General features: G+C 42.4%; 60 protein-coding genes (2 of these 60 only partly in view). 21 read left to right on the top strand and 39 right to left on the bottom strand.

Annotated features, from left to right (window positions below; all coding sequences use genetic code 11):
* Window positions 1-531 carry the 5' portion of a type 1 glutamine amidotransferase gene (locus tag ACSYSK_RS01680; protein ID WP_491715238.1) on the bottom strand. The gene continues 168 nt to the left of window position 1, outside the view, so only the first 531 of its 699 coding nucleotides appear in the window; its start codon is at window positions 529-531; its stop codon lies off the left edge, out of view.
* Window positions 532-665: 134 nt separating this feature from the next.
* Between ACSYSK_RS01680 and tagD the strand changes: the two genes are divergently transcribed.
* Both tagD and ACSYSK_RS01670 read left to right on the top strand, forming a co-directional pair.
* A complete protein-coding gene (gene tagD, locus ACSYSK_RS01675; protein ID WP_491715835.1) occupies window positions 666-1070 on the top strand; it encodes a glycerol-3-phosphate cytidylyltransferase in 405 nt (134 codons plus the stop codon).
* Window positions 1071-1077: 7 nt separating this feature from the next.
* Window positions 1078-1512, top strand: coding sequence for a GtrA family protein (locus ACSYSK_RS01670; protein WP_491715237.1), 435 nt, complete (start codon window positions 1078-1080; stop codon window positions 1510-1512).
* Between the two features lie 15 nt (window positions 1513-1527).
* Here ACSYSK_RS01670 and ACSYSK_RS01665 read toward each other — a convergent pair whose 3' ends face one another.
* The 5 genes from ACSYSK_RS01665 to ACSYSK_RS01645 all read right to left on the bottom strand — a co-directional run bounded on the left by ACSYSK_RS01665 (window position 1528) and on the right by ACSYSK_RS01645 (window position 6849).
* Entirely contained in the window at window positions 1528-2700 is a 1173-nt protein-coding gene (locus tag ACSYSK_RS01665; RefSeq protein WP_491715236.1) for a glycosyltransferase, read from the bottom strand.
* A gap of 154 nt (window positions 2701-2854) precedes the next feature.
* The gene (locus tag ACSYSK_RS01660) at window positions 2855-3013 is read right to left on the bottom strand and encodes a hypothetical protein (RefSeq protein ID WP_491715235.1); all 159 of its coding nucleotides are present in this window, start codon (window positions 3011-3013) and stop codon (window positions 2855-2857) included.
* 182 nt (window positions 3014-3195) lie between these two features.
* Window positions 3196-5169, bottom strand: a complete 1974-nt coding sequence (locus ACSYSK_RS01655; RefSeq protein WP_491715234.1) for a PTS fructose transporter subunit IIABC — start codon at window positions 5167-5169, stop codon at window positions 3196-3198.
* Between the two features lie 14 nt (window positions 5170-5183).
* Entirely contained in the window at window positions 5184-6095 is a 912-nt protein-coding gene (pfkB, locus tag ACSYSK_RS01650) for a 1-phosphofructokinase (RefSeq protein WP_491715233.1), read from the bottom strand.
* The gene (locus ACSYSK_RS01645) at window positions 6073-6849 is read right to left on the bottom strand and encodes a DeoR/GlpR family DNA-binding transcription regulator (protein WP_491715232.1); all 777 of its coding nucleotides are present in this window, start codon (window positions 6847-6849) and stop codon (window positions 6073-6075) included. Before ACSYSK_RS01645 ends, pfkB begins: the two co-directional genes overlap by 23 nt.
* 498 nt (window positions 6850-7347) lie before the next feature.
* On the opposite strand from ACSYSK_RS01645, the gene leuB reads away from it, so the two are divergent.
* The 4 genes from leuB to ACSYSK_RS01625 are packed head-to-tail and all read left to right on the top strand — an operon-like array spanning window position 7348 to window position 11676.
* Window positions 7348-8397 carry a 3-isopropylmalate dehydrogenase gene (leuB, locus tag ACSYSK_RS01640; protein WP_491715231.1) on the top strand — a complete coding sequence of 350 codons (1050 nt, stop codon included), beginning with the start codon at window positions 7348-7350 and terminating at the stop codon, window positions 8395-8397.
* The gene (leuC, locus tag ACSYSK_RS01635; RefSeq protein ID WP_491715230.1) at window positions 8397-9770 is read left to right on the top strand and encodes a 3-isopropylmalate dehydratase large subunit; all 1374 of its coding nucleotides are present in this window, start codon (window positions 8397-8399) and stop codon (window positions 9768-9770) included. The genes leuB and leuC overlap by 1 nt, the downstream gene beginning before the upstream one ends.
* Window positions 9770-10354 (top strand): 3-isopropylmalate dehydratase small subunit, encoded by a 585-nt coding sequence (leuD, locus tag ACSYSK_RS01630; RefSeq protein ID WP_491715229.1) that lies wholly within the window; start codon window positions 9770-9772, stop codon window positions 10352-10354. Before leuC ends, leuD begins: the two co-directional genes overlap by 1 nt.
* 29 nt (window positions 10355-10383) lie before the next feature.
* Window positions 10384-11676 (top strand): MFS transporter, encoded by a 1293-nt coding sequence (locus ACSYSK_RS01625; protein WP_491715228.1) that lies wholly within the window; start codon window positions 10384-10386, stop codon window positions 11674-11676.
* A gap of 487 nt (window positions 11677-12163) precedes the next feature.
* Here the strand turns inward: ACSYSK_RS01625 and ACSYSK_RS01620 are convergent, their stop codons facing one another.
* The 3 genes from ACSYSK_RS01620 to ACSYSK_RS01610 all read right to left on the bottom strand — a co-directional run bounded on the left by ACSYSK_RS01620 (window position 12164) and on the right by ACSYSK_RS01610 (window position 14597).
* Window positions 12164-12448: a hypothetical protein gene (locus ACSYSK_RS01620; protein WP_491715227.1), complete on the bottom strand. Its 285-nt coding sequence runs from the start codon at window positions 12446-12448 to the stop codon at window positions 12164-12166.
* Window positions 12449-12549: 101 nt separating this feature from the next.
* Window positions 12550-12993, bottom strand: coding sequence for a universal stress protein (locus ACSYSK_RS01615; protein ID WP_491715226.1), 444 nt, complete (start codon window positions 12991-12993; stop codon window positions 12550-12552).
* An 11-nt stretch (window positions 12994-13004) separates the two neighbouring features.
* Window positions 13005-14597 carry an Nramp family divalent metal transporter gene (locus ACSYSK_RS01610; RefSeq protein ID WP_491715225.1) on the bottom strand — a complete coding sequence of 531 codons (1593 nt, stop codon included), beginning with the start codon at window positions 14595-14597 and terminating at the stop codon, window positions 13005-13007.
* A gap of 99 nt (window positions 14598-14696) precedes the next feature.
* Between ACSYSK_RS01610 and ACSYSK_RS01605 the strand changes: the two genes are divergently transcribed.
* Window positions 14697-15368, top strand: coding sequence for a metal-dependent transcriptional regulator (locus ACSYSK_RS01605; RefSeq protein WP_491715224.1), 672 nt, complete (start codon window positions 14697-14699; stop codon window positions 15366-15368).
* 119 nt (window positions 15369-15487) lie between these two features.
* Here the strand turns inward: ACSYSK_RS01605 and ACSYSK_RS01600 are convergent, their stop codons facing one another.
* From ACSYSK_RS01600 to ACSYSK_RS01570, 7 genes are all read right to left on the bottom strand, one after another.
* Window positions 15488-16546 carry a YdcF family protein gene (locus ACSYSK_RS01600; RefSeq protein ID WP_491715223.1) on the bottom strand — a complete coding sequence of 353 codons (1059 nt, stop codon included), beginning with the start codon at window positions 16544-16546 and terminating at the stop codon, window positions 15488-15490.
* 174 nt (window positions 16547-16720) lie between these two features.
* Window positions 16721-17509 (bottom strand): TraX family protein, encoded by a 789-nt coding sequence (locus ACSYSK_RS01595; RefSeq protein ID WP_491715222.1) that lies wholly within the window; start codon window positions 17507-17509, stop codon window positions 16721-16723.
* 293 nt (window positions 17510-17802) lie between these two features.
* Window positions 17803-18357: an NADPH-dependent FMN reductase gene (locus tag ACSYSK_RS01590; protein ID WP_491715221.1), complete on the bottom strand. Its 555-nt coding sequence runs from the start codon at window positions 18355-18357 to the stop codon at window positions 17803-17805.
* Window positions 18358-18444: 87 nt separating this feature from the next.
* The gene (locus tag ACSYSK_RS01585; RefSeq protein WP_491715220.1) at window positions 18445-19149 is read right to left on the bottom strand and encodes a hypothetical protein; all 705 of its coding nucleotides are present in this window, start codon (window positions 19147-19149) and stop codon (window positions 18445-18447) included.
* Window positions 19136-19870, bottom strand: coding sequence for an ATP-binding cassette domain-containing protein (locus tag ACSYSK_RS01580; RefSeq protein WP_491715219.1), 735 nt, complete (start codon window positions 19868-19870; stop codon window positions 19136-19138). The genes ACSYSK_RS01585 and ACSYSK_RS01580 overlap by 14 nt, the downstream gene beginning before the upstream one ends.
* A 1-nt stretch (window position 19871) precedes the next feature.
* A complete protein-coding gene (locus ACSYSK_RS01575; protein ID WP_491715218.1) occupies window positions 19872-20630 on the bottom strand; it encodes an ABC transporter permease in 759 nt (252 codons plus the stop codon).
* Window positions 20620-21546: an ABC transporter ATP-binding protein gene (locus ACSYSK_RS01570; RefSeq protein ID WP_491715217.1), complete on the bottom strand. Its 927-nt coding sequence runs from the start codon at window positions 21544-21546 to the stop codon at window positions 20620-20622. The genes ACSYSK_RS01575 and ACSYSK_RS01570 overlap by 11 nt, the downstream gene beginning before the upstream one ends.
* A gap of 382 nt (window positions 21547-21928) precedes the next feature.
* Between ACSYSK_RS01570 and ACSYSK_RS01565 the strand changes: the two genes are divergently transcribed.
* The 10 genes from ACSYSK_RS01565 (at window position 21929) to ACSYSK_RS01520 (ending at window position 30589) form a co-directional block, all read left to right on the top strand.
* Entirely contained in the window at window positions 21929-22438 is a 510-nt protein-coding gene (locus tag ACSYSK_RS01565) for a hypothetical protein (protein WP_491715216.1), read from the top strand.
* A gap of 269 nt (window positions 22439-22707) precedes the next feature.
* A complete protein-coding gene (locus ACSYSK_RS01560) occupies window positions 22708-23313 on the top strand; it encodes a hypothetical protein (protein WP_491715215.1) in 606 nt (201 codons plus the stop codon).
* A gap of 189 nt (window positions 23314-23502) precedes the next feature.
* On the top strand, window positions 23503-23760 hold the full coding sequence (locus tag ACSYSK_RS01555) for a hypothetical protein (protein WP_491715214.1): 258 nt from the start codon (window positions 23503-23505) through the stop codon (window positions 23758-23760).
* On the top strand, window positions 23735-24070 hold the full coding sequence (locus ACSYSK_RS01550) for a hypothetical protein (RefSeq protein ID WP_491715213.1): 336 nt from the start codon (window positions 23735-23737) through the stop codon (window positions 24068-24070). Before ACSYSK_RS01555 ends, ACSYSK_RS01550 begins: the two co-directional genes overlap by 26 nt.
* Before the next feature lie 229 nt (window positions 24071-24299).
* Complete coding sequence (locus ACSYSK_RS01545; RefSeq protein WP_491715212.1) at window positions 24300-25298, top strand: hypothetical protein; 999 nt, start codon at window positions 24300-24302, stop codon at window positions 25296-25298.
* Window positions 25299-25355: 57 nt separating this feature from the next.
* Window positions 25356-26153: a metallophosphoesterase family protein gene (locus ACSYSK_RS01540; protein ID WP_491715211.1), complete on the top strand. Its 798-nt coding sequence runs from the start codon at window positions 25356-25358 to the stop codon at window positions 26151-26153.
* Between the two features lie 74 nt (window positions 26154-26227).
* The gene (locus ACSYSK_RS01535; protein WP_491715210.1) at window positions 26228-26803 is read left to right on the top strand and encodes a hypothetical protein; all 576 of its coding nucleotides are present in this window, start codon (window positions 26228-26230) and stop codon (window positions 26801-26803) included.
* Window positions 26804-27303: 500 nt separating this feature from the next.
* Window positions 27304-28008, top strand: coding sequence for a LytR/AlgR family response regulator transcription factor (locus ACSYSK_RS01530; RefSeq protein ID WP_491715209.1), 705 nt, complete (start codon window positions 27304-27306; stop codon window positions 28006-28008).
* Entirely contained in the window at window positions 28005-29285 is a 1281-nt protein-coding gene (locus ACSYSK_RS01525; protein ID WP_491715208.1) for a sensor histidine kinase, read from the top strand. Before ACSYSK_RS01530 ends, ACSYSK_RS01525 begins: the two co-directional genes overlap by 4 nt.
* Window positions 29286-29410: 125 nt before the next feature.
* Complete coding sequence (locus tag ACSYSK_RS01520; RefSeq protein WP_491715207.1) at window positions 29411-30589, top strand: MFS transporter; 1179 nt, start codon at window positions 29411-29413, stop codon at window positions 30587-30589.
* Between the two features lie 264 nt (window positions 30590-30853).
* Here the strand turns inward: ACSYSK_RS01520 and ACSYSK_RS01515 are convergent, their stop codons facing one another.
* The 12 genes from ACSYSK_RS01515 to ACSYSK_RS01460 all read right to left on the bottom strand — a co-directional run bounded on the left by ACSYSK_RS01515 (window position 30854) and on the right by ACSYSK_RS01460 (window position 40847).
* Complete coding sequence (locus ACSYSK_RS01515) at window positions 30854-31354, bottom strand: ECF transporter S component (RefSeq protein WP_491715206.1); 501 nt, start codon at window positions 31352-31354, stop codon at window positions 30854-30856.
* A 19-nt stretch (window positions 31355-31373) separates the two neighbouring features.
* Complete coding sequence (locus ACSYSK_RS01510) at window positions 31374-32204, bottom strand: PfkB family carbohydrate kinase (protein WP_491715205.1); 831 nt, start codon at window positions 32202-32204, stop codon at window positions 31374-31376.
* A gap of 331 nt (window positions 32205-32535) precedes the next feature.
* On the bottom strand, window positions 32536-33186 hold the full coding sequence (locus ACSYSK_RS01505) for a TetR/AcrR family transcriptional regulator (RefSeq protein WP_491715204.1): 651 nt from the start codon (window positions 33184-33186) through the stop codon (window positions 32536-32538).
* A 1-nt stretch (window position 33187) separates the two neighbouring features.
* On the bottom strand, window positions 33188-34003 hold the full coding sequence (locus ACSYSK_RS01500; protein ID WP_491715834.1) for an ABC transporter permease: 816 nt from the start codon (window positions 34001-34003) through the stop codon (window positions 33188-33190).
* A gap of 29 nt (window positions 34004-34032) precedes the next feature.
* A complete protein-coding gene (locus ACSYSK_RS01495) occupies window positions 34033-34533 on the bottom strand; it encodes an ABC transporter permease (RefSeq protein WP_491715203.1) in 501 nt (166 codons plus the stop codon).
* Window positions 34530-35255, bottom strand: a complete 726-nt coding sequence (locus ACSYSK_RS01490; protein ID WP_491715202.1) for an ABC transporter ATP-binding protein — start codon at window positions 35253-35255, stop codon at window positions 34530-34532. Before ACSYSK_RS01490 ends, ACSYSK_RS01495 begins: the two co-directional genes overlap by 4 nt.
* Before the next feature lie 351 nt (window positions 35256-35606).
* Window positions 35607-35756 (bottom strand): hypothetical protein, encoded by a 150-nt coding sequence (locus ACSYSK_RS01485; RefSeq protein WP_491715201.1) that lies wholly within the window; start codon window positions 35754-35756, stop codon window positions 35607-35609.
* A 143-nt stretch (window positions 35757-35899) separates the two neighbouring features.
* Entirely contained in the window at window positions 35900-37336 is a 1437-nt protein-coding gene (locus tag ACSYSK_RS01480; RefSeq protein WP_491715833.1) for a nicotinate phosphoribosyltransferase, read from the bottom strand.
* Window positions 37337-37457: 121 nt separating this feature from the next.
* Window positions 37458-38693 (bottom strand): PTS sugar transporter subunit IIC, encoded by a 1236-nt coding sequence (locus ACSYSK_RS01475; RefSeq protein ID WP_491715200.1) that lies wholly within the window; start codon window positions 38691-38693, stop codon window positions 37458-37460.
* Window positions 38683-39006, bottom strand: a complete 324-nt coding sequence (locus tag ACSYSK_RS01470) for a PTS sugar transporter subunit IIB (protein ID WP_491715199.1) — start codon at window positions 39004-39006, stop codon at window positions 38683-38685. The genes ACSYSK_RS01475 and ACSYSK_RS01470 overlap by 11 nt, the downstream gene beginning before the upstream one ends.
* A gap of 107 nt (window positions 39007-39113) precedes the next feature.
* Window positions 39114-39854 carry an NUDIX hydrolase gene (locus ACSYSK_RS01465; protein ID WP_491715198.1) on the bottom strand — a complete coding sequence of 247 codons (741 nt, stop codon included), beginning with the start codon at window positions 39852-39854 and terminating at the stop codon, window positions 39114-39116.
* A 225-nt stretch (window positions 39855-40079) separates the two neighbouring features.
* A complete protein-coding gene (locus tag ACSYSK_RS01460) occupies window positions 40080-40847 on the bottom strand; it encodes a MerR family transcriptional regulator (protein ID WP_491715197.1) in 768 nt (255 codons plus the stop codon).
* Window positions 40848-41087: 240 nt separating this feature from the next.
* Between ACSYSK_RS01460 and ACSYSK_RS01455 the strand changes: the two genes are divergently transcribed.
* Window positions 41088-41738 (top strand): NAD(P)H-binding protein, encoded by a 651-nt coding sequence (locus ACSYSK_RS01455; protein ID WP_491715196.1) that lies wholly within the window; start codon window positions 41088-41090, stop codon window positions 41736-41738.
* Between the two features lie 630 nt (window positions 41739-42368).
* Here ACSYSK_RS01455 and ACSYSK_RS01450 read toward each other — a convergent pair.
* From ACSYSK_RS01450 to trxA, 3 genes are all read right to left on the bottom strand, one after another.
* Entirely contained in the window at window positions 42369-43475 is a 1107-nt protein-coding gene (locus tag ACSYSK_RS01450; RefSeq protein WP_491715195.1) for an SLC13 family permease, read from the bottom strand.
* Window positions 43476-43597: 122 nt separating this feature from the next.
* Window positions 43598-44107 (bottom strand): peptide-methionine (S)-S-oxide reductase MsrA, encoded by a 510-nt coding sequence (gene msrA / locus ACSYSK_RS01445; protein WP_491715194.1) that lies wholly within the window; start codon window positions 44105-44107, stop codon window positions 43598-43600.
* Window positions 44108-44129: 22 nt separating this feature from the next.
* Window positions 44130-44444: a thioredoxin gene (gene trxA, locus ACSYSK_RS01440; protein ID WP_491715193.1), complete on the bottom strand. Its 315-nt coding sequence runs from the start codon at window positions 44442-44444 to the stop codon at window positions 44130-44132.
* Between the two features lie 184 nt (window positions 44445-44628).
* Here trxA and ACSYSK_RS01435 point away from each other — a divergent pair, with 184 nt between their 5' ends.
* The 3 genes from ACSYSK_RS01435 to ACSYSK_RS01425 all read left to right on the top strand — a co-directional run bounded on the left by ACSYSK_RS01435 (window position 44629) and on the right by ACSYSK_RS01425 (window position 47646).
* A complete protein-coding gene (locus ACSYSK_RS01435; protein ID WP_491715192.1) occupies window positions 44629-44934 on the top strand; it encodes a GNAT family N-acetyltransferase in 306 nt (101 codons plus the stop codon).
* 127 nt (window positions 44935-45061) lie between these two features.
* A complete protein-coding gene (locus tag ACSYSK_RS01430; protein WP_491715191.1) occupies window positions 45062-46501 on the top strand; it encodes an amino acid ABC transporter substrate-binding protein/permease in 1440 nt (479 codons plus the stop codon).
* 395 nt (window positions 46502-46896) lie between these two features.
* Window positions 46897-47646: a deoxynucleoside kinase gene (locus tag ACSYSK_RS01425; protein WP_491715832.1), complete on the top strand. Its 750-nt coding sequence runs from the start codon at window positions 46897-46899 to the stop codon at window positions 47644-47646.
* Between the two features lie 186 nt (window positions 47647-47832).
* Here the strand turns inward: ACSYSK_RS01425 and ACSYSK_RS01420 are convergent, their stop codons facing one another.
* From ACSYSK_RS01420 to ACSYSK_RS01385, 8 genes are all read right to left on the bottom strand, one after another.
* Entirely contained in the window at window positions 47833-48951 is a 1119-nt protein-coding gene (locus tag ACSYSK_RS01420; RefSeq protein WP_491715190.1) for a 5-methyltetrahydropteroyltriglutamate--homocysteine S-methyltransferase, read from the bottom strand.
* 399 nt (window positions 48952-49350) lie between these two features.
* Window positions 49351-50328, bottom strand: a complete 978-nt coding sequence (locus ACSYSK_RS01415; RefSeq protein WP_491715189.1) for a LacI family DNA-binding transcriptional regulator — start codon at window positions 50326-50328, stop codon at window positions 49351-49353.
* A 161-nt stretch (window positions 50329-50489) separates the two neighbouring features.
* A complete protein-coding gene (locus ACSYSK_RS01410; protein WP_491715188.1) occupies window positions 50490-51194 on the bottom strand; it encodes a MurR/RpiR family transcriptional regulator in 705 nt (234 codons plus the stop codon).
* 112 nt (window positions 51195-51306) lie between these two features.
* Window positions 51307-52608: a PTS cellobiose transporter subunit IIC gene (gene celB, locus ACSYSK_RS01405; RefSeq protein WP_491715187.1), complete on the bottom strand. Its 1302-nt coding sequence runs from the start codon at window positions 52606-52608 to the stop codon at window positions 51307-51309.
* Between the two features lie 12 nt (window positions 52609-52620).
* Window positions 52621-54066, bottom strand: a complete 1446-nt coding sequence (locus ACSYSK_RS01400; protein WP_491715186.1) for a 6-phospho-beta-glucosidase — start codon at window positions 54064-54066, stop codon at window positions 52621-52623.
* A 222-nt stretch (window positions 54067-54288) separates the two neighbouring features.
* Window positions 54289-55623 (bottom strand): SMODS domain-containing nucleotidyltransferase, encoded by a 1335-nt coding sequence (locus ACSYSK_RS01395; RefSeq protein ID WP_491715185.1) that lies wholly within the window; start codon window positions 55621-55623, stop codon window positions 54289-54291.
* Window positions 55624-55628: 5 nt separating this feature from the next.
* A complete protein-coding gene (locus tag ACSYSK_RS01390; RefSeq protein WP_491715184.1) occupies window positions 55629-56243 on the bottom strand; it encodes an SLATT domain-containing protein in 615 nt (204 codons plus the stop codon).
* Window positions 56230-57671, bottom strand: partial view of a S8 family peptidase gene (locus ACSYSK_RS01385; protein ID WP_491715183.1) — the 3' portion only. 802 nt of this gene lie beyond the right edge of the window; the window shows 1442 of its 2244 coding nt (coding positions 803-2244); the start codon falls outside the window, past its right edge; the stop codon is at window positions 56230-56232. The genes ACSYSK_RS01390 and ACSYSK_RS01385 overlap by 14 nt, the downstream gene beginning before the upstream one ends.

Below are 57671 nucleotides of genomic sequence, written 5' to 3'. Positions count from 1 at the left end.
TACATTTTGTGCCAGTGGTTCTAAGTGAAATTGCAAGCCGATCGCCTGGTCTTTAACAACGAAGCCTTGATTTTCCAGTAGTTCACCCGCAAACAGTAATTCAGCTGCCGCCGGAAGTTCAAACATGTCTTGGTGCCAGTGCAACGGCGTTAACTGGTCGGGCAAACCGGAGATCAGCTGACTGCGTAACTCAACGGGAGCATAGCCAACTTCTTTGACGGGAGCAGCGTGGACTTTAGCTCCCATAGTCAGTGCGATCTGCTGGGCGCCCAAACACGCACCAAAAAGAGGGACCCGCGCCTGCAAAGCGGCTGCAATCAATTTTCTTTCGTCTTTGAGCCATGCATAATCGTCGTGCGGGTTCATCGGCCCACCCAAAAAGACTAGCATGTCACTGTCTTTTAACTCCGGTAATTTACCAGCAAAAAAGTACGGGTGATACACATTCATCTCATAACCCCGAGCCTTGACCCAAGAAGCAATAGCACCTGGGCCTTCGCTTGGCGTGTGCTGAATTACGTTAATGCGCATTTAGTTTCCTCCTATCTTTAAACTACTGTAAACAATTTACCATTTTTAGCGTAAAAAAGCAGTAATTAACGAGCAAAGAATAAATTTCCTAATAGTGGTATGATATACGAATAAGTAATTAAGGAGTGAGTTTCATCAAACGTGTAATTACCTACGGCACCTTTGACCTACTGCATTACGGTCATATCAATTTGTTAAAACGTGCCAAAGCATACGGCGATTATCTGATCGTCGCCTTGTCAACAGACGAATTTAATTTCGAAAAAAAGCACCACCGGCCCTACTTCAATTACGAACAACGTAAACAGTTACTCGAAGCTATTCGCTACGTCGACCTCGTGATCCCCGAAAAAAATTGGGCACAAAAAAAAGCCGACGTTCAAAAATATCAGATCGATACTTTCGTGATCGGCGCGGATTGGCGCGGCAAATTCGATTTTCTGCAAGAACAAGGTGTCAAAGTCGTTTACTTACCCCGAACCCCCGAAGTCAGTACCAGTCAGATCAAGCAAGACTTAGGGCTTCATACGCAAAAGTAGGTGGCCCATGCTTAAAAGATTATGGCGCGACCACCGCACTTTTTTAGTTTACCTTTTTTGGGGCGGGGTCACTACAGTCGTGAACATCGGTACCTTCGAATTGTGTTTACTGGTAGGCTGGCATTACCAGATCAGCAATATCTTAGCCTGGTTTTTAGCCGTCCTAACCACCTATTTTTCCAACAAACTCTTTGTTTTCAAAACGCCTTTTATCGACCTAAGCGAATTTTTACGGGAACTGGTCGCTTTTTTTGGTGCGCGTTTGTTAGCATTATTGCTGGATACTTTGATCATTTGGCTGGGAATCAAAATTTTGCATTACCCGTCGTTTTGGGTCAAACTTTTTGATAATACCGTCGTTGGAATCATCAATTATCTGATCAGCAAATGGCTGATTTTTAAAAACACGCTGGAAGCCAAAAGAGAGTCGCGGACTAAATAATAGTCGTGGCTCTTTTTACCTGTGTAACAGTAACGATAACACATGAGCCAGCACCGGGATCGTTTGCAACCAATGGTAGATCTTAGCTGCCACATTAACATGACTCTTACCATTTCGTTTGACCAGCAAATTTTGCACCGTTTCCTCTGATAACGGCGGCACTTGAGGGTTAAAAGTCTGGAACGGCGCCGTATACTCTTGCATCTTCGCGACGTAATCGCCGACCATCTCCCGTAAAATATGACTAGAACGCTTAAAGTCATCTTCCTCCGGTATTTTTTGCGCTAATGTCAGTAACAACTGCGCGTCTTGCTGGAGGTCTTTTTGTAACCAACTGATTGCTGGCAACAGGTGAAGATTTTCATAAACGACTTGATCGTCTCCTTGGTAAACCGCCACATAATGCCCGTCCGCTATTGCTTCAACGATCGAATAGCCGAGAGTTTCGACCTTAGCCGATGATAATCCCAGATAATCCGCGGGAACTTCTTGGTTGACCAGCACGTTTTCTTGCAGTCCTAATTGTTTGATCTGGCGGCGGTACTGGTATTCGTCGGGACCGGTACCGTTTAAATAGAGGACAAATTGCTGCTGTTCTTGCTGGTTGACTAGTTCATCCAGCAGCTGAATGGCATAGCTAATGTCTTTTTGCTCATCGACAAAGCGCGCGTGTAACAGTAAATTGCTCGTAGCACCAGTCTGTGGTGTACTAAAATGTAAGTGTGCCATGCTAACAGTTTGGACGTAAATGCGATGAAAGTTGTATTTTTTAGCAAACGCCAGCTTGATCGAAGGCGTCGCTACCCGGACACATGATAGGTACTCTAAGCCCGGTAAACGTGACGGCAATAAGCTCAGCGGTGTGTGGATCTCACCGATCAAACAACTATGCGGACATTTTTGCCGCAATAAAGAAGCGACCGGCAATAAACTTTCCCTGGTGATCAAAATGTAGTCGTACTGGGGAAGTTCAGGCGCAAACAAGCGTTCAAACTGCTCGAACTTGACTTCTCGCGCCGCACTGTGTTCTTGGCGTAATTTATGTAAGTCGGTAACACTAAATTCACGGTAATTATAGTATGTAATAACGCTGTGACGCGCACCAAATTCTTCCATTAAATTTAAATTACTGCGCGTCGTGCCCCCCGGTGCAAAAATATTAGAACCAATTAGTGCAATTGTCAGCATTAACCCACCTCCATTAATTCAATTTACCATATCTACCCGCAATAAAAAAGAAGAAAGCCGTTTTGCCCCGACTCCCACTAAATAATACCGAATAATTTTTAACTACCACCTGAGTCGGTTTTACTTCGTCTTTTATTTCGCTATTACCTAGTCGCTACAACATTTGCTTCAGATTCGTCCAGTAGCTTATTACCCTTTTAAAATCGCCATACTTGCTATATTCATAGGCACCTAACAGCCACTTTTCACTACTAATTTTAGCATTCGGCGTTGCCGGTGGCATACTGTTGTAATTTGAAATTCCATTGAGCATTTTAGTCAACTTCCTTTCATACATACTATCGGCTGATGTAAGCGGATTTTTAAGCATAAAAAAGACCTGAAACAAAACGTCGTTTGCCTCAGGTACTCTTAAATTACATAATAATAATAGTTTGAAACTAAACCAGTGTTCAACTACCAAACACTTTTATCACAACTGCCTTTTTACTTTGCTTAAACTTCTTCAGGCGCTTTGGCTTTTTTCCACAAACCTAACACTAAACCAGCAACGATCGCACCGACGATCACTGCCAAGAAATAACCCCAAATGTTAGTAGCCAACGGTGAAACCCAAAAGCCGCCATGAGGAGCAGGAACGCCGATCTTCAACCAACCAACGATTGCGCCGGCTACCGCAGACCCCAGCACGCAAGAAGGGATCACGTGTCCTGGATCAGCCGTAGCAAACGGGATCGCGCCTTCGGTAATAAAGGAGAAGCCTAAAATCCAGTTCGTTACTCCGGCTTGGCGTTCTGCTTGGGTAAACTTATTCTTAAAGAAAGCAGTAGCGATCGCCGTTGCAAATGGTGGTACCATACCACCAACCATCACGGCAGCCATCAACATCGCTGCTTGTGCCGATTTTGGATCGTTAGCAAACGCACCGGCCGCAAAGACATAAGCGGCTTTGTTGAACGGGCCACCCATATCGATCGACATCATGCCAGCTAACACTAAGCAAAGTAACACGGCGTTGCCGGTACCCATCGTGTTTAAGAAACGGGTGATCCAGACGTTGATCACCGAGAAGATCGGGTTGACGATAAAGAACATGATCAGTGCCATGAATAGCAAACCTAAAATTGGGAAGATCAGCATTGACTTCATCCCACTAACAGATTTTGGCAAGTTAGCACATAATTTTTTCAGTCCGAGCATCAAATAACCGGCGATAAAACCAGCGGCTAAACCACCCAAAAAACCAGCCGGTGACTTAGCGTTCATCATCACGTTCGCCGTATACGTGCCACCGTAAGAACCGGTATAGACCGTCGCCATAAAGCCACCGACAAACCCGGGCATCAGCGCCGGTTGATCGGCGATCGCCTCTGCAATATAAGCAGCCAAGATCGGCACCATAAACGCAAACGCCATGTTGCCCGCATTATTTAAAAAGATAAATGCTAGTGACTTAGGACCGCCGGCATAATTTTCTACGATAAACGAAATCGCCATTAAGATCCCGCCGCCAATGACAAACGGTAACATGTGTGAGATCCCGTTCATTAACTGGCGGTAAATATTACTCCAAACCGAACCGCCTGAAGACGAACTCGCACTAGCACCGGCTTCATCACCAGTTGCATGGTAAGTCTGCGCTTCTCCCTTTAAAATAGCCTGCAATAAGTTTTCCGGTTCTTTGATGGCGGCGATCACGGCCTTGTTAACCAACGGCTTACCGTCAAAACGTCCCATTTCAACTTTTTTATCGGCCGCGATCACGACACCTGCAGCCCGGTCAATTTCGTCAGCCGTCAGCCGGTGTTTCGTGCCTTCTGAGCCGTTAGTTTCGACTTTGATATTGATCCCCAACTTAGCCGCCGTCGATTTCAAATTATCTTCGGCCATGTAAGTATGAGCGATCCCGTTAGGACAGGCTGTTACCGCTACGATATACGGTTTATCGCTGGCAGCGGCGGCTTTTTCCTGCTCTTTTTCTTGCTGTTCTTGTTTTTGATTTTCTTCTTGTTTTTTGGTAACCGCCACCGCAAAAATATCTTGCACTTGTTGCGGCGTTTCGGCCTTTTTCAAATCAGTAACTACTTTAGGGTCTAATAATACCTGCGATAATGCTGCCAGTGCCTGTAAGTGAGTGTTGTCCCCACCTTCGGGAGCTGCGATCATAAAAAAGAGATGCGCAGGTTGGCCGTCTAGCGAATCGTAATCGACGCCCTTCACGCTGCGGGCAAACATCACCGCTGCTTTTTTAACTGCCTTATCGTGGGCGTGGGGAATCGCGATCCCATCACCCATTCCGGTCGAAGTTTCGGCTTCACGTGCTAAAATATCTTTTTTGTATAACTGTTCGTCATCAATAATACCTTTTTCGTAATAATGATGAACCATCTCATCGATCACTTCGGCTTTAGTAGTTGCCTGCAGATCCATGATCATAATATCTTTGAGTAATAACTCGCGAATATCCATTTTTTATTCCTCCTTTACAACTCAGTAATTTCAATTTGGGGCAATAAAGAATCGATCTGTTCTTTAGTAGCTAGGTCTTCGCTAAAGGCCGTCGCCGACCCGCACGCTAACCCGTAGCGAAATGCCTCTAACGCATTTTTGGTGTGTGCGTATGTGCCAGTAAAACCGGCCAACATGGAATCACCAGCACCAACGGAATTGATCACCGTGCCCTTAGGCGCTTGGGAACGGTAAACTTTGTCGGCGGTAACTAACAATCCGCCGTCACCCGCCATGGAAACTAAAACGTGCTGTGCACCTAAAGCCAATACCTTTTTGGCGTAAGTCACAATCTCAGCCAAACTGTTCAACTGAACGCCAAACAACTCTGCTAGTTCATGGTTATTGGGTTTGACCACCAAAGGATGTTGGGGAAGCGTTTGGCGTAAACTATCGCCGGTCGTGTCAATCACAAATTGTGCTCCCTTGGCACGAATAATTTGAATCAAATTAGCATAAAAATCCGTCCCCATTCCCGGAACTAAACTTCCCGCAAAAATCACGGTATCTGCCGCCGTCAATTTTTCAAACTGCGCGGTAAAAGCCGCCAATTCTGCCGCTGTGATCCGGGGGCCTTGTCCGTTGATTTCTGTTTCTTCCTGTGCTTTGATCTTGACGTTGATCCGGGTATTGGCAGCAATTTTAGTAAAATTAGTGCGCAAGCCCTTTTCTTGCAGGGCTTGTTCCACAAAATCACCGGTAAATCCTCCTAAAAATCCCCAGGCAGTACTTTGATAACCGAGTTCTTGTAAAATGCGGGCAACGTTGATCCCTTTTCCTCCCGGTAAAAAATTGTCGTATTGCATGCGGTTAACTTGTCCCAGTGTTAGCTCGGACAAACGCACGATATAATCGATCGCAGGATTAACTGTGACTGTGTAGATCATTACAGCTTTCCTCCCTGATATTAGTTTGCGCGCTGTACTTCTCGTAGATAGTGCGCGGTAAATGATCCGTTAGGATGGTAGCCTGTGCTAGCTGAGCAACTTTAACAAATGAGACGGTTTCAAATTTAGTCGCATCGGCTAAGATAAAGGACTGCTCGCCTTGTTCTAGCGCCGTTTTTTTGAGCACCGCTTCCTGCGGATCAGGGGTCGTTAACCCATAACTGACATGAATGCCGTTGATCCCCAAAAAAACCTTATTAAAACGATACTGCCGCAAAGTTTGCACTGCCTTAGCGCCCACGATCGCCTTAGTAGTATTTTTTAAAATGCCACCCAATAAAATCGTTTTGATATTGCGGTCGGCTAGACGTGAAGCGTGCAAAACGCCATTGGTAACAACTGTGAGATTTTGTTGCGGGGTCAAATTAGAAATAAGTGCCAAAGTCGTAGTTCCCGCATCTAAAAATAACACGTCGTGTGCACTGATCTGGCGGGCCGCTAACTTAGCGATTGCTTCTTTAGCCGCCACATTTTGCGCACTTTTACCCTGCATATCTAACTCGCGTTGCAGCGCGTATTTGATCTTTGCACCTCCATGAACGCGCAGCAAGACTCCCTGCCGTTCTAATTCCACTAAATCACGTCGTGCAGATGAGGTCGAACAATGGGTCTGCTTGCAAATATCGGCCAGCTTGACCACGTCGTTTTCCTTCAACATCGCTAAAATCACTTGTCGCCTTTTTTCTGCTAGCATTTCACCTACCTCCCAGCTCCTATCCTAGCAAATCAGCGCTTACAAATCAATCAAAAACGTGCAAAATAGTTCAATTAATTCCAAAAAATCGTGCATAAAACTTCATTTAATCTTAAATGATAAAATAATTAAAATTAACCATTGACTGCTTAATTTTATTTTTGTATACTAATTTTAATTTAACAAAACGTGTTAATTACATGCTAAGTAAACGTTAGCGAATTTTTGAGCGAGCAGCGGTTGATGAAAGTCTGCATTTTCCTAACATCCAAAACACATGTAAACGAAGTCTTTTGCGAGAGACTTGAGAGTGGCTTCTCTTATCCTAGCCTAAGTCTTACTGATTCATCAGTAGTACTTACAAAGGCAGTTCGTGTGAACGAGCTGCGAATTAAAGGTGGTACCGCGCATCAGCGTCCTTCTGATAAACTAATCGTTTTATCAGCAGGACGCTTTTTTTATTGTATTAATTTTAATAGTTTAAGGAGGAATTTTTTGATGAAAAAACAGATCACAGTTCTAGCCGGTGATTACATCGGCCCGGAGATCATGCAAGCAGGGTTAGCCGTTTTGCAAGCCGTCAGTCAGGGGCAATTTGAATACGAATTGAATCCCCAACCTTTCGGGGGCGCAGCGATCGATCAGGCGGACGACCCACTCCCCCAAGCAACCTTAACGGCCGCCCAAAACAGCGATGCTATTTTACTAGCTGCGATCGGTGGACCGAAGTGGGATGACGCACCTAAACGTCCCGAAAAAGGCCTGCTGGAACTGCGGCAGAAATTGAACTTATTTGCTAACATTCGTCCCACCAGTATCAGCCCAGCGATGCAAAAGTACTCCCCGTTAAAAAAGATGAACGCCGTCGATTTCGTGATCGTGCGCGAACTAACTAGTGGAATTTATTTTGGCACTCCCCGAAAGCTAAACGCCGATGACGCCGTCGACACGATGTCTTACACGACAACAGAAATCAAACGCATCGCTAAAATTGCCTTTGAGCTGGCACAAAAAAGGAAAAAACACGTGACCTTAGTCGACAAGGCCAACGTCCTTGCCACCAGCAACCTCTGGCGTAAAGTTTGCGGGCAACTCGCACAACAATACCCACAAGTTACTTACGACACCAGTTACGTCGATGCCACCGCAATGAAGATCATCAGTGATCCGAGCCAGTTTGACGTTATTTTGACCGAAAACATGTTCGGCGACATCCTCAGTGACGAAGCCGCTCAGATCACCGGTTCGCTGGGAACGATCCCGTCGATGAGTTGCGGCACCACCGGCCCGGCTTTATACGAACCGATCCACGGCTCAGCACCGGACATCGCGGGCCAAGGGATCGCCGACCCGCTGTCAATGATCAGTTCGGTCGCCATGATGTTACGCAATTCATTTGACCAAGAGCAACTGGCACAACAGATCGAACAGGCGATCGATGCGGTCACCCAAAAGCAAATCATGACTCCCGATCTAGGCGGACACGCAACTACTAAAGAAGTGACTGCTGCGATCATCGCTTCAATTAATGAAAGAAGGACAAAATAATGGCACAGACAATGTTTGATAAAATTTGGCAAAAACACGTGATCACGGGAGAACCCGGCGAACCTCAGTTACTATACGTCGACTTACACTTACTGCACGAAGTAACTTCGCCACAGGCTTTCGCGGGACTGCGGGAAAATCACCGTCAGGTTCGGCGCACGGATAAAACCTTCGCTACTTTGGATCACAATATTCCAACGACCGACATTTTCAACATCAAAGACGAAATTTCGCGCAAGCAAATCGAAACCCTGCAAAAAAATGCTAAAGAATTTGGTGTGCGACTAGCCGATATGGGCAGTGAAGACCAGGGGATCGTCCACGTTATCGGACCTCAATTAGGCCTAACTCAACCTGCAATGGTGATCGTGTGCGGCGACTCGCACACCGCCACTCACGGCGCTTTCGGTGCTATTTCATTTGGGATCGGCACTAGCGAAGTCGAGCACGTTTTAGCTACACAGACTATCTGGCAATCTAAACCTAAGACCATGGGGATCCACGTCAGCGGCAAACTTCCTCACGGCGTTTATGCTAAAGACATCATCATGGCCCTGATCGCGCAAAACGGCGTTGCTTTTGGCAATGGCTACGCCACGGAATTTTACGGCGACACGATCTCGGCGCTGAGCATGGAAGAACGCATGACTTTATGTAACATGGTGATCGAAGGCGGCGCTAAGATGGGGAGTGTGGCCCCCGACGAAAAGACCTTCGACTACATTGCTGGGCGGAAATACGCTCCCCGCCAGATGGATAAAGCAATTGCTTACTGGCAGCAATTTTACACCGACAGTCCGGAAGCCTTCGATCAGGTCATCGAACTGGATGCCAGCACCCTCGTTCCTTACGTGACTTGGGGGACCAACCCGGGAATGGCCGTACCGGTCGACCAGCAACTACCTGAAATTCATAACAGCGACGAACAAAAAGCTTACGATTACGTCAACTTAAAACCCGGGACCGCCGCTACCGAGATCCCGATCCGCTGGGCCTTTTTCGGCTCGTGTACCAACGGCAGATTATCAGACCTAAAAATCGCCGCCCGCGTGTTGCAAGGACACCACATCGCAAGTCAAGTCACCGCTTGGGTCGTTCCGGGATCGCGCACGATCAAAAAGCAAGCTGAAAAACTCGGCCTCGACCGGGTCTTTAAAGACGCAGGTTGCGAATGGCGGGAACCCGGCTGCTCGGCTTGTTTGGGAATGAATCCCGACCACGTGCCGGCGGGTGTTCACTGTGCTTCGACTTCTAACCGAAACTTTGAAGGACGCCAAGGTCCCGGCTCGATCACACATTTAGCCAGTCCTGCCATGGTAGCCGCGGCAGCCATTCACGGTCACTTCGTCGACGTACGAAAGGAGAATTACTAATGGAAAAAATCAAGCAGATCACAAGTACCACCATTCCGTTGATGCGCGACAATATCGATACGGACCAGATCATTCCCAAACAATTTTTGAAAAATATTTTAAAAACGGGTTACGGTAAAAATCTTTTTTATAACTGGCGTTACGATGAGAACCACCAACCCCGCCAGGATTTTATCCTAAATCAGCCGGAAAGAAGTCAATCGCAGATCCTAATTGCCGGTGATAATTTTGGGTGCGGTTCTTCGCGTGAACACGCCGTGTGGGCCCTCAAAGATTGGGGCTTTCGCGCGGTGATCGCTGGCGGCTACAGCAGTATTTTTTACATGAACAGTACTAAAAATGGCTTCTTGCCAATCGTTTTACCGCAAGAACAACGCGAGATCCTCGCCGCCCTACCCGCCGACCAAGAAATTACGATCGACTTGCCTGCCCAGCAAGTACGAGTAGCGCAAGACATTTTTTCGTTTGACATCGACCCGTTATGGAAAAATAAACTGGTCAACGGACTAGATGACATTATGATCACGCTGCAACACGAACAAGAAATCGCAGCTTTTGAGCGCCAGATCCCCGATTTTAATTAAACTAATTTACTTATAGGAGGTAAATATCTATGGAACAATCTACCAGCTTGCAAGAAAGAATCGATCGTACCAAAGAATCACCGTTATTTTACAAAATTTTCGCCTTAGTCTCGGGCGGCATGTTCTTAGATGCCGTAGATGTTTACCTCGCCAGCGCCGTAACCACCACCGTCTTAAAAAGCGGGTGGTCAACTTTGCAACAGAGTTCATACTTTCTTTCCAGCGGCTTTTTGGGTTTGTTTTTAGGCTCGATCATCTCCGGTTTTATCGGTGATCTTAAAGGGCGCCGGGTCGCTTACCAAATCAACTTGCTACTTTTTGGAGGGTTCACCTTTTTAGGAGCATTTGCCCCCAACATGCCATTTTTGATTTTTTGTCGGCTGATGTCTAGCATTGGCCTAGGCTCCGAAATCGTGACCGGCTATTCGATGGTCAACGAGTTCGCGCCGATCCGTAACCGGGGAAAATGGTGCGCCAACACCTCGCTAGTCGCTAACTGCGGCGCTCCTGTCACCATGGTGATCGCCAGTGCGGTGATCCCACGTTTTGGCTGGCGGGTAATGTTCATGGGCGTCGGGATCTTCGCTGCGATCCTTTGGTTTTTGCGCCGCGACATCCCAGAATCTCCGCGCTGGTTGCTCCAACACGACCAACCCCAAAGGGCGGAAAAAATTATTGAACAACTCGAAGTTAATGGTAGTCACGCTCACAGTGCTGCTCCTAAAGCTAAAAAGATCAACGCCACTCACCGACCATTGTGGCTAAGCTTGATCGTCGCTACCGTAGCGGCATCGGCCACGATTATTTGTCAGTATACCTTCACTTCATGGGTTCCGACGCTGTTAAGTAAACGCGGGATCAACATTTCAGGTTCGTTGTGGATGTCAGCTTTCATGATGTTTGGCGCTCCTGTGGGCTGTGCCATCGGTGCAATTTTGATCGACAAAATCGGTCGCAAAAAGACGATCGTGCCCGCCTTTTTCCTGACCTTTATTTTCGGGATGATGTACGCTAAACAAGCGAACGTTACCGGCGTAATGATTATCGGCTTTTTGTTGGAAGTTTGTTTCTATATCTTGATGGCTTCGGTGATCGCAGTTTACATCGCAGAACTCTTCCCTACCAAATTCCGTTTTCGGGGATCGGGCTTTGCTAACGGGATCGCTAAACTCTTCACCGTTGCTATGCCGATAGTAGTAGCATGGATGCTCAAGGTCACCAGTGCTAACATGATCTTCTGGGCGATTGGTGGCATTGCACTATTTGCGGGTATCATCGTCTGGCTGTTCGGCACGGAAACGAACCAAAAGGAACTAGGCTAAACAAGCTGCGGAAGCTGGCGGTTAGTCGCTGAGAATTAACCTAGCTAGAAAGTAAAGCCTGAACTTGGATTTGCTTTTTAGCGTAGTTAAACGTAAGCGGCTGCCAGCTGGAGCGCAATTAAAACAAGCTGCGGAAGCTGGCGGTTAGTCGCTGAGGATTAACCTAGCTAGAAAGCAAAGCTTAAACTTGGATTTGCTTTTTAGCGTAGTTAAACGTAAGCGGCTGCCAGCTGGAGCGCAATTAAAACAAGCTGCGAGTAAGGCGCTTAACAGGTGAGGACTAGCCTAGACCGGCAATAAGTCGGTCTGGGACTTGTTCTAGCCACAGCCTGTTGCCTTGCGCAACGCAATTAAACAAGCTGCATAGTCAGCCCGCTAGTTGTAGCTTAACAAATGAAAAAACGGAGCCCCAGGCAAAATTTACTTTTGTCTGGGACACCGTTTTATTTTGCAAACTATAGACTTGAACGTGTCTTAGTTTTTATTTTTAATATACCCTAGCGTTCAGATACTGATTGAATTTATCCTTGGTTGCTTGCACCATGCGTACATAACCAATGCCTTCGCACTTACACAATGCTGCATTTCCCCAAGTCTGTGGCTGTTGCAAGTCAACTTGATTAAACGTTGGCAGGTCACCAAAACGTTTGGCAAACATATCCTGCGAAATACCTAACCTATTAACTACCTCCGAGATCGGCCGAAACGATTTTTCCAATACCGTTTGTCCGATATCGCAACAACCATCCATTAATTTCGCATACTCCCCCATCAAAATTTTCCTCCTTCATTGAGTCAATGAATTTGTAATCTACACTTTTCTCAAGGTTTGAAGCTACTAACTATTCAATTTTCTACAAAGTAACCCCGCGACTAGCGCATTACCAACACAGCGATCGGTGCATTCTTTGCCATGTAAGCCGCCTGACTACCAAAACGCTTCTTTAAGCCCGGCTTATCATACGAGCCGATCACTAACAAGTCTGGCTTCACTTCCGGGATCACGTCATTGACGATCGCATGTCCGGCATCTCCTTGTGCGAGCACTACTTGCGTTCTTTTCGCTCCAGCATCCAAGGCTGTGCGCTTATAGTCGGCTAATTTGCTTTCTAATTCTTCTTTTTTCTTTGCCAAATAATCATCGTCTAAAGACTGATAAACGTTAATTTCATGGTCTTCCAACACCGAAACAATAAAGAGTTCAGAATCGTTTTCTGCAGCATAACGCACGGCATAATCGAATGCTAGTTGCGCGTCATGCGAGTCATCCGTTCCTACTAATAAACGGCGAAACTTAATTGATTTTTCTTCCCCCATTAAATTACCTCCTATTGTGCAGAACCGGTGTCGGCAGCATTATTGGCCTCGCTTATCCGTTTATCACCGCGGTACAAATCAACGATCGTCCATAATAACAGTGCTAAGATCAACACGATGATCACGTAAGCCAGATGGTCGGCAGTTGCAGCCTGCGCAGCAGTGATATTTTCGCCGTAAAATGATTTGATCGAATCCGGCAAACCTTTCATGTTCAAGAAGGTCAAAGCAATTACCGAGATCCAGCCTAAAATTTTGACCCACAGAGTATTTTTAAAACGTGCACCCATTTCTACTTTACTGTTAGTCAGCATCAGCAACGGTAACATTGAAAATGGTAAGGCAAACGCCAAGAAGACCTGCGAATTATTCATCAAATTATTGATGGCTTCGTGTTGCCGTACTGGTGATTCCCCACTGGTCGTTAACACAGCAATCAAAACCGGAATCACGGAAATCACACGCGTTACCAAACGACGAGCCCATAGCGGCATCTTCATGTGCACGAAACCTTCCATAATAACTTGTCCGGTCAAGGTACCAGTAATAGTCGAATTTTGCCCAGAAGCTAACAAAGCAACGGCAAAGAGGACCGACAAAATTCCTGATTTAGCAACTTTGATCAAAATTCCGTTACTCAAAGCCGAAGTGTTGGACAAAGCATCATACAGACCGAAGAATGACGGATCTTGAACAGCACCGGTCTTGAAAACAGCAACACCCATGATCAGCAATAGTGAGTTGATCACGAAAGCTAACGATAACTGGATGTTAGAATCCCAGGTAGAAAACTTGACCGTCCGGGCCACGTCTTCTTCATCATTATGATCGATCTTACGCGTCTGCGAAATTGCAGAATGCAAGTACAAGTTATGCGGCATTACGGTAGCACCAATGATTCCCAGTGCCCCTTGGATCGGGGTATTGCCACCGATATTAGGTGTGCTGGCAAAAGTTTTATTGGTTGGAATAAAGCCTTTCATCATCGCACCCCAATCTGGGTCGGATAACGCAACTTGGTAAACAAAAACTGCTAAGATTACAAAAATCAAACAAACAACGATGGCTTCGATCTTTCGAAAACCAATTTTAGTCAATAAAAGCAATAACAAAACGTCAAATACGGTCAAAAATACCGCAATAACTAACGGAATATTGAATAATAGATACAACGCGATCGCCGCACCGATAACTTCCGCGATATCGGTCGCCATAATCGCTAATTCGGTTAAGATCCACAAAATAATACCAAGTGACTTACCAGTTCTTGCACGAATTGCCTGGGCCAAATCCATTTGCCCCACGATTCCCAGTTTAGCCGCCATATATTGTAACAACATGGCAATTAAACTCGAAAGTAAGATCACAGAAATTAACAGATATGAGAAATCTTGCCCGCCAGTGATCGACGTTGACCAGTTACCTGGATCCATATAACCCACGGCCACCAAAGCACCCGGTCCTGAATACATGAACAAGGTCTTCCAAAAGCCCTTGCCCTTAGGAACTTCAATCGTGCCGTTGATCTCTTCTAGTGAAGGGCCATTGGCATATTGAATCAAACGATGTTTCTTGTGAGTCGTCGTCTCGTTATTACTCACCATTAAAACCACCTTTCTTTTTGCAAAACCTATTGTACACCATATTTTTTTATAGTAAAATATTTTTTTAGGATACCCCAATTAAAAAAGAAGGTACATAGAATGAAAATGTCCACTAGTAATTACCTCAAAGCAATTTTTGAATGTGGTTACATCACAGGTAACACAACTAATAAGCAACTCGCTGCTTATTTAAAAGTTTCTCCTGCCTCAGCTTCAGAATTCGTCAAAAAATTACAAAAAGAAAATTTAGTAATTGCCAAAAAATACGGTCGGATCTCTTTAAGCGAAAATGGATTAACCCAGGCCACTCAAATCATTCAAAAATACCGCTTATGCGAAACTTGGCTGGTCCGGGACTTGGATCTTAATTTAGTAGACATCCCCGAACAAGCTTGGCACGTCTCGTCGTTTAATAGCGGTGACATGTTGACTGCACTGCAAGAATACCTCGGTCACCCGGCTAAAAGTCCGTTTGGCGGCGAGATCCAACATCCTCGGTTACATCCGCTAGAAAATATCAAAAAACTAGCAGACCTAAAGGAAACTACCGGCACTATCAGTAGCTACTTAGAATCACCTCAAATCATCGAATACATGACGGCATTGGGTCTAACAGTTAACGATCAGATTAAAATCGGAACTTACGACCCCAGTTTAGACATGTTATCCGTCTACAAGGAACAAAAGAAGATCTTATTCAATCAGCGTGTCGCACAGTACGTCTACATCCTACCACAAGAAGAAAACGAGCAGGTGACAGAAGGTAATTAAAAAAGTTGTAACCCCAAGCTCAGACTACTGATTTTTGCTAGTTTACACAAAAACGAGACTAGGACAAACTCATTTTGTCTCAGTCTCGCTTTTTTATTATTTTATAGCAAACAGCATTTTCAAAACTGAATGCCATTTCCCGCAATAAAACTCATAAAAGAAAATACTAACAATAGTAATACTAACAACAAATGCGCTTTTTTATGATTCGCTAGTAACGCAACGTATTCCCGAATAAACGCGTTTGGAATAAAAAAGCGACTCGTCTTCGCTCCCAGTCCATCGATTTTCAAGCCCACATAACGCGCGTATCCCGCGGCACGAAACGTATGGTAGTCGCTCGTCGCAAACAAACCGTGGTTTAAAGCGACATTTTGTTTTTCCAATAAACGTTTGGAAAACAGCATATTTTCGTAGGTGTTAGTCGACTTATCTTCCACTAGCGTTCGGTCAGCCGGAGCCCCGTGCGCACAAGCATACTCGCGCATCGCCACTGCCTCGGGAACCTTTTCGTCTTGTCCTTGCCCGCCAGAAAAAACTAGCAGCGGGTACTTGCCAGTTTTGTTAGCCTGAATTCGCGCAAAAGTCAACGCCCGTTCGATCCGACTGGCTAGTAGTGGCGAAACCTGCGTGCCATGCAACAGCCCCGCCCCCAACACGATCAGGTAATCTTGATCATAATGTGGGCGATACAGACGCGTCAGGATAAACGATGAGATAAACGCCAGAAACCAAAAGGCCAGGTAAGATAGTAACGGGACAACAAACGTTTGGTACAAAGTCACACCAAATTGCGGAAACAAGTTTCGGTCTAGTAGCCGAACTACCGGCAATAAAAGCAGTAACAGCCCTAAAAACAGTGTCAGTAAATTTCCTAAGTTGTGACTTTCTTTACGCCAGACTGTCGCTGCGTTCCACAGCAATAAAATTCCTAACAGTGAATATAGCACCACAAACGGCAAGCCGACTACCGCTAACACCACGTACAGTAAAACATTTAGCCATTTGACTTTCGTTGCTTGGATCAAGCCAATCAGTGAGATTCCGCCAAACAAGAGCACAAAGTTAACCAACACCCCATTTAGCAAACGAAACTTATTTTGATGCAAACTCACAGCTAAGCCACACAAACACAACACCGTCATTGCCAATAACAAATAGATCCAGTTTGCCTGCATTACTATCACCTCCTGTGGTTTTAACTCCGCCAGCCACGCTGCGCTCTGTTTTATAGTCGAGCTCCTCGTGACAGAGGCTGTGCCCTAGCTCATGACAAGCCCAGTTGCTTAAAATCGCAACTTGGCTTGTCTTTTCGCTACTGCGCGCCTCTAAACGCCACGCTGCGCTCTGTTTTAGTGGATCCACGCCGCTATTACGTACAGTAACGCAATGTGTACCGGGTAAAAAATATAGAAGAAATATTTCATCCCCGGTCCCTTATTTCCATTGTAAAACCAAATCGGGATCACCGAAAAGATCATCAACCACTGATCAGACCCCATGATACCGTAAATCAACGCGGTCACCGCGATCGCCGCACACTGCCAGCCCCGTTTTTTGCGCAAAATATACAAGAAAAAGATCAGCAGCACCATGAAATTATTTTCTGCCATCAAAATTGCCGGTACAAACGCCAGTAATAGCTGCAAAATCAGCCGGCTCGCCGGAGTTGGTGCACTCGTAAACGGAATAAAGACCAACGACAGCACAAACGGTAACAGAAATAAACCGAGTCCCCATGCGATATTAGTCCATTTGCGTTCCTGACGCGCCGCCGCAAACCGGTCAGCCGCACACATGAAGATCGTCCCGATAAACAAATCACGGAAAATATTATTGATCAACTGCACTTGGTCGTAACCGACGTATTTTTGCAATAAGTTCATCAGTAAGCTCATGATGACCATACTGATATACAAACGCAACATGTAAACTTTCTTACTGTGCGTGTGGCTAAAACCAACCACACTGGTAAAAAAGAACAGCGTGGCGACAGGACGACCAAACCAATCCACCCAACCGGGAACTCCCATCGGCGCAAACATCTGGTGAAAATGGTCGACTACCATTAACACCATGCCGAGAATTTTCAGGTCGAAAGTAGTCAAACCTGGTTTGTTTTTACTCATCACTTGTTGCATAATTTCCTCCAACTTAACTCAAGTGTCGTACAGTTTCTCTAAGATAACATATTAATATCAAAAACAAAAGCTGTGAAAGCTAGCGGTTAGCCGCTGAGGATTAACCTAGCAAGACAAGCAAGTTGAACTTGACTTAGTTGTCTTGCGTAGTTAAACGTAAGCGGCTGCTAGCTGAAGCGCAATTAAGCAAGCTGCGGAGTCAAGTGCTTAGCAGGTGAGCACTACACAAAAAGACCCGAGACAAAGTGCATTGCCTCGGGTCCCAGTATTTCTGTAAACAATAATCGTGTTATTTAATATTTCTTAATCAACTCTACAAATGCATCCACGATCGACTGGATGAATTTTTCCGTACCTTCGTTAGTGATCTGACCTTGCTCATCCAAAAAGTTGCCTGCATTTCCTAAATAAGCTTCAGGCTGCTGTAACGTCGGCATGTTTAAAAAGACCAACGACTGGCGCAAATGATGGTTAGCACCAAAAGCACCCATGCCACTCGGCGAAACGCTGACAATTGCTGCGGGCTTGCCGTCCCACACACTAGCGCCGTATGGCCGGGAGCCGACGTCGAGTGCGTTTTTCAAAACAGCTGGCACGCTGCGATTATATTCCGGTGTCACAAATAAAACGGCATCAACGGCTTTGACTGCCTGCCGAAATGGTGCATAAACTTCAGGTTCGCTCAAACCGCCATCTTCAAAGTCCTGATTGAAAAACGGTAAGTTGCCGATCTCGATCATTTCAGTTTCATAATCTGCCGGAAACATCTTAGCCATCGCTTGTGCTACAGACTTGCTGTAAGATTTCTGCCGTAAACTACCTACAATGATCCCAATTTTTTTAGTCATAATCGTTCCCCCTATATTAGTTGATAACTTAATTATAGGAGCAATTGTGAATAATTTCCATTATTTTGCTTACAAAAAATAAGAAAATTACGGACGCTGAACTTCACTGCGTTCCAGCCACTGACCAAATAACTTGCTGACCGGCAACCAGCTTCCAGCTAATACTAACGCAACTATCAGGCTCAACCACCATAATTGGAGCAATCCCGCCAACACGTTAGCCATTAACACGACCAAAATCACGCTGACAACGATTGCTTTAAGCGCCGAGTCCCAGTAGATCCCTGCCAGATTCGCAACTAAAGTTAACACCACGGTAAAAACAACCGCTACTAGGTCAACCACCAAACTGCCGCCCAGTTGCCAGCTTAAATTTGTCGTAAACAAATGAACCATTTGCGCCGCCACTGCTAATAGTAGATCTGCCACTAACAAACCACTAAATTCTGTACCAGCCAGTAACATTATGAATGCTGCTTCCTTAATACGAAACAAATCAGCCCGCGCGATCGGCAACAAAAACGTATTAGCGCGGCGGCCACCACTGTAGTCACGCACCAAGTAGCGACAGGCAAACACGGTAGCCATGATCGTCACCACACAAATCGTCGCGGTCGTCGCTAAGCCTAACACTCCCGCAAAACGAGTCAAAATACCATCGTCTTCACTGTGATCAAAGTAACCGATCACGGTAAAAAATCCTAAAAAGAAAACCTGTACCAAACTGCTAGTTAAAAATAACGGCCACAGCCAGCCTCGTTGACGCTGAAATTCGAAGTTAAAGTGTGTCATTTGCCGCCTCCGTTGTTTGCACGAATTGATGGTAAAAGCCCAACAGGCCATCGCTAAATTCAGTTTGGATCTCCGTTAATGGTCGTAATTGGCTCGTTTGCCCGTGAGCCAGGACCACAGCGGCGGTAATAATATCGGCCAAATCGGTAAACGAATGACTGGTCACGATCGTGATCGTTTTCGCCGCTAACGTGGTGATCAGCTTTTTGATCACGGCGACACCGTCGGGATCTAAACCGTTAAACGGCTCGTCTAACAGTAAAATTTTCGGCCGGTGAGCCGTTGCTAGTGCTAGTAATAAGCGCTGGCGCATCCCCAAGGAAAGCTGGCCAACTTTGATAGTCGGCTCCACTTCCAACTCCACTCGCTGCAAAACTTCCTGCCAGTCGGCTGGTTGCTCCAAATTAAAATAATGGTAGTGTTCGGCCAACAATTCAGCGATCGTCTGCTCAAAAGTACTGTCTGATTGAGCAAAAACCGTGCCGGTATTTAACAAGAACGCCGGGAGGGTCTGCGGGGTCAATTTCTGCCCGTCTAACTCAATACTGCCACCAGTAACCTGTAATAACCCACAAAGACACTTTAGTAACGTCGTCTTGCCTGCGCCGTTGGGACCGATCAAGCCGTAGATTCCCGGCTGAGCAAACGTCAGTTGATCGACCCGTAAAATAGTGCGTGTGTCAAACATTTTGACCACGTGCTTAATTGCTAATTTACTCATATTAACTCCTCTTGTTTAACGCCGCTAAAGATAAAATGAAAGCCAACACTCCCCAAAAAATTACCACTGCCAGGTCCACGTAAGAAAAATTGCCGCTGGCAAAAAAAGTTGCTCGCAACAAATTACTACTAGGAACAAACGGCAGGTAATTGTAGATCCACGCCGTCCAAGCCGGCAGTCGACTGGCTGGGTAAGTGATCGGTGAAAACAATAACCCGCCCAGCATAATGAGCTGCGTGAGTAACGCAGTCATATCAGCCGGTAAACAGTAAGCTAACGCAAATCCCAGTAAGATCATCGTGCACTGAACCAAAATCAAAATCAAAAAATTGCCACCCACAAAAATAATGGTGATTTTAAAACGCAAAATTGCTGCACCAAAAGCAGCGATGATTCCCGGTAAAGAAGCCAACCACCAAACCATTACGTCGGCCAAAACGATTGCACTGCGTCCAACTGGCAACGTTCTTTGATAAGCAACTACTCCTTCTTGCTTAGCAGTACTGACAATTTGAGCGGCTAACACACAACCGACCGCAATGACTTCTAAGGTAACTGCCCCAGACGACAGGTACACCGCTGAGCTCGCACTGACACTGGGCAATAGTAATGCCATCCCACACACGATAGCCACCGCTAAGATGACCTGCACGATAGTAAAAACTGGTAGTAAGACCCGTTGCCGAACTAAACTCCACCATATTAGTCCGTTAAATTTTTTAATTTTGAGTGGTAACGAATTAGCTAAATTATTTTCCATCAGTCCACTCCTCATATGAATTAGTCACAGAATAAGGAGTTAATTGATAATCAACAACTAAACTGGTCGTTATCAATCCCCGTAGCCATTTCATCGCAGGTAACAATTGTGCCGCAGTCAAATAAATTTCATAATGGCGCTCATTTAATTGCTCCAGAACTTTTTGCGCAGAAGGGAAATCAGCTTTTTCTAATTGATTTTTAGTAACGACTCGTAATACCAAATCAGCTGAAAAATCCGCCTGTTGTAAGTTAACCATGTGATCTTGCACAATTTGCCCTTGATCAAACAATAAATAGCGATCTGCGTACTGCTCGACTTCCAATAAATTATGGGTCACAATGATTACGATCCGCTTTTGTGCAGCTAAATTACGCAAAATTTGCCACAATAACTTACGTCGTTTGGGATCAACATCATTGGTCGGTTCGTCGAATAGCAAAATTGGCGTTGGTGCCACAACACTCATCGCAAAAGACGTTAATCGCTGCAACCCACCCGATAATTTTTCTCCAGCAACATCAGCCCACTCGGTGATTTCCAGTTCCGCTAAAATATAATTCATTTTTTGCCGCACCAACACCCCGGAATACCCCCTAACGCGCAGAGCAGCCGCAACCGCTTGGCGCAAAGTCACTCCAGTCAAAGGAGCATTGAACTGAGGCATCATAGTAATCACTTGGCGCGCATACGTCGGGTTTGGTACCAAATAATTTCCTGCATAGGTGATAGTACCCGCATCCGGCTTAGTGATTCCAATCAGCTGTTTTAAAAAAGTCGATTTACCCGCACCGTTATGCCCAATCAACGCAACTATTTGTCCCGCCTGAAACTGAATAGTTAATTGCCGATTGGCGACAATCTTCCCCTTCTTAAAAGTCTTAATTAGTGCATGAACATTTAAGTCTGCCTGCATCAAGCTACCTCGATTTCATTTTTAAAATAAACAACTCATTAATAAAATTTTATTTCTAACTTTTCTCTACCTTGAAGGATAACTCACGCTTTGAAAATCACCGCACACTTGTCACCAACAACGCCTCAAATGTAATTTTTAACCTTCAATCACTAAATCAATTTAACCTAATCTTTGATAAGGCCAATTACGCAATGATTCATCAAGTTCACCGTGCTCAAATCAGTTTTAAATTTTATCTTTTCCGTGGCTTAATTATGGTATGAATAGTATAGTAAATATGTATCAAACTAAGTAAAAAGCTAATCGATCAAATTTAGCTGAGTTTGACACACTTTGGTACCTGCCTCTTGCAAGATCAAACTGAATTGGAGACGAAAAGATGGAATTACAAGTTAGAATTGCTTATGAAACTGCTGAAATGTTAGAAGTACTCAAAGAATATTATCAAAAGCAAGAGGGAATCAATTTTACTAAAGGTGAAATATTATCTAAGGCCATTTTAGATACTTATGATGATTGGAAAAAAATTGATTGGCGGCAAACACAGAATTTAACAATCAATATTGAAAAAAAATACGAGATCACCTCAAGTGCACAAAGACCGAAATTTCAATTATCAAATAGTATCAGCACTAAAGTTGATGAGTTAAGGACGATTATTAAACAAAGTATTGATGCTCGATCCGTCACTATTGGTGCGGCAATTAAGTTTGTTTTACGACAAGCAATTTACAAAATTCAACATACAGATGATCCTTCAATCATAAACGTAGTAAATAATACCTTGGATGAATACTTAGCTAAGCAATTACCGACTGAAGCACAAGAAATTTTACAAAAATATACTGAAGATCTCTTAACCAAACTGGAAGTCAACGACCTCTTATAATTATTATTTAGCCCCTTAACGGGGGTTTTATTTTTTGATATTTTTTGAGAATTATAGTTGACATTAATGTTCCACTGCTATATTATAGCATTAGGATGATTAAAGGAGGAAATAAAGTTCCTAATCAATCTTTACCATTTAAATAGTTGCTCGTCGCTAGTACTTGTTAAAATTGGAGGTTTAAACCATGAATAGTTAAGCATTTTTTAAGTAAAAAATAGAAACATATCTGCTACGTAACCAATTTTATTATATGGAGAGGAAAAAATATGGAAAAAGTTGTTAACCTATTGTTTATAGGCTTGTGCACGTTATCATTGTCAGCTTGTGACAAGAATCATTCTGCTGCGCCGAGTAGTAGCTCTAAAACTTCGTCGACAAAATTAATTAAAAAGAAGACACATGCTAAAAAAGGCAGTGAGACAAAAGTAGCTAAAAAATCCAGTACCAACACTGTTAGTTCTAGCAGTTCAAGTGTGCCGGATACAACATCACAAGATACTGCTAATGAGGCTAAAAGTTTATTGATTGGTCATAAGTTACTTGTTGAACCGATATTATATGACGGAACGGATATAAATACAGTCATGGATCGACCTGGTGCCCCGCAAAATTTGCTTCATGATTATTTTTATGAAGTAACTTTTATTAATGACACTGAGTGTACCTATCGTCAAATGGCGACTGATTTCAATGCTTCGTATTCACTAGCAAATGATGAAATCGTTATCAATGTCGATAGTGATATTCACCCACATCCACTTACGTATTCTTTAAATAACGGCACAATCAATTTCAATCAGTTTACCACAACTGAGCAAAGAGACGGAGATACCCACACTATTACTTGGAGAGCCTCACTTGAAAATGATTAAGATTTTAGTACTACTCTAAAGTAATCAAGCACGGACTTGTTTGATTGCCTAACACTTATAACAACATTTTCATAGATATTTAGAGAAAATTTATCTAGTACCTCAAAAAACAACAAATTTGAAATAATTTTAAGGATGTTAACAGAAAAATCATGTCTTCAAATAGGAATTATACCAAGGAGGATGTTTATGAATAAAATTGAAGCCAGAAATGAAATAATTAAGTATTTAGCAAAAAGCAATATACATTTAACTGAAGATTTTACAAACGACTTCGTTTTAGTTTTCTCTGGTTATAACAAGTGTCCTGACAACTGCTTAAAATGTAGATTTTATTTTCACAATTCTTCTATAAGAGTCGAGATTTATTACAACGAGACCGCATCACATTGGATTGCCGAGCGTCCAGAACAAATGTTGAATGTTGGATATATATTATTTGCTTAATTTCATCAATGGTGGATTATGGCTAATTTACAGTGATGGGCATGAAGGGAATCTTTATTCTGATCATCATCTGATTACTCCAAAATTTTATCTCACAGAAGATGGTCATTATGAACTCACAAGTGCCGTGGTCGTAGATTACGATGTCTTTGAAATGGCGCCACTTAAAGTATGCGATGCAATTATGTTAGCAGTCCCTTCTATTATGAATGACTTAAGTGAACCTTTCTTTTATTTATTGACGCAAAAATGGAATATAGCTGAGGCAACTTCTTACATCAAAAGAAAGTTCTTTGGAGGGAAAAGCTAACGATTAATGATTTATGCAGAAAAAATTCAAAGTCAAATTTCTTGCATGAAGCCAACAGGCAAGGAAACGGATTCTTTATTTTCATCAATTTTCCGAAAAATCGATTCTCAAATTCAAAAGCACAACACTGCTTGATTCCCAAACTTATTTAGAACAATATCTATTCCGCTAGAACAATTAACTGACAACACTCGTAATTAAGCTTTTTTAAACATAGGAGGTAACAAACATGGATAATCAAAATTGGGTAAAAGATTTTTTAAATCAATGCGACGAAAACTTCATCAATCCTTGGGAATTTGATTTTAAACAGAGCTATCGAAAAAAAACGATCACAGATACTAAAGATAATAAAAAACTAATACATTTACAGTTAGAATTGGCTTATAAAGCTGGAAGACTTGACCAAAAGCATCCAATTTTTAACGCTACTGGCTCAACCGGTAAGAACGCAGATTGCGACAAAGAAGCATCTCCCATTTATAACGTGTTAGGTTGGACATCAACTGACCAAATACGTGGAGATTCCATGAACTCTTTTGTTACAACATTTAATAGATTAATAACAGTTGGCTCTAAAACACCTTATAGCAAAGAAAACACGGAAACCTTAAAGAAATTATTTACTGGCGAGGTTCCGACAATCAAAGTTCTTAATTCAGAATTAATTAAAGATCCAACTATCCTCACAAATTTCACTTTTGCACAGGAAAATGTTCGGCGTCAAAAAAACAAAGAAACAAACGTGGATGTAATAGCCCAAATTGAACGTTTTGCTAAGTTAACCCATTCTATCGGCAATTTTATAGTTTTACTTTCTTGGATGAACACTGGAAGAGGAAGTGGTTTCTCCTCAGTCAAAGATTATTGGGACCTAACCTTAAATGATCTGCATAGTTGGTTTTTTAGTATTGATACTGAGGCTGGTAAGGTTCTTTGGCAAAAATTTATCGAAAAATACTATTTACAACCTTTTGTACATCAAGATTATCGTGTTGCTGAACTTTGGCAAGATCATTTCAATACCAGAGGTATAGGCTATCCTCGAAAAACGGCAGATTTTGAACAGTTTTTTCAAAATGTCAACTTACTCATTGAAGAACGTGGCAAATGGATCACCAAACAACTTTGCGATCAATTAGGATTACAGGGGTTGAATTTTTATAGCAAACTAATAGATATGAAAAAAATTAAATTCTTTGATGAAATTGACGGAATAATTAATTAAGCAGCCGTAACCGGGCTGAAAAAGACAATCAAAACACATCAAGGAGGACATTGTTAAATGAAAACACTTCTAGTTGGTGACCAGCATTTAAAAGAAGATATCGTTTTACCACTGGTCAACCAAAAAGTTAAAGAATTAGGCGTTGACCGTGTGATCTTATTAGGTGATTACTTAGATGCAGCCGGACAACAAAAAAACATTGAGCTGTACATGCAAGAAATCAATTATTTGTTAGCTTGGAAAGTGTTACTAACTGGCATGGGCGTCGAAGTGGTCAACCTGTTAGGCAACCATGACGTATCTTACCTCACAGTGACTCCTAGTGAATATTCTATTCGCGATGCAGATGGCTTTCTCACAGTACGCAAAAAACTACTAAAGTTAAATTTGCGCATTGCATTTCAACTAGACGACTATTTAGTCAGTCATGCCGGTTACACCCAAGATTTTGATTTACAAAATTGGCACTTAGAACCGTTAAGAGATGATGAACAGATTTTAAAGCGTTTGGAAGATTTAGAAGACCATGCTGGCAAAGCTCGTGGTGGCTCATTTGCGCTAGGTAGCCCATTGTGGGCTGATTTTAACCATGAATTAATTAAGTCACCCAATCCCAAATACCCTAAGCAGATCGTCGGGCACACGCCGCAAACAAAGATTCTTCCTTTCCATAAAGACAATTTTGAACTCGTTGGAATCGATACCTTTACGGTCGTTTCCTGTACAGAAAAAAACCTTTTCATTGAAAATGGCAGTGGCGAAGTCTTACTTGATGACAACGGAACACTCACACCGATTGCCCTTGATTGGAACAATGACGCTGTCTTTGGCAAGTTAAATAAAAACTTTATTTAACATAATCGATGACAAGCGGGCCTAACAAATAAAAAAATTTATTAATTCAATTTTTCAAATTAAGGAGGATATTTATGGATAAAACTAAAGCCATAAACGAGACAATTAGTTATTTAGAAGAACAAGATATAAATTTCCGTATATTTTTTTCCGAGGGTAAGTCAAGTTTAGTTTTAGTTTTACCTGGTTATGATAAATGTCCTGATTCCACCCTAGAATGTAGCATTTATTTTTACGAATCCTACATGGAAGCCCGGATTTATTATACCGAAAGCGCATCACACTGGATCACTAAAAGGTCAAAACGACTGTCAAACATGTATCGTTTACTTAATTTCATCAATGCGAGCGTATGGTTTTACTACTACTACAATGATAATATTGGAGAAAAACTTTATCCTACTAATTGGCTTATTATGCCAAGAATCTATATCACAGAAGATGGACATTACGACCTCACGAGTACCACAATTATAGATTACTATATCTTTGACATGGATACACATTATGTTTGTGCTGCAATCACGGCATCAATTCCAGCACTGATGAATGATTTAAGCCTCCCTTTATTTTTTGTACTATTGGAAAAATGTACTGTAGATGCAGCAATTTCCTATATCAAAGAGGAAATACTGGAAGAGAAAAGCTAACGGTATTTTGGTGCTAGTATGAATTCATGGACAAATTTGGTAGAATTCCATTAATGAAAGGAATGTACCAGACATGAATTCATACTAGCATCAGGCAGTGTAAAACAGATGAACAGCAATAACGGCAAATCAAGCTATCACCCGACTCACCGTTATTTATAAAATTATCAGATTCTTTGACTACATTGACTAACTTTACTATTAAAAATAGTTTTTATTATTTTCTATTCCTTTTTAAAACGACAAAGATAAAAGTCCAAATTATGATAAAAATTAAATAAAAAAACAGTACCCGATACGTAAAAGAAAAGGTATGTTCTGAAATATGTGAACCTATATTAGTGACTATTTTCAAACCTAATCTAGTTATTATTTCACTTGATTTATTAATTTGAAATAATTCAAAAAAAATCACCTACAAAGATAGCTGCATAAACCTCAATACCCATTTTTATTCCTTTAAAAATTTTCGTAAGTTTTACAATTAAGGGGGGATTCTAATGTTAAAAGTTGCTCTGTGTGATGACGTGCCTCAAGTCACCACGACCGTGGAAAATTTACTCTACGCCTACCGGGAAGATTTCTTTTCCCCGGCAGTCTTTTTTAACCCGCAAAAATTGCTCAGTCATCTATCTAGTAATTATGATTTTTTTATCTTAGACATCGAATTCCCTCAGCTTTCGGGGATCGAGCTTGCCCGTCAAATTCGCCAAACCAACGCCCAAGTGCCGATCGTTTTCTTGACTAGCTACAGCAAATACATGGAAGATGTCTTTTCGCTGCAGACTTTTGATTATCTGTTAAAGCCGCTCACTAAAGAAAAGTTTTTCCCCCTCCTCGACAAGGTCGTTAATTACTTAGGAGTCGCCGATGATTACTTCAGCTTTTCGGCACACCACACACTTTACCGGTTAAAATTCAACCAAATTACCTACTTCGAAAAAAAGCTGCGTCAAGTGATCATTCACACTACCCATGGTGAATACTGTACTAACATGACAACGACTGCCTTACTGGAGCAAGTGGGCAAGTATTTCATTCAGATCCATACTTCTTATCTCGTTAACCCGCGCTACATCAGCGCCATCAACCATCACACGGTGTTATTAAATACTGCGCGCGCCGCAGTTGAATTACCGCTCAGCCGAAAGTTTAGTAAAGTGGCATACACGCAAATTCTCCACCAGTTAAGGAGTAGCTTATGATCATCCCAATCGTTTTAGAAGTCGTTGGTTTTATCATCGAGCTGTTCTTATTAAACTTCTTTTTTAGCAGTTGGTCTAACTCACAGCGACTGTCCCGTAAAGTCATTGCTTTTTTAGCGCTACTAACCATCGTCGTGGCACTCACTGCCACCTTATTTTCGCGTGCAATCGCCGCACTCAGTAACCTGATGGTCGCGCTTATCATTTATGTATTATTCGGTAAAATTCATCACGTTCCTACCAGAGATTTCATTTTCTGGTCGTTATTTCTACTGACGACTGATTTTTTGACCGAAGCCGTGCCCCTTTCCTTACTGGAACTTTTCCCGGTATTTCAGCAACACATTCAGTTACGCGACATCACCGTTACAAGCAGCGAAATCTTTTTGGGGATCTTTGTGATCTACGCGCTTAAAATGTTAGTTTTACGTCAACCCAGCGATAGTCACAAATTACCAACTTCTACTATTTTAACTTTGACTTCGATCCCGCTAGTTTCGCTAATGATCCTGGTCACTTTTTTACTGGCTAAAGTAAATTTTCATCTTAGCAATAATTACTTGATGTTAGCTGTGATCTGCGGCGTCTTATACCTTAACTGTTGCATTCTCTACTTATATCACAGTATCACCTACCACCTCCAACAGACTAACCGGCTTCAACTCCAAAACAAAGCGCTACATTTTCAGTTACAAAACGTCGCCGCACTCAAAAAATCACAGCAACACCTGCGGCGGGTGCGCCATGATTTAAAAAATCAATATCTAGTTGTCTTAGGCTTACTCACCGACGGTCAAACTGATGAGGCGATCACCTACTTGCAGCAAGCGGCCAGTCAGTTGGAGCCACAACAAAAATTTTACACGCACGACTTAGTCTTGAACTACTTACTAAACCAAAAAGAACAGCAAGCTAAAAAGCAGCACACAGCCTGTGATTTCCACGTCTTACTCAGCCAAAATACTAAACTAGACTACGACGTCTTAGCCGTTTTGATCGGCAATCTCTGCGATAACGCACTCGAAGCCACTGCCCGGTTACCTCACACTAGCACCAAAGAAATCAACTTAACGATCAAACAACACGGCAACAAATTACTGATCGAAGTCGTTAACACCTTCGAACCGCTAGAAAAAAGCACCCGCAAGCAGCGCCAAATCGACGGCGTCGGCGTTAAAAATATCGAACGGATAGTTGAAAATTACAGCGGACTATGCGAACACTGGACTAAAGGCGACCGTTATTTTGCTAGCATCATCTTGTTTGACATCTTGTAGGTTGCTTAATCCTTGCCCGCTAGCTGATTGTTAGCTACACTAGAGGATGGCGCGCTAAAACGACCGACAGTTTTGCGGTTCTTGCGCCCTAGATTTTTATTTTATTTCAAAGGAGTAGTTTTGTTTTGAAGAAAAGGACTTATTTATGGTTGGGTTTAGGAATTATTTTGATTGCCACTAACTTACGGTTACCAATCACTATGCTACCACCGATCTTACCGTGGCTGCACAGTCAACTTGGTTTAGCCACCAGTTTAAGTGGTTTGCTCACAACTATTCCCTTGTTGATGTTCACGTTGCTGTCACCGCTGATCGCTAAGTGGGGTATTCGTTTTGGCAACGCCCAGGTTTTATGGTGGACTTTACTATTACTAACGATTGGCGGTTACCTACGTGTCATTCCCAGCAGCGCAGTTTTATTATTAGGGACCGTCCTAGTTGGGTGCGGTATTTCTGGAGGAAACGTCTTATTGCCGGCGATCATTCAGGAGTACTTCCCGCAAAAAGCAACCTTACTCACCAGCCTATATACTTTTACAATGGGGCTGGTCGCTTCTTTAGGAACGGGCTTTGCCGCTCCGCTGACCAAACAGTTCAACTTAGCCACGATGATCGCCATCATGGCAACCGTCAGTTTAGCCGCCTTTTTAGTTTGGTGGGTGGTCACGGTGCAACTTCCCCGTAAAAAAAAGCAAGTCAAACAAACTGCCGTACACGTCGCTGCGATCACCAAATACCCGTTAACTTGGTTTGTTACTTTGTTTTTCGGCACCCAGTCGTTACTGTACTATTCAATGTTGACTTGGCTACCAGTTTATTGGAGCAACAACGGCTTTTCCGCCACCAATTCCGGATTGTTGGCAACAGTTTATCAGCTGTGCGGCATGCCGATGTCACTGTTGATCCCTGGGTTAGCCTCTTCTAAAAAAGGAATGTACGCGAGTGTGGGCATCGTCGGTGGCGGCTTTGCAATTGGTAACTTTTGTTTGCTGTTAGGTACGCATAATTTTGTCTGGAACATCATCCTAGCCGTAATTACCGGTCTAGCGTCAGGGTCGGCCTTTAGTTTATGCGTCGTCTTTTTCCAACGCAAAGCAAGCTCGGTCTTTCAAACGGCCAAACTGTCGGGGACCGCGCAGTCTGTCGGTTACTTATTAGCCGCGATCGGCCCTACCCTTAGCGGAGTGGTTGAAGAACAACTTCATTCTTTCGTTCCAATTTTAGTAGTTTACGGCTTATTAGGACTCTTATTACTAGTTAGCGGCATAATCATCACTCACCAAAAACCATTACCTCAAAAATAATCTACCTTAAACATTGAAACCAAAAAATGGGGCTGGGACAAAACTTCGTTTTGTTCCAGCTCCATTGTGGTTTTCCGTAAATAATAGACTGATCGTGCTCCAAAAAGCAGTAGTTTGCGCCTAGCTACGTTTCAAAATAAAACAAAAGTTCAGGTTTTACTTTGAAACTAGGCTAGTGCTCGACTGCTAAACGCTTTTTGTCCCAACTCCTCCATTTTTATGTACTCGTACAAAGCAAAACCAATAGCGCCGTTCTTAACTGCTTCATTTCACTATCTGTCTTAATTTTGGTAACAGCACTAATGCGATCACTAACCCCACCAGTCCTTGTAACAAATTGGTGAAAATTCCGACTACCCCAGCACTCCACGTGTACAATAAGGTGTCGATCGCCGAGTAGCCTACAACCACCATTACCACCCCGGCTAAACCGGCGATCAAGCCGTTAAGCAACAGGTGAGCAGAATGCAGGCGCGGATAAATCAATCCGACCACTAAGCCTTCGAGACCGTGAACGAGTAGCGAAAAAAACATATACTGCCCGAATCCCGAAATTAGGTCTAACAAAAAACCAGACAACCCGCCGACAAGTAGACCAGGACCCGCACCAAAAAGTAACGCGGTCAGTAAAATAATAGCATCACACAAATTAACATTGCCGTGAGTCAACGGAACTGGAATAATAAATAAACGTCCGATGACCACGTTTAACGCCACCAGCAGTGCTAATAATACTACTTTGCGTAAACCAGTCTGTCTGTGCATTATCCCAGCTTCCCTTCAGCTATTTTACAATTTCAGTTAGTAAAAATCTTAAAGCTGCTTGCAAATCGATCCCATATTTATACTCATTTTCTGGTTTTTTACTACTTTCTTGAATCGCGATATAAGTCACATCATATGCCAATTTAATAGCTACTTGCAAGTCAACTTTTAACGCTAGTAATCCCGCCAAAACCGCCGAGAATAAATCACCCGCACCCGAAAAATGCCCCGCAATTTTTTCTTTACCGTGAATCTGAACTTCACCGTTTTCTAACCAACAGCAGTATAAATTGCCGTCTTTTTCCCAGTCGGTTAAAATTACCTGAGCATTTTTAGCGGTGCTGTTAGTTAGTTTGACTAATGCCTGTTTAATGTCAGCCAGCGGCGAAGTCAATGTGAGTTTCATCTCCGTCAGTAAGCTTAACTCTGACAGGTTAGGAGTAGTCACCGTCGCCGTGTCCAACAGCTTTTGAATTGCTGGAACGTAATCGGGGGATAGGCGCGGATACATTTCTCCTTGGTCGGCCATCACCGGGTCGATTATTACCTGAGACGGATTTTTACGCTGCAGCAACGTATAGCACTGATCCACTAACGTAGCCGTCCCCACGTAACCAATCAGCGCGGTATCAAACTTAAAGTCTGTGCCCCACTGATACAAAGTCGCTTGTAGCCACGGAGTCACTTCTTGTTGTGCGGGAAAGCCAAAGCCCTCCGTTTGAGTAGATAGCAATTGAGTTGGCAACAAGCCAGCGCGTAAGTTGAGTGCCGCCATAATCGTGGTAGCCGTGCGCAAAGAAATCCCGCCTAAAGCAGAGAAATCTTCCATTACAAAAATTTTATTTTTCATTTCGTGCTCCTTTTAACACTCACTAATTTTTAACTATTAATAGAATTATATCATGCTGATTACTAGATTTGTATTAAATTTTATTTACTAGTCACCAAAAAAGAGGAGTTGTGACAAAAAGCGTTTAGCAGTCGAGCACTAGCCTAGTTTCAAAGTAAAACCTGAACTAGGGCTTTATTTTGAAACGTAGCTAGGCACAAACTACTGCTTTTTGGAGCACGAGCAGTCTATTACTTATGTAAACCACAAAGCGGAGCCGAGACAAAAATTTCGTTTTGTCTCAGCTCCTCCCTGATAATTCTAAATTAGCGTTTAACCGCGTTTAGCCTGCTTATTTACGCAGTGCTCGCTGCACAAAAGTAATCATCTTGTCCTCTCTAGTCGCTATCTTTCCTCCAATAAAACCCAGCTCGTGTTCCTGCAAAAAATACATCAGCAATTGTCCGAGCATTAATCTAATAACATCACCGCCCGTAACGTCGCTAGCAACAGTATTATCTTCGATCAACAACTCTGCGATCAGTTGTAAGACCTGCAGTAAGTTATCCTTAAGTTGAGTAATTAAAGTTGCCCGCAATTCTTGGTCGACCATTAATTGATTCAGCATAATTAATACTATTTGACTGTTATTTTCGATAAATTCGTAACGATCACGAATGAAAAAAGCTATTAGATCATCAATAGTCGCCGTGTGTTTACTGACGCCTGCCAGAAGTTGATCACTTAATTTAGGACCGATTTGCCTAACAAGTGGAGCAATGATCGAGTTTAAAAGTTCTTCTTTTGATTTAAAATATTTAAATAACGTCGCTTCACTAACCCCTGCTTCAGCTGCCAGTGCCGCGGTCGTCGTTGCCTGATAACCATTTTGCGCGAACAGTTTGATTGCGGCCGTTAACACCTTGCGCTTCCCCGGCGGCATTTTAGCGTTTTGCAGCCAGTCATTAAAATCCGTAAATTCTTGAGACTCATCTTTTTTCATTTTAAACCTTCCTGTAACGTTTTAAGCCCATTATATTACCAATTGTTAAAATTGTAATGAAAATTATTAAAGCAACTAAATTGCCAGCGATCTGTGTGAAACTGGCGCCCTTCATGATCACATCCGTTAAAGCGTTAGCAGCGTATTTCAGCGGCAAAACATCTGCCAGCCACTGCGCCCATTTAGCCATCGCCGTTAACGGGATGATCCCCGAAAAGAAAATCTGCGGGATCACTATAATAGGGATAAACTGGATCATCTGAAACTCGGAACGCGCAAACGTCGACATAAAAATTCCTAACGCTAAAGCAACTAGTGCTAATAAAAGTGTAGTCAGTAACACTAACCAGACCGAGCCGACTAGCTGTACGTGTAAAGCCGTAATCGTAAAAACAACAATCAGCAATGTTTGCACGACCGCCACGATTCCGTAACTCAACATATAACCCCAAACGATCTCTGCGCGCCTAACAGGAGTTGCTAATAAACGGTCTAACGTACCAGAAGTCCGTTCACTCAGTAACGCCATTCCCGAGATCAAAAAGACAAAGAAAAAGACGAAAAAGCCCATCATGATCGGCATTAACTTATCAAAGAAATTTGAATTCTGGTCGCCGTAATTATAGGTATTATGAATGCGTGGTGATTGTGGTGCCGCCGTTTTGTGCGGTAAGTTAGCCTTGATTTGGGGCGGCAAGGCAGCCTGTGCTTTTTTGGTAGCATTTTTCACACTAGCAATTCTTTGCTTGTTCAAAGCAACCTGCAAGGCCTGCTTTGCTAACCGGGTTTTGCCCGAATCAACGTTAGCGTAAGTCACATTCAAGCGATTTTTATTGGCGTTCTTGACTAGGTATTATGAATGCGTGGTGATTGTGGTGCCGCCGTTTTGTGCGGTAAGTTAGCCTTGATTTGGGGCGGCAAGGCAGCCTGTGCTTTTTGGGTAGCATTTTTCACACTAGTAATTCTTTGCTTGTTCAAAGCAACCTGCAAGGCCTGCTTTGCTAACCGGGTTTTGCCCGAATCAACGTTAGCGTAAGTCACATTCAAGCGATTTTTATTGGCGTTCTTGACGATGATGCTATCTACTTTCTCGTCTTTTAACGCTTGTTTTGCCTGACTTTTAGTACTATAAAACTTAACGCTAACGTGTTTAACTTTGTCCATGCTAGTCGTTAATCCTTGAGAAACTCCCACGGTCCCAATCGTCGTATTGCCCGTCATGTTAACGCCAAAAATATAACTCATCAACGCTAACACTACTAACGGTGCGATAAAAATCAATAACAACGTGCGCGGGTCGCGAATCATTTCTTTCAATACTCTTTTAGTGATTGCCCAAGTTCTCATTTTAACTCATCCTCCGCTTGCAAAAAGACCTGTTCGATCGTCTCCACCCCATACTGTGCTTCCAGTGCTTTAGGCTGGTCATTTGCCATCAAGTTGCCTTCTAGTAACAAAGCCACCCGGTCCGTCAGCTCGGCTTCGTCCATCACGTGGGTCGTGATCAGTACAGTGTGCCCTTGATCACGTAAATTTTGTAATTCGTACCAGATCTGGCGGCGTAACGCTGGGTCAATTCCTACCGTTGGTTCATCTAATACTAACAACGGTGGGTTTCCTAGCAAAGCAATTGCTAACGACAAGCGCCGCTGCATTCCTCCCGAATAGCCGGAAACGCGCTGTTTTAACTGGTCGCTCAAATCAACGACTTCACTCACGTGCTTGATCTGTTCTGCCAGTTCACTGCGGACAACGCCTTTCATTTCACCAAAAAATTGCAGGTTTTCATACGCGGACAACGAAGAATACAAAGCATCGGTCTGTGCCATATACCCCACATCTTTTAGCAACTTACGGTCCGGCATCTTAGTAGCAAAAACAGTCGCCTCACCTTGATCGACTTTTTCCATCCCCAAAGTGAGTTTAATGATCGTCGACTTGCCCGCTCCCGAAGGACCGATCAAGCCAACGATTTCTCCTTGATTGACCTGAAACGAGATATCTTTTAACACCACATGCTCGCCAAATTGTTTATGGACGTGTTGTAGTTGAATAATTGCTTTAGCCATGTGCTCACCTCATTGATGTTCTAGTTAGTGATTACTCACTTATTAAAGTAAGTGTACACTCACTTTAAACAAAAAGCAAGCAGCACAGCCAAATATTTACGCCCATATCAAAAAAGGAGTTGGGACAAAAAGCGTTTAGCAGTCGAGCACGATCAAACAAGCTGTGAGTCAAGCCGCTTAGCGGTCGTGGACTAAGTGGCACTGACAAGCAAATCCTGTACTTGGATTTGTTTGTCAGTGTCCTTAGGACCTAGACTGCTGGCTTGAAAAACGCGATTAAGTCTATTGCTTACGGAAAACAAAAAAAGACCGGAGCAAAATTGCTTTTGCCTCGGTCTTTTCAAATAAACATTATTTACAAGACTTGATCCATTTCAAATGGGCTTGCAACTTTTCATCCTCCGCGATTGCCGGATTCTGTGCCCAATTTTCACCGTACTTTTGGTCCAAATACAAAATAATTTGGTGCACTCGTATTCTCATTTCCTCACGCTGCGACATCTTCTTTACCCCTTTACTCAACATGCTAATGCAATAATTGCAGATTCATCTCTCTTATTATCATACCGCTTTTTGATAATTTTTTTACGATAAAAGCTCATAATTGCAACACGTTATGCCAAAAGGTAACATTTAGTGAGTCCTTACTTTAACTCGGCTACCAACTTCTGCTGCTGGTCATATAAAGTCTTAGTGATATAAACGGGATAGTCATCCGGATTTAACAGCCGCTTAGTCGCTACTGGCAGCTCGGCTAACATCTTTTGACTATATTTTTGCAGTGCAAAAACGTCTTGTTGCTTAACATAACTACCATTTTGATCCATCACTTTTTCCTCAAGTGCCACGGCCTTTACGCGGCGCAGCTGGCACAACCTCTTAGTTGCCTCGGGATCCACGTGTAATACGTCCAAACTCTCAATAAATTCACCGATCTGATCGGAACGCAAAGCGACTAAATCAGCAAGCGGATGATCCTGATCATCATACAAACGATAAACTTGTTTGCGGCCCGGTAACGTCAATTTGCCTAAACTAGCGCTGACTTTGACTTTAGGTTGCCACGTTTCGTTGACCTTCACTGCCCCTAATTTATAAACCCCACTTAATACCGGAGAACTTGCACTGGTGATTAAGTTTTCCCCGACACCAAAATTATCGATTGCAGCTCCTTGATCGATCAGTGACTGAATAATATTTTCATCCAAGGCATTGGAAGCCGTGATCGTCGCCTCTTGGTAACCGGCTTGATCTAACAACTGTCGTGCTGCCCGCGAAAGGGCAGTGATGTCGCCAGAATCGATCCTGATACCAAAGTGGTTGTGTCCTTGAGCGGAAAGCTGGTCAAACACTTTGATCGCGTTAGGTACTCCTGATTTTAAGACATCATAAGTATCAACCAGTAACGAGCAATTATCAGGATAAACCTGGGCCCACTTTTCAAAAGCAGTTTGTTCGTCAGGGTAAGCTTCAACCCAACTATGAGCCATCGTCCCGGCTACCGGAATGTTAAATTTCTGCCCGGCCAGCAGGTTGGACGTACTAGTGCAGCCACCGATCACCGCGGCACGAGCACCATAAACGGCACTCGACGGTCCCTGTGCTCTGCGGGCGCCAAATTCCATCACTGCACGCCCCTGAGCGGCAGCAACTACGCGTCTTGCCTTAGTTGCGATCAAAGTTTGGTGGTTGATAATATTTAGTAACAAAGTTTCAAACAACTGGGCTTGAACTAGCGGACCCTCAACAGTCAAGACCGGTTCGCGTGAAAAAATAGGAGTTCCCTCCGGAATTGCGTAGACAGTGCACTCAAACTTAAAATCAGCCAAATAAGTTAAAAACTCTTCTGAAAAAATATTTAGTCCCCGTAAGTACTCGATATCTTCTTGTTCAAAGTGAAAATCAGCTAATTGTTCCAACGCCGTTTGAACACCCGCCAAAATCACGAAGCGACCATTATCCGGCAGCTTGCGGAAAAAAATGTCAAACGAACCCAGTTGGTGCAGCAGTTCTTTGTGAAAGCCATTAGCCATCGTATATTCATACAAATCAGTTAGCAATGCTAAATTGCCTTTTTCCATCATTATTTCCTCCTCAGAGAAATAAAAGTAAAAATTACTTTTAATTAGGTAAAAAACTATCCGCGGTATCGCGTTTCATCATACCCCATTTGCTTACTAAAAACAACGATTAACTCACTGATTAACGGTTTTCTTGTTCTTTACGGTACAGTTGCTGGTCATAGATCTTAAAAAACGGAAAGTAGATCAACCAAGAAACCACGAACAGTAAAACAAATAAGCAAACTCCCTTGATCCCCGTTACTAAATACGTCGAAATTGGAAACGGGATGTACCATAACTGAAATACTTTTGCCGGAATCGGGACTAATCTTAATTTTAATGCGGCTCCTGCTATTAGCGGAATTGCCAGCCCATTTAGCCACATCGGTAACATCAGTATGGGGTTAAACGCGATCGGTGCCCCGAACACCAGTGGCTCGTTAATATTAAAAAGAACCGTCGGCAGGGTCGTTTTCGCAATCGTTTTTAGTTGGCGTGATTTAGCAAAAAACAGCATCATTAAGGCCAACGTAATGGTGAAACCAAAACCACCAGCAGCAATAAAACCGGAATAAAAAATCTCGTAGGTGGTAATATTGCTAGGCGCTAATCCCTTAGCCACTTGTGTTGCGTTTTGTGCAATCCCGCTAAACATGATGGGATAAACGATCGGTGACAACGTCCAAGTGCTGATCCCAAACGAATAAAACAAACTATATAAAAAGACAATCAGTACAAAACCAAAATAACTTTGGCCAATAGTAGATAAGGGTGAAAAAATCCAGGTAACAAATTTGAAAATATCAACGCTTTTAATCGTCAGCCCCAACCAACCAATAAAAATCAACAAAGTGATCGGCAACAGCGAATTAAACCACCCAACGATAAAATCAGGTAAAGTCGTATCCTCACTAAAAAAAGAAAATTTAGCACTAAATAACATGACCGCGGCTACTAATACGCCGACAACGATTGCTAAAAACATCCCCGCCGAGCCTAAACGCGCCGTTTCAAACCTAACTCCATTTGCGGTAAAATGCGGTTTGATCAGCATCAAGTATAAAGACATCCCCGCAAACCCCGCTAAAGTCTGTTGTTCATTGTGATAATTTTTTAAAATCTGATACGGGATCAAAAACGCCAAGAACAATCCCAGTAAACCAAAAGTAAAGGTACTCATCGTACTGAGGTCCGGCAGCAAATTTTGCTTAATGTTATTAAGCAACATGACTAACGTCACCAGTGAACCCACTAAAATAAACGGTAAAATAACAATAATTGCCTGTTGAATGCCCCTGATCCAGGGATTATTAGTGATGCGGTTAATTTTGGGTAATAATTTGGCCTGCATCACCGTTAACATTTTATTTTGCATCGTTGTCCTCCAAACTAGCCACCAGCTCTAAAGCCGCAACACCGTCTAGTGTGCCGTAGATAGCCGCCGGAATCAGCGCCATCTTGACGTGCTGAGCCGCAGCGGTCGCTTGAATTTCTTCTTTTTTATACGCTAAGTGCGGCCCGACCAACAAATAATCGACACCAGTTAGTTGCTCCGCTAACTGTGCGTCACTGCGGGCGTGAATATTGACTTGCAGCCCCGTTTTCTTAGCTGCTTTCCGCATATTAGCGGCCATAAAACTGCTCGAAGCCCCGGTGCCACAAATCAATAAAATATTTTTAACTGCCATTCCAACACTCTCCTCGTGTTTGCTTAATAAAAGTATTTTTTACTTTTATTAGATTAAAAAACAATTACAACGCGTTTAATCATACCCCAATTGTGCGGTAAAAACAATTAGTTATTTTGTTTTTTCAAGCGGTAAAGTTTCGCGGGGCGTCCCCGTCTGTGTGCCGTTGACTGCCCCACTTCTTCGAATAGCCAGCCGTGAGTCTTTTTAAAATTAGAATTATCGATCTTAGCGGGAACGGTTTGTAAAAAAGCCGCATAAACGGCGCGGGCTTCGCGCAAAGTAAAAGTCTGGCCCAAAATCAGCAAAATATTAGGCTGGTAATTTAACTTGTTTTTGATCCGCAAACAAGCAATTTTTAACAGCCACGAATAGTCAAATGCCAGGCTGGTTTCCGCGCTAAAATTAATCGCTTGTTGGTAATATTGCGTTGCGGTTTGTTGCAAAGCAACGGTAAATCTGTGTTGCTCGGCACAAAAACAATAATTACCATGCACGTTTTTTAAAGCGAACCATTTAGCTGCAGTCGCGCCATACCCCGGTTGTAGCGGCGGTTTAGTCGGCAAAAAAGTCAAGTACCCCAGCGAAATGACCCGCTCACCTGCAAAATTACGTTCCGGCGCGGTAAATGTCGCTAATTGCTCGGTATGAAATGCCGCTAGCTTTAACCCAATCTTGTCTTGAACTAAACGTAAAGCAGCTTGATCGGCACTTTCGCTGGCAGCTAAAAAAGTTTCTGGCAACGACCACAGCTTTGGTGCTTGCGCTCGTTTGACCAGTAATAAATTGACACTTTGTTCCTGCCGGTCAAAACTCCAGATCAAATTAACGATATTAATTCTTTGCACGTTAGCCTCTCCTTTCACCTTTTCACATTATACCGTTAATCAACGACTAGACAAAACTATGCCAGCGATTTGTTATGTCTCATATATATTTCAACAAATTTTTGGGGATGATAAATGACCGTATCTTCTTAAAAACAAAAGGATCGTCACCCGTTAAATACCGAGAACGATCCTTAACTAATTAAAATTTGTTGAAATGGCTAATTATTTGTGGGACTTCCACATTTAAGCATAGTGATCAATGACATCTTTTAGCGTTTTAGCTGCACCTTGCTTACCGGTATTTTCTTCGTAATATTTGATAAACCTTGGATCATTAACGTACATGGCAGCTAAGTTCTTATGAGCATTAGCTGAATATTGCCCCTCAGGCCAAGTCAGTAGTAACATTTCTTTATGCAGTTCAAAAAGATGTCTTGCTTGTTTTTGCTGTAAGTTAGATGTTCCAGTTAATTGTTTTAAAATAACTAAAATCTGCTTATTCAGCTCTTGTAAATGTGTCATATCTGTTTTAGACATAGCTTTAATTTTTTGCTTGCTGGTGGCAATAACGGCTTCACTATATTTTTGTCGGAGTTCTGTACCATATTTTAGTTCGTTGTCCCTAATTGATTTTTCTTTAAAAACTGTAAACTTCTCTGCATCACTCATAATTGCGTCTCCTTTCATAGTTGCAAGTGTTTGGTCTAAGCTAACAAGCAAGTTTGCTAAATGTTCCTGTTCTAGCAAAATTTGTTCACGTTGTTTTTTTAAAACTTGATATTGTACGTCTTTAGGATCATCTAGAATTTCCTTAATTTGGTCAAGGGGCAGGGCAAACAATTTAAAGAACATGATTTTTTGTAAGCGATCAACTTCACCTTCTTCATAATAGCGATAATTGTTTTCAGGATTCCGTTTAGCCCTTAATAAGCCTTTTTTATCGTAAAAACGTAACGTGCGCCTTGAAACCCCTGCTAATTTTGCTAATGCAGTGATTGAATAAGAAGTCATCTGATCCTTCATCTCCTTGCTTGCAAATCAAACTATACTCTTTGACGTAACGTTAAGGTCAACTCCTAATTTTTCTTGAGACAATCCTGATAATACTTCTTTTTAGGCTTGTTTGCCCCACTAAATTATTATAAAGTACTATTATTGTTGCATTTAAGTTAAAATTTCGCCTTTATGTATTGAAGTTAGTTTTAATAGCTTTTAAGATATAAGTAGTTTTTGCCAGGGAGGATCAACTGCATGACCAGAATAGGAGTTATTGGGGCAACCGGGATGGCAGGATCGGCCATTTTCAAGGAAGCACAAAGCCAAGACTTAGATGTGACTGCTATTATTAGAAGCTGTCACCGTGCCCAAGAAATACTTAAAGACAGTTTTCACGTCTTAAAAAAAGACGCTTTTGACCTTACTAAAAAAGACATCACCAAGTTTGATATTGTCGTCGATGCTTTTTCTACCTCACCGGAAAAAGCCTACTTACACGTAGACCTAGCTACGCGACTGGTTTCGTTTGCCCGCGAAAACCCACACTTGTACCTGATATTTATCCTAGGAGCTGGCAGCTTAAAGACCGGTGAGGACCACCACTTAGTTATTGAAGATTTAAAAAAAGACGATAACGCTAAAGACCAAGTCGCCACCGTTAAAAATCAGCTGATCGAACTCCAGTTTTTACAAGAAGCTACCAATACCTCTTGGACTGCTATTTCCCCGGGAGAAACTTTCGTTGCGGGAAAACCCGCGGCTAATATCGTCTATGGCGAAGACACGTTGCTGACAAACGAGCAGGGAGAATCAACAACTACTTCGGGGACACTCGCCCAAGTAATTATAAAAGAGGCCCTTAATCCTCAGCACACCCAAAAACATTTTACCGCTATTGATGGCTAATGAAACTTTACTAAAAATAAAAAAGAGTTGGGACAAAAAGAGGTTAAGTCGAGCACTAGCCTAGTTTCAAAGTAAAACCCGCACTTGGGTTTTATTTTGAAACGTAGCTAGGCATAAACTGCTGCTTTTTGGAGCACGATCACATAAGTTGTGCAGTAAGGCGTTTAGCTATCCTGAGCTAACCTAGGCCAGCAATAAGTCGGTTTAAGACTTTTGCTGGACGTAGTTAGATTAGAGTAGCTGACTTACGGAGCACGATTAATCAAGTTGTAAGCTAGACTGCTGGTTTGAAAAACGCGATTAAGTCTGTTACTTACGGAAACCAAAAAAAGGGGACTGGAACAAAACAAGGTTTTGTCTCAGTCCCCCACTTGTATATTAACCAACTTACACGAAAGAAGTTATTGACATGCAACTACCACGCAAAAAAACATTGCTATTACTTACTACTTTAATCTGGATCATTACCTGCTGTTTATGGTTAGTGACCGTTGTGAGCTGGGATCCCCATAGGTGGACTTTTTACTTACTACTCGTGTGCGACTTCGTGGCCACTAGCGCTACGATCAGTACCCTCACTGTCTTTGTTATTTTAATATGGCACAAACTACACCCACAAGATAAAAAGGACTAACTAGAAGTTAATAATAAACACAAAAAGCCGCCACAGCCTAACAGTAACAACAGTAATAAATTAATCATACTAAATTGCAATAAGTAACACCCAGTGCGTCGCCGGGAAAAATGTAGCAGGTACTGTTTAAACGCCAATAAGTTAGCTAAAGATGCCAATAAAGTTCCTAATCCTCCGATATTACTTCCCAAAAACAAGGCGTAAAAATGGGTGGTAAATGGCGCCCATAAAATAGTGGTAGGCACGTTACTCAAAATTTGACTGAGCAAAATACTACTTAAGTAAACACTCAAACTACTGGTACCAGTCCGGTGTAAAAAAGCTACTAAAAAAGAAGCGTGGCTAATATCGCTAACGGCAATAAAAAAGCATAAAAAAGTCAGTAACAAGGCATAATCAACTCGGGTCAAAATCCGCGGCGCAAGTAGCAAAGCGCCTATGATAGCAATTAAAATCCCTATAGCTAAGGGTAGTAATTTGGCGATACTTAATAGTACTAATAACGTACATAAAACTGCTAATAGGACTTGTTTGCGCTGCAAAACTGGCACTTCAGCTTTAGGGACACGTATCTGAGTAGCTGGAAAAATTAAACTAAAACCTGCTAGTAACACTAAACTACAAACCGCTAACGGTAAGCCCATTATGATAAAGTGAACAAACTTAAGATGATAATGTACAAATAAAAATAAGTTTTGCGGGTTACCCAAAGGAGTTAGCGCGCTACCTAAATTAGCAGCTAAGCACAGTAAGATCACCGGCAACTCGGGCTTAATCTGTAAATTTTTAATGCTCAATGCCAGCAACGGAATCAACGTTAATAACGCTACATCATTGGTCAGTAACATTGAGCTCACAAATGCTAATGCCATTAAAATCTGCAACAATTGCCTGGTATTACGGACTTTTTGCACTAAAAATACCGTTACTGCTTGAAAGAATCCTAGGTACTGCCAAAGCTGAACTACCGTCATCAGGGCAAATAAAGAACCGATGGTGCGCCAATCAATGTCTGCAACGTGTGGCCGCCCAATAGCTAACGTCGCCAGTGCTACCACTAAACTTAACAAAAAAATTTTATCATTAACAATTCGTTTGATCATCAACTTCTCCTACAGCTATTAAGATTATGATTCACGAAAATGCAAAAAGGCCTGAGACAAAACTCTGTTTTGTCCCAGCCCCTGTTATTTTTAAGTGCTAACCAACTTGTTGTATCACTCGGTTATTGCCGCCATTTTTCCCTAATAAACTCGGGACGCCCGCTCATTTCTTCAAAGTCTGGGTGCTTTTGGTAGTAATTTTGGTGGTAATCTTCCGCCGGGTAAAACGGTTGTGCGTCTTCTATCTGCGTGACGATCGGTTCGTCAAACCGCCCGCTATGCGCTAATTTGGCACGCGAAGCCTCCGCGATCCGCCGTTCCTCTTCGTTATTAACGAAAATCACCGGCCGGTAGTTATCGCCTCGATCTTCAAATTGACCCATCGCGTCTGTCGGATCGGTTTGCTGCCAGTAAATTTCCACCAACTGTGCGTATGAAATTATCTCCGGGTCATAATGGATCTCAACCGCTTCGGTATGACCCGTAGTATGACTGCAAACTTGCTCGTAAGTCGGGTTAGGCACATGTCCGCCAGTATAACCAGAAACTACCCGGTTGATCCCCGGTAACGTATCAAACGGCTGGACCATACACCAAAAACAACCGCCGGCAAAAATCGCGGTCTTTTCCATAACTCCCCCTCCTTTACGACTTTTATAGGTACTTTTGTAAGATTGCTTTTAATTTTTCTTTAGGATGATAACCGACCAAAGTATCAACTACCTTGCCGTCTTTTTTGATCATTAAAGTTGGAATGCTCATAATGCCAAATTCCTGAGCAGTCTTGGGATTTTGATCGACGTCCATCTTAGTAAATTGAACTTGATCGCCCATTTCCTCGGCTAACTGCTCAACAGCTGGCGATTGCATCCGGCACGGGCCACACCAAGTTGCCCAAAAATCAGTTAGCGTTAATCCCTTATCAGTTACTGTGGTAAAATCTTGATCCGTGATCTCCTTAACTGCCATTATTCATTCCTCCTATATCAGTAATTAGGCAATGACACTCGCTACCTAATGTTACCATATTATAGTATCAATTTAGCACAAAATTAAATTGCTTACAATCAAAATAGCTTACAAAAAGATAGTAAAATTTTCGTTAGCCCTCATTTTGCGCTAAGATAAAGTTAAGTAATTAAGGAGGTTCATTATGGAATTAACATTACAAGCCAAAAATCAGGAGCATCCTGCACGTTTCGTTTATCTGCAGGCAGGAAAAGTATTAGCGGAAATCGACTTTACCGTAGCCGCTAATGTTTTAACCGTCACTTCCACTAAAGTCACACCCCAGCTGCAAAATCGGGGCATCGCCGGCAAATTAATGTTGCGTGTCATCGAACACGTGCGTGCCAATCACTGGTCGATTTCCAGTCAATGTTCATTTGCCACCGCCTTTTTACAACGCCATGAGCAAGAGTATTCGGATATTTTGGCAAAAAAACCGTTTTCCAACTAAAAAGTTCACTTTTTAGCCTCATAATATTTTCCCTCACTAGCAATCTATGGTATTCTTATTATTAGTAAATTATGAGAACAGTTTTAGGACAATTGGGTTTCAAGAAACACAAGGGAGAAGAGATAGCATGAAAAAACTTAAATTAATATTATTTGCTGTATGTGCGGCGTTTGCGCTGGTCATCATTTCCCCACAAACTGCTAATGCCGCCAAAACTTACACGATCGGCACCGACGTTACATATCCGCCGTTCGAATTTGCTAACAAGCAAAATAAATACATCGGCATCGACATCGATTTGATCAACGCCATCGCTAAAAAAGAAGGCTTCAAGGTCCAAACTAAGCAGTTGGGCTTTAACGCTGCGGTCCAAGCACTGGAAGGTAACCAGATCGACGGCGTGATCGCTGGGATGTCGATCACCCCCGAACGAAAAGCCAAGTTTGATTTTTCGGACCCGTACTATAAAACCGGCGTGGTCATGGCCGTTGCTCAAAAAAGCAACATCAAGAGTTTCAAACAGCTCAAGGGCAAACGAGTTGCTTTAAAGACGGGGACTGCTGCTGCCAGTTATGCCCAGTCCATCCAAAAAAAGTACGGCTTTAAGACCGTTACTTTCGATGACTCTAACAACATGTATAATGACGTCACTAACGGCAATTCCGTGGCCTGTTTCGAAGATATTCCGGTCATGCAATACGCCATCAAGACGGGAACTAAATTGAAGATCGTCACTAAGCCGGCCAACAACGGCTATTACGGTTTTGCAGTTCTAAAAGGACAAAATCCAGAACTGATCCAAAAATTCAACACCGGCCTACGCGCCATTAAAAAAGACGGCGAATACAAAAAAATCGTCAACCACTATCTAAGTACCAGCACGGTCGACGAACAAAAAAATAAAAGTGACGAACACAGTTTTGCTGGCTTACTGAAACAAAACAGCGGCGTCTTGCTCAAAGGTTTAGGTCAAACGTTGTATCTGACCGTGATCGGCATTATCGCCGCCACAATTTTTGGCATCATCTTCGGTTTACTAGGCGTTATACCTAACAAATTTTCCCAAGGACTTTCCACTACTGTCATTTACATTTTCCGCGGGATGCCGTTGTTAGTCCTCGCACTCTTTATCTACAATGGCTTACCCAGTCTGACGGGAGTTAAAATTCCTGCCTTTATCGCTGGGACGGTGACTTTAATGCTCAACGAAGGGGCTTACACCGCCGCTTTCGTCAAGGGCGGGATCCAAGCAGTCGATAGTGGACAAATGGAAGCTGCGCGGAGTTTAGGGCTGCCGTTTGGCAAAGCAATGCGTTACGTGATCTTACCGCAAGGAATTAAGATCATGGTGCCGTCGTTTATCAACCAGTTTATCATCACGCTCAAGGATACTTCGATCTTATCGATCATTGGTATTTTGGAACTGACGCAAACGGGGAAGATCATCATCGCGCGTAACCTGGAAGGATTTAAGGTTTGGACAATCGTCGCCGTCATGTACCTGATCATCATCACGTTACTAACCTGGTTATCTAAATATATAGAAAAAAGACTAAATCAAAACTAGAAGCTGCGAAAGTTGGTGGTTAGCAGGCGAGCACTAACCTAGGCTGACAATAAGTCGGGTTAAGATTTGTTGCCAGATGTAGTTAGGCACAACCTGCTGCCAGCTGGAGCGCAATTAAGATAAGCTGCGAAAAGCGGCACTGATATCAATACATCAATAATAGATGGAGCTGGGACAAAAAATTCGTTTTGTTCCAGCTCCATTTTAATTTTTCGTAAGTAATAGACTGATCGTGCTCCTCTTTTATTTTTTCTCGACTTTTACTACCGCTCCGCCGCTTTCATTCAAATATTCGCCCTTGCTCAGTTGTCAAGTCTTTATTTTTTAAAATATTACGTGTATGCTGGTAAAAGCAAATGTCTTTTTTAACTCAAGGAAAGGATGCTTCAATCATTTTGATTACATTATCTGGTATTATTGGTTCGGGCAAATCTAGCTTGACCGAAATCTTGGCCCAAGAACTCCACACCAAAGCCTATTACGAACCCGTGAAAGACAACCCTGTACTGCCAATTTTTTATAAGGGCAACGAAATTGCCGCCCAAAAACGTGCAAATGGCGACAAAGATGCTACCAATCCCTACGCTTATTTATTACAGACCTTCTTTTTAAACCGGCGTTTTGCCATGATCAAAGAAGCGATGCGCGAAGACAACAATATCTTAGACCGTTCGATCTATGAAGACGAGATCTTCATGAAGATCAACACGCAAATGGGTAACGCCACGCAAGTTGAATACGACATCTACAAAAGTCTGCTCAACAATATGATGGAAGAGCTCCCCTATGCCGCGCATAAAAAATCACCCGACTTGATGATCACCATCAAAGTTTCTTACGAAACGATGTTGCGCCGGATCGAAAAACGGGGACGGGAATATGAGTTGGTCGAAAAGGATCCTTCTTTGGTCGGTTACTATCACCGTTTACTGGACTGTTACGACGTGTGGATGAAAGAATACGATTCTTCCCCGTTGCTGATCATCGACGGCGATAAGTACGATTTCATCGACAGTTTAGCGGACCGAGTTTTTATTTTCGAGGAAATCGAACAGCGTTTATGCGAATTAGGCAACCTAACTAAGCAGCAAGTTGAACAATTACACCAACAGCATCTGAAATTATTAGAAAATAACGCCAAATAAAAAGGAAACGGGGACATAAAACACTTTGTCTTCGTTTCCTTTTTTGCTAACTATAACTGCAGCTTGTCTAATTGCGCTCCAGCTGGCAGCAGGTTGTGCCTAACTACGGCTAACAACAAGTCTTAACCCGACTTATTGCCAGCCTAGGTTAGTACTCGCCTGCTAACCGCCAGCTTCCGCAGCTTGTTATTTCCAAATTTCCTTTGCCGTTTTGACCACCAGTTTGATTTTATCCCACTGCTGTTGTTCCGTTAACTTATTTCCTTCTTCCGTCGACGCAAACCCGCACTGGGTACTCAACTCCAAGTTTTCCAGATCTACGTACTGCGCCGCTTGTGCTACCCGCTTCTTTAACACCTGTGGGTCTTCTAATTCCGGTTTTTTGCTGGTGACCAATCCTAGTACAACTTGCTTACCCGCCGGGACTTCTGCTAGCGGTGCAAAATCTCCTGAACGCTCGTCATCAAACTCTAAATAAAAAGCAGCTACATTTTCACGGGCAAATAAATGCTTTGCGACCGGCGCGTAACCTCCCTTAGCGGCCCAAGTCGAATGGTAATTACCGCGACAAATGTGGGTGCTGACGCGCAAGTCTGCGGGCAGATCAGTTAACGCCGCGTTGTTTAAGCGTAAATATAAATCCTGCAACTGCTCACGGTTAAAGGCCCCGTTAGTCATTTCCCGCCAAAAATCATCATCGATCACCATGCCCCAAGTACAATCGTCAAATTTCACGTCGCGACAGCCTTCGTCATATAAGGCCATGAGCAAGTCGTGGTAAGCTTGACCGATATCTGCGACTAATTCATCCTGATCGGGATAAAACTGCTTCAGTGCGGCTTCATTTTCCTCTCCACGGGCTAATTCAGCGTAAAACTGAGCCGGTGCCGGAATGCTTTGCCGTGCCGTCACGTCCGGTCGATCCTTTACCAAATCAGCTAAAAAGCGATAGGCCAAAACGTCAGGATGTTGCGGGGCAAAAGCAATTTTCCCCGTAATCTGGGCGGAATCCGCCCGTGTTTCTTCGTCGTGAAACAAATAACCATGATCGGGCTTAGTATGTTTGATCCCCGCAAAGCCCCAAAAAGTATCTAAATGCCAGTAACTACGGCGAAATTCACCGTCGGTCACCACTCGTAGCCCGGCCGCGATTTCTTTAGCTACCAGATCCTTGATCTCTTGGTTTTCGATTGCGGTTAATTGTTCGCGGTCGATTTTACCTGCCGCTAAGTCTGTTCTTGCCTGTTTTAATGCTTGTGGCCGTAAAAAACTGCCAACAATATCATAATGTAATTGTGTTGTCATTGTACATTCTCCTCAATTAAAATTGCTGCAACTAAAAAACGTCCCTTAAAGACAAATTAATTGCCTTTAAGGGACGTGTCATTGACTTATTCACGTGGTACCACCCAACTTTAGCGCTGGCCCTAGAAACCAACACCCTCAGGTACACTCTACTAGCTATACCCTTACGCGTTAACGAGCGCACCCGCCAAGGACTCACTTTTGCTCGTCCTCAGTTTGCATCCCAGACCATTCTTCATTACTACTTAACTATCGCTTCTCAGCTTACCGCGACTCTCTGTTACGTCAGCCAGCAACTACTCATCTGTTCTCAGCAAAATATCATTTAAACTTGTAATGATTCTAATGCATTTAGCTGACCCTGTCAAGAAGTATTTTACCCAGCCTTAACAAAAACCCTCAGATCGTTTTTCCCGCCTTAAATTCGATTGGAAAACGATAAACTGAATCGACCGGCTTGTCGTCGATTCGTTGTAAGAGGGTCTCAACAGCCTGCTCGGCCATCTTTTCGATCGGTTGCACGACCGTCGCCAACTGCGGCAATATCTCTTGTAGCGTTGCGGTACCGTCATAACCCACCAGTTTTAATTTTTCGGGGATCGGGTAATTCAGCTCAGCGGCAATGTTCATGATCAAAGCCGCATCCATGTCATTCGCCGCAAAAATACCGTCGACTTCTGGATGCTCCCTAAAGATCCGCAAGAAAACATCGCGTTTAGCCTGCGCCGTAATGTTAAAATCTAGCGTGTAAACCAACGGCTCCAATCCATTTTGTTGCATTACGTCTTCGTAACCGATCCGGCGATACTGGTCAGGTGTTTCCAAATTTTTCGGACCGTTGGTGTGAATGATGTGCGTCGCCCCACTGTCGATCAAAGCCTGCGTCGCTAATACCCCACCGCGGTAATTATCGGATTCGATGATCGGCACGGACTCACTGACCTCCCGTTCGATTGCCACCACCGGTAGTTGCATGTCTTGATATTCAGGGATCCCTTGATTGTGCGTCCCGACGATCAAGCCGTCGACTTGGTGTTCTAACAATTGCTGTAAGTACTGGCGCTCTTTGTCTACGTCATTCATCGCGTTGCCGACTAACACTTTGAATCCACGGTCAAATAACTTGGTTTCCAGATAATAAGTCAGCTCACCAAAAAATGGGTTACCGACCGTGGGCATCAAAATCCCGATCAGCCCCGTCTTATTGGTAAAAAGCTGGCGCGCGATCGCGTTAGGATGATAATTCAGGTCGCGGATCGCCTGTTCCACCTTATCGATCGTCTTTTGACTCAAATAACCGCGCCGGTTGATCACCCGGGATACAGTCGTCTTGGAAACCCCAGCGGCTTTAGCAACATCTTCTAATTTTTTAACCATCTCAACACCATCTTTACTTCAATTTTGTCTTTCATATATAACTATCGGTTGACATAGCCAAACATTAAATCGTTAATAAAAAAAGTTACAGCGGTTAACAAAAAAATCACCATTTGTTAACTTGTAGCCTTTATCATTTACTAATAATAAATCTACAAAACCTAACCATTACTACGCCTGACCGCCTGTGCCAATCGTTCCAGCAAATAAACAACCGGTACTTGGCTAGTTAAGTTGATCGACTCGCCGATGATCCGTTCGTCGATGCGGTAAGAAAAATTTAAATCAGCTAACTGCGCCAGCGAATTATGTTCATTGTTAGTAATGCTGACTAAAGTAGCCTTTTGGTCCTGAAAACTCATCGCCTGCTCCAAAGTTTGCTCGGTTTCGCCACTCACGGACAGTACGATCAAAATATGATTTTTTAACGAATTATGTTCTAATTGGATCGGGTAAAACGGGTCGGCGATCACAAAGGCTTCGCGTCCGTTATTGACAAACTGGCGGGCTCCGTAACCAGCCAAGTAGCTAGAAGTTCCCACACCTAAAAACACAAAAATCGTATCCGGACCGATCAAGTCTAAAAAACGGGCAATTTTTTGGTCGTAATCTTCAATATTAGAAAAATAGTTACGCACCTGGTAGGTAATATCATCAACGCGCCCGTGGTCTGCCACTTCTTGTTGCAGTTGGTGGCAAAATTCATAATAATGCTGGTAACCCAAACGGTTGATCGTTCGTAAGACTGAAGCAGGGGCCACGTTTAGTTTTCCCGCCAGTTGCCGTAAACTAAAATCCTTGACCTGTTCTTTATGAACTTGAATGTACTGGTAAATTTTTTGCTGTGTTGGTGTCAATTGTTCCACTAGCTTACTCAACTCTTCTCGCAAAATTAGTCGTATTAAGCAGACCGCTAAGTTAGCGCGGCTATTTTTCCCGCAACTTGCGTGGCAATGCTCAAGGAATATTTTACCATGATTATTCGGCCGATTGTGCGGCTATTTCTGCTTTCAGTTTTTGTCCATCCATACTCTTGAAAAAGAAGTAATAAATCAAGGTATCTAACGCAATATTAACGATTTGTAAGACCGCACCGGAAATGTGTCCGGTAGCTAAATAGCCTGACATGATCGGCGGCGTAGTCCACGGCACCATCACGCCCATCGTCTTAGCGACCCAACCCCATTTCATCGTTAAGTAAGTGACCGTCACGTTAGTCAACGGAGCGGCGATAAAAGGAATCACCATCTTGTAATTCATCACGATCGGCAGGCCAAAGATGATCGGTTCGTTAACGTTAAAGATGGCAGGCCCTATGACTAATTCACCTAACGTTTTATACTCCTTACTCTTGGACAAAAAGGCGATCATAATAGCCAGGCCTAAAGTAGCGCCCGAACCTCCCATGTGGACAAAATTATCGAAAAATTGCTCGGTAACGATATTAGGTAACGGATGTCCCATTTTCAAAGCGGTCGCATTTTGTGCCATCGCAGCCAACCAAACGGGCTGTAAGACGCCGGCAACCGTGTTCGAGCCGTGAATCCCGAAGATCCACAAGATACAGATCATCGCCTCGGTGACTAATGCCCCCGGCAACGTATTGTTCAAATGACTTAACGGGTCTTGCAAGAAAAATGTGATCACGTTCGGGATGCTCTTCATCGGCGTGGCTTCGACTCCTAGCCGGATCAACCAAACTACAAATAACGAGATCGCCCCTGGGATCAGTGAAGAAAACGAATTGCTAATAGCCGGCGGCACACTGGCAGGCATTTTGATCGTCCAGTTTTTGTGTACGATCCAAACGTATAAGTCAGTGATAAATAACCCGACTAAAATAGCAATAAACAGGCCAGATGAATCTAATTCTTTTAACGGGACCCAGAGATTTCCCGCCTTATCCGTTTTCAGCGGGATCGTTAAGAAATAGGCGCCGATGGCCACGATCATCGCCGAAAAAGAATCGACTTTATAACTGCGCGCTAAGTTGTAAGAGATCCCTGCAACTGCGATCAGCCCCATGATATGAAACGAAGCATTCGTAATGTACTGCACAATATTAGCCCAGTTCGGCCCAAAAGTCTTCGTCATGAAATCTAGGTAGCTTTGAATTGGAAAATTACCAATGATCATAAAAATAGAACCGATAATGATCAGCGGGATCGCCGCAGCCATCCCATCACGCAAAGCAATCATGTGTCTAGAAGCCGCTATTTTTTGGAAAAATGGAATCAATTTGGTCGTTAAAAAGCTATCCTTGGAATTTCCATCAGCCATTTTTCTTACCTCCTAATCTAAATCTTCTCCGTTAGAAGCAATCACCTTTTGGTACCACGCAAAAGAATCTTTTTTGGAACGAGCTAAACTGCCGTGTCCCTGATCATCTTGATCAACGTAAATGAAGCCGTAGCGTTTGGACATCTGCCCCGTTCCCGCAGAAATCAAGTCGATGCACCCCCACGGAGTATAACCCATCAGGTCAACGCCGTCTTCGGTGACCGCTAATTTCATTTGCTCGATGTGTGCCCGTAAATAATCGATCCGGTATTGGTCGTGAACGGTGCCGTCTGCTTCTTTTTGGTCGACCGCACCGAAACCATTTTCAACGATAAACTGCGGCTTATGGTAACGCTCGGCTAACCAGTTCATCGCGTACCGCAAACCCTCGGGATCGATCTGCCAGCCCCATTCGGATTCTTTGAGGTACGGGTTGGGCGTTGCGTCTTGGTCTTCGTCGTAGTGATAATTTAACGGCTCATTTTCTTTGGCCTGCACGGTGCGCGACATGTAGTAGCTAAAGCCAAGATAATCAACGGTTCCTGCCGCTAAAGTTTTTAAATCTTCGGCTGTAATATCCAACTGCCAGCCCTGATTGTCCTGGTAAGTCACCAACCATTGCGGGTAACGGCCGTTGACTTGAACGTCGGCGAACCAATAGCGAGTCTCGTTAGCGCGCTGGGCTTTAAAAATATCGGCCGGCTTCGGACTTGCCGGATATAACGGCACCATCGCGATCATCGCCCCAATTTGAAAATCAGGATTGATCCGGTGACCAATTTCTACGGCCTTGGCACTAGCGACCAATTCATAATGAGCCGCTTGGTACATCGTTTTTTCCATATTCTCTCCGGGGCGTTGGCGTAACCCAGAGTTAGTCATCATGGAAAAATCATTGCGGTAATCGGTCTGATTGTTGATCTCGTTAAACGTCATCCAGTACTTGACCTTATTTTGATAGCGTTTAAAAACCACTTCGGCAAAACGAACAAAGAAGTCAACTACCTTACGACTACGCCAACCACCATATTTGGTCACCAAGTGATACGGCATTTCGAAGTGAGACAAGGTGATCACCGGCTCGATCTGATATTTCAAACACTCGTCAAACAAGTCGTCGTAAAATTTTAGTCCGGCTTCGTTAGGCTGCTCTTCATCGCCGTTAGGAAAGATCCGGGTCCAAGCGATCGACGTGCGGAAACACTTGAAGCCCATTTCCGCAAATAACTTAATGTCTTCTCGATACCGGTGATAAAAATCGATCGCCTCGTGATTGGGATAGTAAAGACCGGGCTGAACTCCATCCGTGATCTGGCGTGGCACTCCGTTAGCACCAGCGGTCATCACGTCGGCGACACTGACACCTTTATTGCCTTCCTGCCAGCCCCCCTCTAACTGATGCGCGGCGACGGCTCCACCCCATAAAAAATCTGCACGTAATTGCTTTTTGTGTGTCATTTGTTTGCCCCTTCCTGTATCAAGCGTTTTCTAATAGCGGTTACAAGAAACATTATACTTTTTTGTTTCTAAAAAACAAGTATTATTGGTAAATATGCAGAAACATGTTTCTTAAATGTAGGCAATTTAGGAGATTGGGGTAAATAAAAAGACTATTGAGAGCAACCGAAGCTCATTGCTAAATTCCAGGCTTATTGATGAAAAAAACTAAACATAAAAGCATTAGATTCCATGAATTGTATCTATGGGAACAGTTATTTTTGCTTTAGCAACAACAGTTTTGTATGTTTTACCTTTGCCAGCATCATTGCTAAGAACTGCATAACATTCTACATAATGTCTACCAGAAAAATTTGTATGTTCATATTTTTCTTTTTTACCAGCATCCTTTATAATTTCCCCTCGTTCACAATGCCGCTTTTTCGCCTCTTGACCTACATTCCTAACTTTCCAATACCATACAATATCTTTTTTTATACTTTCAGGTATATCATCTTTTTCAATATAAAATTTTAATTCTTTATTAGCTTTTAACCACCTATTATTTTTTATAAAATTACTTAATTTAGATGTTCTAAAGCCATTTTGTGTGACATCACAATTTATTTTAAGATTATACCTAATATCAACATTTTGAAATTTATCAAAAATAAATTCTTCCGACTCGGATTTCTTATTTTCATTTTTTTGTTTTGCAAATTTCTCTCCAAAAAACTCCTTCAATATATCAATTATTTCATCAGAATTCTCATCTAAATCTTTGATTTCATTGAATGCTTGTTTAGCTTTTCCTATAAAAACACCATAATCATCGTTTGTAATTTCCTGATTACTACCTAATGCATACCAGTATTTAACTTTTTTATCCTTTTCTGATAAATATTTCCAAAATGTTTTTAACATCGTATAAAAGTCATTATCATTAAAATTTATTGATGGATCATCAATAAATTCTTTAACAAAAGTATCGATCAATAATCCTTTAAACTTAAAACCAATATTGTTTTTCCACACCCTCATCAAATGAGTTAGGTGTACGTAATTACTATTAGCCTTCATCTTTTTTTTTGATTCTTCTATTTCTCGAATTGGTTTAGTGAATTTCCAACACCCACCATTATTTGAATCTGGGTATTTAAAAGAATCATCAGATTGCTTGCATGCTGGTACAAGTTCAATATTACCGTCTTTAAATGAAATAACTACTACCTGCCCATCCCCTTTTATCTCCGTTTTCGAATAAGTTTTTTGTACTTCTTTTTTTATTTCCTGCAATAAATCAGATTGTCCATTTCCCTGATGCTTATCAAATTGCTCAAAAATCTTATTAGGTAGTTTAAATATACAGTCATAGTCACTTATGCTGCGTAAAGCTGTTCCTCTACCTACACTTCCAACAGTTAAAAAATGATCAGTATATATATCATTAGTAGCAGGATAATATTTTTCATTTAATTTTCTTGTTATTCTACGTACTCTTTTATTCCATTTTTCTTTTTCATCTTCACTTATAAATAAAGTTAAACAAAAATTTTTAAATTCTTTATTTAATCCCATATATTTTACTTCCTTTTTAAATTCAATAATTCTTTAGGTATAAATTTAGCATAGTCGTTTTCATAAACATTATCATCACGTTTTTTAATTTTTTTTGAAGCTTTATCCACTGTTTTTTTAGGAATATCATTTGGTAATTGTCTATTATATTCATATCTTCTATTTTCAAGTACTTGAAATTTAGATTCAATAAGATTAATATCACTGGTTTCATAAAAAACTTCATACAATAAAGATAATGCGTCCTCTCTTAGTCTCCAGAAATTATTGGCAACTATTTTTTCCTGTTTAGCTTTATTTTCATTATTATTACCTTTATTAAGAGTATTTGCTATAAAAACAAAAAAAGAAACAAAAGCAGTAATTAATTTCAACCAATATAAATTTTTATTAAATAAAATGCCTATCAATCCTGATGAAGTAATTCCTGACAGAAAAATAACCAAGTATCTAAAAAATTTTGACATACTTACTAATTCATCTGCTCTAGTAATGTGTATTTTATGTGTCCATCCTACGTTCACTATAAAGTCTTTTAATTGACTATAGAGTTTTATTTTACGTAAATAATTTTTATTACTTCTATCTAAAATAGTCCTCACCTCATCACTCAAACTCAATATCTTCATCCATCTTCTGATACAAAGCCAATTGTTGTTCAACCTGTAACTGATCGACTAGCCAACCACGCAGTTGAGCTTGATCAATAAAATCTTGAATCAAATTTTGACCATGAAGCTCCTTTAAAGTAACCACTACTCCAAAACGAATACCTTTTCCTTCATGCTTATTTAAGCGTTCCACCGTTTTAACACTCATCCCCCACTGTGGATTAGTTGGATTTTTAATTTTTTTATCCTGTTTATGTTGAGAACACTTTTCACCCAAATGCTTAACATTATTCCATTTATCATAAATATTACGAGCAGTTTTTTCTCTAATATAGCTAGGAGCCCCTTCCATATTTTGTTTATCATTATTGATAGAATCGATTGCATCACCCTTCTGACCATTTAAGCGCCCAAACTTTAGGTTAAATTCCGTATCCGTGTAATCAACACCTTGATTACGGGAACACTTAGGAAAATAGCACATTGTTGCTTTAGCAATATAAGGATATCTGTCCTTAACAATAGGTACTGGAAAATTATAGTTATAGGAATCATATTCTTGCGATATGTCAGAAACGATAAATTTGATTTCATCGCTAGGAGTATTGAGAATATCAGTAATTCTGATTGGTACTACCCCATATCCAAGCAGTTCACGTTTTTTAAAAGATTTATTATCATTCCATCCAATAGCTGAATCCAACAATAATGCTTTTGCTTCTTCTCTATTCAATCCCATGATATATATCAAATATGCTAATTTGCGAGCAATCAATGGTGCTGCATAGCTAGTTCCCGCAACTTGTGCTAATCCAAATGGTTCGCATACGTTAATAAAATTATCAGCAGTTCCACCATAGTACGATACATCAGGTTTAATGAAAAACGAAAGTGCAAGACCTCGGCGCGCATAGTCAACCGGCTGGTCATTATCGTCCACAGCATTAACAACTACTGAATTAAGTGAATCAGCAGGTGCACCGATCTTTTTTTGCAAAGTTTTATCTTTATCGTTAGTTCCTGCAATTACAAAAAGTACATCATACTGAAACTGAATATCATCTAACACAGCGGCTTCAGCAGAAATAAAATTATTACTAGTCTCTGCATTGGAACCCAGAGATAAATTCCAAACTTTAATATCAGTATTTTGAGCAACAATTTGTTTGATTTGCTTGATGATGGTAAATGAACTAAAACCGCTATGTAACGCAACACCAAAGTGTTTGACTCGAAAACGTCCACAGCCATCATTTAGTCTAGGATTCAGGTTAGGTGCATCAACAATCAGCGACGTCACAGCGGTTCCGTGTTCATAATCAGCGGTTTCCTTACTGATCTGCGAGGAAACCAAGTCATGATAATCTACCCATTCACTAAAATAAACGTTCTCTTCAAAAAGAGTATCAATCACTCCAATTACCGGCTCATTAGTTG

It is taken from the genome of Ligilactobacillus sp. ESL1201, assembly GCF_058503265.1.
This window is presented reverse-complemented; position numbering and strand designations above follow the sequence as displayed.

Excerpts from the sequence above, each read along its gene's own strand:
- ACSYSK_RS01475 (WP_491715200.1), bottom strand. The coding sequence starts at position 38,693 with ATGCAAAATAAAATGTTAACGGTGATGCAGGCCAAATTATTACCCAAA.
- ACSYSK_RS01575 (WP_491715218.1), bottom strand. The coding sequence starts at position 20,630 with ATGGAAAATAATTTAGCTAATTCGTTACCACTCAAAATTAAAAAATTT.
- ACSYSK_RS01655 (WP_491715234.1), bottom strand. The coding sequence starts at position 5,169 with ATGGATATTCGCGAGTTATTACTCAAAGATATTATGATCATGGATCTG.
- leuB (WP_491715231.1), top strand. The coding sequence starts at position 7,348 with ATGAAAAAACAGATCACAGTTCTAGCCGGTGATTACATCGGCCCGGAG.
- pfkB (WP_491715233.1), bottom strand. The coding sequence starts at position 6,095 with ATGATCTACACAGTCACAGTTAATCCTGCGATCGATTATATCGTGCGT.
- ACSYSK_RS01535 (WP_491715210.1), top strand. The coding sequence starts at position 26,228 with ATGGATAAAACTAAAGCCATAAACGAGACAATTAGTTATTTAGAAGAA.
- leuC (WP_491715230.1), top strand. The coding sequence starts at position 8,397 with ATGGCACAGACAATGTTTGATAAAATTTGGCAAAAACACGTGATCACG.
- ACSYSK_RS01560 (WP_491715215.1), top strand. The coding sequence starts at position 22,708 with ATGGAAAAAGTTGTTAACCTATTGTTTATAGGCTTGTGCACGTTATCA.
- ACSYSK_RS01615 (WP_491715226.1), bottom strand. The coding sequence starts at position 12,993 with ATGGGGGAAGAAAAATCAATTAAGTTTCGCCGTTTATTAGTAGGAACG.
- msrA (WP_491715194.1), bottom strand. The coding sequence starts at position 44,107 with ATGGAAAAGACCGCGATTTTTGCCGGCGGTTGTTTTTGGTGTATGGTC.
- ACSYSK_RS01540 (WP_491715211.1), top strand. The coding sequence starts at position 25,356 with ATGAAAACACTTCTAGTTGGTGACCAGCATTTAAAAGAAGATATCGTT.
- ACSYSK_RS01470 (WP_491715199.1), bottom strand. The coding sequence starts at position 39,006 with ATGGCAGTTAAAAATATTTTATTGATTTGTGGCACCGGGGCTTCGAGC.
- ACSYSK_RS01450 (WP_491715195.1), bottom strand. The coding sequence starts at position 43,475 with ATGATCAAACGAATTGTTAATGATAAAATTTTTTTGTTAAGTTTAGTG.
- ACSYSK_RS01600 (WP_491715223.1), bottom strand. The coding sequence starts at position 16,546 with ATGCAGGCAAACTGGATCTATTTGTTATTGGCAATGACGGTGTTGTGT.
- ACSYSK_RS01495 (WP_491715203.1), bottom strand. The coding sequence starts at position 34,533 with ATGAGAACTTGGGCAATCACTAAAAGAGTATTGAAAGAAATGATTCGC.
- leuD (WP_491715229.1), top strand. The coding sequence starts at position 9,770 with ATGGAAAAAATCAAGCAGATCACAAGTACCACCATTCCGTTGATGCGC.
- ACSYSK_RS01670 (WP_491715237.1), top strand. The coding sequence starts at position 1,078 with ATGCTTAAAAGATTATGGCGCGACCACCGCACTTTTTTAGTTTACCTT.
- ACSYSK_RS01455 (WP_491715196.1), top strand. The coding sequence starts at position 41,088 with ATGACCAGAATAGGAGTTATTGGGGCAACCGGGATGGCAGGATCGGCC.
- ACSYSK_RS01490 (WP_491715202.1), bottom strand. The coding sequence starts at position 35,255 with ATGGCTAAAGCAATTATTCAACTACAACACGTCCATAAACAATTTGGC.
- ACSYSK_RS01570 (WP_491715217.1), bottom strand. The coding sequence starts at position 21,546 with ATGCAGGCAGACTTAAATGTTCATGCACTAATTAAGACTTTTAAGAAG.
- ACSYSK_RS01460 (WP_491715197.1), bottom strand. The coding sequence starts at position 40,847 with ATGACTTCTTATTCAATCACTGCATTAGCAAAATTAGCAGGGGTTTCA.
- ACSYSK_RS01580 (WP_491715219.1), bottom strand. The coding sequence starts at position 19,870 with ATGAGTAAATTAGCAATTAAGCACGTGGTCAAAATGTTTGACACACGC.
- ACSYSK_RS01590 (WP_491715221.1), bottom strand. The coding sequence starts at position 18,357 with ATGACTAAAAAAATTGGGATCATTGTAGGTAGTTTACGGCAGAAATCT.
- ACSYSK_RS01400 (WP_491715186.1), bottom strand. The coding sequence starts at position 54,066 with ATGACACACAAAAAGCAATTACGTGCAGATTTTTTATGGGGTGGAGCC.
- ACSYSK_RS01530 (WP_491715209.1), top strand. The coding sequence starts at position 27,304 with ATGTTAAAAGTTGCTCTGTGTGATGACGTGCCTCAAGTCACCACGACC.
- ACSYSK_RS01545 (WP_491715212.1), top strand. The coding sequence starts at position 24,300 with ATGGATAATCAAAATTGGGTAAAAGATTTTTTAAATCAATGCGACGAA.
- celB (WP_491715187.1), bottom strand. The coding sequence starts at position 52,608 with ATGGCTGATGGAAATTCCAAGGATAGCTTTTTAACGACCAAATTGATT.
- ACSYSK_RS01420 (WP_491715190.1), bottom strand. The coding sequence starts at position 48,951 with ATGACAACACAATTACATTATGATATTGTTGGCAGTTTTTTACGGCCA.
- ACSYSK_RS01620 (WP_491715227.1), bottom strand. The coding sequence starts at position 12,448 with ATGGGGGAGTATGCGAAATTAATGGATGGTTGTTGCGATATCGGACAA.
- ACSYSK_RS01585 (WP_491715220.1), bottom strand. The coding sequence starts at position 19,149 with ATGACACACTTTAACTTCGAATTTCAGCGTCAACGAGGCTGGCTGTGG.
- ACSYSK_RS01665 (WP_491715236.1), bottom strand. The coding sequence starts at position 2,700 with ATGCTGACAATTGCACTAATTGGTTCTAATATTTTTGCACCGGGGGGC.
- ACSYSK_RS01605 (WP_491715224.1), top strand. The coding sequence starts at position 14,697 with ATGAAAATGTCCACTAGTAATTACCTCAAAGCAATTTTTGAATGTGGT.
- ACSYSK_RS01595 (WP_491715222.1), bottom strand. The coding sequence starts at position 17,509 with ATGCAACAAGTGATGAGTAAAAACAAACCAGGTTTGACTACTTTCGAC.
- ACSYSK_RS01485 (WP_491715201.1), bottom strand. The coding sequence starts at position 35,756 with ATGTCGCAGCGTGAGGAAATGAGAATACGAGTGCACCAAATTATTTTG.
- ACSYSK_RS01430 (WP_491715191.1), top strand. The coding sequence starts at position 45,062 with ATGAAAAAACTTAAATTAATATTATTTGCTGTATGTGCGGCGTTTGCG.
- ACSYSK_RS01645 (WP_491715232.1), bottom strand. The coding sequence starts at position 6,849 with ATGCTAGCAGAAAAAAGGCGACAAGTGATTTTAGCGATGTTGAAGGAA.
- ACSYSK_RS01555 (WP_491715214.1), top strand. The coding sequence starts at position 23,503 with ATGAATAAAATTGAAGCCAGAAATGAAATAATTAAGTATTTAGCAAAA.
- ACSYSK_RS01525 (WP_491715208.1), top strand. The coding sequence starts at position 28,005 with ATGATCATCCCAATCGTTTTAGAAGTCGTTGGTTTTATCATCGAGCTG.
- ACSYSK_RS01510 (WP_491715205.1), bottom strand. The coding sequence starts at position 32,204 with ATGAAAAATAAAATTTTTGTAATGGAAGATTTCTCTGCTTTAGGCGGG.
- ACSYSK_RS01395 (WP_491715185.1), bottom strand. The coding sequence starts at position 55,623 with ATGGGATTAAATAAAGAATTTAAAAATTTTTGTTTAACTTTATTTATA.
- ACSYSK_RS01610 (WP_491715225.1), bottom strand. The coding sequence starts at position 14,597 with ATGGTGAGTAATAACGAGACGACGACTCACAAGAAACATCGTTTGATT.
- ACSYSK_RS01565 (WP_491715216.1), top strand. The coding sequence starts at position 21,929 with ATGGAATTACAAGTTAGAATTGCTTATGAAACTGCTGAAATGTTAGAA.
- ACSYSK_RS01515 (WP_491715206.1), bottom strand. The coding sequence starts at position 31,354 with ATGCACAGACAGACTGGTTTACGCAAAGTAGTATTATTAGCACTGCTG.
- ACSYSK_RS01660 (WP_491715235.1), bottom strand. The coding sequence starts at position 3,013 with ATGCTCAATGGAATTTCAAATTACAACAGTATGCCACCGGCAACGCCG.
- ACSYSK_RS01480 (WP_491715833.1), bottom strand. The coding sequence starts at position 37,336 with ATGGAAAAAGGCAATTTAGCATTGCTAACTGATTTGTATGAATATACG.
- ACSYSK_RS01435 (WP_491715192.1), top strand. The coding sequence starts at position 44,629 with ATGGAATTAACATTACAAGCCAAAAATCAGGAGCATCCTGCACGTTTC.
- ACSYSK_RS01550 (WP_491715213.1), top strand. The coding sequence starts at position 23,735 with ATGTTGGATATATATTATTTGCTTAATTTCATCAATGGTGGATTATGG.
- ACSYSK_RS01625 (WP_491715228.1), top strand. The coding sequence starts at position 10,384 with ATGGAACAATCTACCAGCTTGCAAGAAAGAATCGATCGTACCAAAGAA.
- ACSYSK_RS01415 (WP_491715189.1), bottom strand. The coding sequence starts at position 50,328 with ATGGTTAAAAAATTAGAAGATGTTGCTAAAGCCGCTGGGGTTTCCAAG.
- ACSYSK_RS01505 (WP_491715204.1), bottom strand. The coding sequence starts at position 33,186 with ATGAAAAAAGATGAGTCTCAAGAATTTACGGATTTTAATGACTGGCTG.
- trxA (WP_491715193.1), bottom strand. The coding sequence starts at position 44,444 with ATGGCAGTTAAGGAGATCACGGATCAAGATTTTACCACAGTAACTGAT.